Origin of the sequence: Sphingorhabdus lacus, assembly GCF_009768975.1 — a bacterium.
Classification (GTDB): domain Bacteria; phylum Pseudomonadota; class Alphaproteobacteria; order Sphingomonadales; family Sphingomonadaceae; genus Sphingorhabdus_B; species Sphingorhabdus_B lacus.
The window spans coordinates 2,911,154-2,966,850 of sequence record NZ_CP035733.1 but is presented as its reverse complement, the minus strand read 5'-3'; the positions used below and the strand labels follow the sequence as shown (position 1 = coordinate 2,966,850).

The window sequence follows — 55,697 nt, the reverse complement described above, 5'->3', positions numbered from 1 at the left end:
CCGGCCCGCAGTCCGAGTGCAGCGGCATCCGCAGTTACATTGGGACGGCTTTCATAAATGATGCCCAAGACACCGATGGGGATGCGCACGCGGCGCATGACAAGGCCATTGGGTTGGGTGCGACTGTCGATCACGTCGCCCACGGGATCATCCAGAACGGCTACTTGATCAATCGCATCGGCAACCGCAGCAAGACGACCTTCGTCCAGTTTCAGCCGGTCCAGCATCGCGGCCGAGAGGCCTGCCTTTGCCCCCGCTTCCATATCCAGCGCGTTCGCCGCAATGATGCCTTGGCTTTCCTGCCGCAGCGCCGCCGCCGCTGCCTTCAGCGCGGCAGCCTTGGCCGCGTCGGTCGCCAGCGCAAGCACCCTCGCCGCAGCGCGCGCCTTCGCCGTCATCTCGGCGATCAGCTGGTCCGGAATAGGGTGCTCGGCAGTCATGGGGAAACCCGTAGAGAATCTGCGGAAAAATAGAAAGCAGCCTTGCCAAAAACGCTTTCACCAAAAGGCCGCGAATCGGTCTGTCGATAACTATCTGATTTCGTTAACTATTCTGAATTTTTGATTTTTTACAGGCGGTTTCATCCGGTCACAATTGGTCAAATTGGTAACGATTTCCACAACTCACCGTGTGACTCGCCCGATTCGTCACGACTCGTCCCCATCCGATTCGCCCGCACCCCGCAGACCTGCTACCGGCGCTGCACAAATAAAAAAATGGGGTGGGTCGTGTCGCTACAGACCAGATTGACTGGCTGGAAAAGCCAGATCGCTGGATGGTTTATTGACCGCGAATTTTTCATGCGGGCCAATGGCCAAGTCCGGTTTTTGAAGATTTCCGCACAACTGCAACGCCGCGTTGCAGGGGTGACCGCTTTTATCGTGGGCGCGTGGCTGATCGTCACGCTGGGCATGGCCGTGAACCAGGTCAGCGTGTCCATCGAACGGATGGCGCTGAACGAAAAAGAGGCCAAGGTCGAATCCGCCGAGGAACGCGTGGCCAACTACCGTGGTTCCATCGACGAGGTGACCAAGGACCTCGAGCGTCGCCAGAAAATGCTGGAAAGCCTGAGCGACCAGTATCTCGACGAAATTCCCGCAGCAGCCGCGACCGGCACCGATGCCGCAGCACAAGACGATAAAACCGTCAAAACCATCAGCGCCCTCGTTCCCGAAGCCGCCGGCCTGGCCCGCATCGAAGCGCGGCAGATCCGCTTTGCCGAATTGATGACAAAGGTCGCACAGGCCCGCACACAAAAGGCCGAGGCCGCGATCCGCCAGTTCGGCCTAAACCCCGACTTTTTGGCGCGGCAGGCCACCAGCGCACAGGGTGGTCCGTTCGAATCCTTCTTTGGCAGCTCCAAAAAGGATGTCCGCGATCCGCGCTTCACCAAGCTTGCGATGTCGCTTGGCCGGATGGACGCCATGGAGCGTGCCTTGGCCGCTATTCCAACCTCCATGCCCGCCGCCGTCATGATGATGTCGAGCGGCTTTGGCTATCGTAGCGATCCGTTCACCGGCGCAGGCGCGATGCACAATGGTCTTGATTTCAAAGGCCCCATTGGAACACCCATCTTGGCCGCCGCCGATGGCCGCATAACGCATGCGGGATCACAAGGTGGCTATGGAAATACGATCGAAATCACGCACGCTAATGGTTTGGTAACCCGTTATGCCCACTTGTCTGGATTTAACGTCAAGCTTGGCCAGAAGGTCGCGCGTGGCGCGCAAATCGCGCGGATGGGCAGCACAGGTCGTTCGACCGGCAGCCATCTGCATTTCGAGGTCCGCCTGAACGGTCAGGCTATTAACCCACGGAAGTTTTTGGAGGCTAACCCTGATGTTCTCGAAGTCCAAAGCGTCGCCGGAATCCGTGCAGACACCAGCACAAAGGAATAATGGCAACGTGCGTAACAATTCCGGTCACACCTTTTCCATCATCGCATCCGATGTCGAAATCGTCGGCAACCTGAACGCCCGCGTCGACCTGCATATTGATGGCAAGATCCAGGGCGATGTGACCTGCGGCAATCTCGTCCAGGGCGAGGGCAGCATCATTGCAGGGAAGGTCATCGCCGAATCCGCGCGCCTGTCGGGCAGCGTGGAAGGATCGATCGAAGCCAATGATTTGGTGATTGAATCGACCGCCCGCATTACCGGCGATGTCGTCTACACCAACCTGACCATCGCACCCGGTGGCCAGATCGAAGGCAAGTTCCGGCACAAGTCCTCCGGCGGTGCACCTAGCATCAGCCGCACGACCGTCGACATCAGCAAGGTGGCCGACCCGTTGATCCTGGGCACGGAAGCCAAGGTCGCTTAAACACAGCGGCATCGCTTAAAAAGAGGCGGTCCTTTCGGCCGCCTTTTTTGTTGCCCGCCGTCCACGCCCCGCGCCTCTCACCCTCATACAAAAATGGCCCGAACCATTGGGTTCGGGCCGTAAGTTGGATGTTCGCGGGAGGAACATCTTGAGGAGGCGGGGCGTAAAAGGAGAGGAGAGAACGCCCCGCCGCCAAGCTTTGAAACTCAATAATTGTAGGCGCGTTCTCCATGGCTGGAGAGGTCGAGACCTTCGCGTTCCGCTTCTTCGGTCGGACGCAGGCCGGTGGTGAACTTCAGACCGTAGAACAGCACTGCCGAAACAACGGCGGTCCATGCCACGGTGATACCCACTGCCTTGATCTGCGTGATAACCTGTGCGGCCATGTCGTAGGTTCCGGGCACGGCCGGGAACACGGTGTAGTCGAAGAAGCCCTGACCACCCAGCGACGGGTCAGCAACGATACCGGTGCCGATAGCGCCGACGATACCGCCAATGCCGTGCACGCCGAAGACGTCGAGCGTGTCGTCATATTTCAGCTTGTTCTTCACAACCGCTACGAAGAGGTAGCAGACCGCCGATGCAACGAAGCCGAGCAGGATCGACGTCATAGGTGCTGCAAATCCGCTGGCCGGTGTAATCGCAACCAGACCTGCAACAGCACCTGTCACCGCGCCGAGAAGCGAAGGCTTGCCATGGTGCAGTTGTTCGATGATGCACCATGCAACGGCAGCGGCCGCCGTAGCAACAAAGGTGTTGATGAAGGCGAGAGCCGCAAGGCCATTGGCTTCGAGGTTCGAACCAGCGTTGAAGCCGAACCAGCCCACCCACAGAAGCGAGGCGCCGATCATGGTCATGGTCAGGCTGTGCGGAGGTGTAGCTTCCTTGCCATAGCCGACGCGCTTGCCAACGATGAGGCATCCGACGAGACCGGCGATACCGGCGTTGATGTGGACAACCGTGCCGCCTGCAAAGTCCAGAGCGCCCATGCCCCACAGCAGACCATAGTCGGTCGGTGCATCAACCAGGAAGTCCGGGCCGGCCCAATACCATACCATGTGCGCGATCGGGAAGTAAGCGAAGGTCAGCCACAGCACGGTGAAGATCATCAACGGCGTGAACTTGATACGCTCCGCAAAGGCTCCGACGATCAGCGCCGGCGTGATGCAGGCAAAGGTCATCTGGAAAATGACGAAGGCATATTCCGGAATGTAGACATTGTTGCTGAAGGTGGCCGCAAAGGTCGTTGCGTCGACACCCGCCAGAAACGCCTTGGAGAGGCCGCCGATGAACGGACCGCCGCTGGTGAAGGCAAGGCTGTAGCCGTAGCTGACCCAGACAAGCGCCGCGACCGAAACGATCATGAACACCTGCATCAGCAGGCTGAGCATATTCTTGGTGCGGACAAGGCCGCCGTAGAAGAGCGCAAGTGCAGGGATCGACATCAGCAGGACCAGCGCGGAGCTGATCAGCATCCATGTGGTGTCGCCCTTGTCGACCATCGTCGCCATCTGCTCGACTGTAGGAGCCTTGATGGGACCTTCGGCAACTGCGGCAGTCGCTGCCGCGGCACCATCGGCTACTGCTTCGGCAGCCTCCTGTGCAAAGGCGGGCAGAGCAGCGAACAATGTCGCCCCCGCCGCGCCTATGAATTTGAGTGTTTTGGACATTTTATGGTTCCCCTAGCTTGATAGTGTCGCGTCAGAGCGCGGTTTCGTTAGTGTCGCCGGTCCGGATGCGTAACGCACCGGCAAGCTCGAATTCGAAAATCTTGCCATCGCCAATTGCGCCGGTTTCGGCGGCATGCTGGATGGCTTCGATCACCGCAGGTGCCTGATCGGTTGCACAGGCAATCTCGATCTTCACCTTGGGTACCATGTTGGTTTCATATTCCGCGCCGCGGTAGATTTCGGTCTGGCCCTTTTGACGGCCAAAGCCTTTGACCTCGGTCACTGTCATGCCCGACACACCAAGCGCGGTCAGCGCTTCGCGGACCGGGTCAAGCTTGTGCGGCTTTATCACTGCTATAATATATTTCATGCACACCCCCGTTGGTTGTGCAGTGCAATATGCAAACGCCGTGCCAGAATCGCGGAGTCGCGGAATCGGTCGGTTTTGCGTCCGAACTCACTCTGAATCAAATCGGGAACATGTTAACACTTGCTTAAATATTGAGCAGCAGCATTTGACTGCCTAAATATTGAGCAGCTTTAGCCTATGTGCAGTGCCGCCCAAACGGGCAGATGGTCCGATGCCTGTTTGGAGAGCGGCGAGACATGGCAATCCGCCTCTGTCACCTGAATATCATGGCTCACCACGATCCGGTCCAGCCGCGCCACGGGGCGGGCCGTGTGGAAGCTTTTGGGGGTTTGAACCAGACGATGGTGATGAAAGGCCAGCTCGCTCAAGGCACCGCTGTCCGACCATTGGTTGAAATCGCCCATCATGACCGTGGGCATCAGCCGGGGACAGGCATCAATCGCGGCCAGCAGTGCCCGTACCTGCTTGCGCCGCCAAAGCCCCGAAAGGTCGAGATGGACGCCAATGACGCGCAAGGAATGTCCCGCAACCGACAGCTCCGCCATCACCGCTCCGCGAGGTTCGAGGGTCGGCATTTCGATGGGCTCCGCGCGCCGCACTTCGATCCCCTTGCGGACCAATATGGCGTTGCCGTGCCAGCCGATGGCAGCCGGACGAAAGTGCAGGGGCACCGGCATCCACGATGTTTCCGCCTCCAGCATGGCCAGAGGAAGCGCGCTCACCCGCGCACCGAAACGGCGGTCCACTTCCTGCAAAGTAATGATGTCCGCGTCGATCTCGTTCAGCACGCTGATGATGCGCGCCGGATTGCGGCGTTGGTCCAACCCAACCGCCTTGCGTATATTATAGGTCGCCACCTTGATCGCATGGCTCATGCGCTGTCCGCCTCGCGCAGAATCATTTCGGCCTCGTCCCGTTCATCCTCGTGCACCATCAGGCGGACCGGGATGGCGAATGCGGCGCTGTCGGCAATATTCATTCCGGCATCAAAGGTGACCGCGAGCAGCCCGTGGGATTCGAGAAGTGTGCGGGCGATTTCCGCCTCTATGCCGTTTGGATAACGGGCGAGTTCGACCAGTGACATGCCTCGGGCTAGTTTACAGGGCCGAAATAACGATCGGTCGGTCTGGTCGGCAATCCGTCAATGCTCTTTGTCCGGCCCTTGGTTTTCGTCATCCACGCGTCCGGATCGGCCTGGGCATGATATTTGGTCAGCGTATCGCGCTCACGGTCCAGCGTCATGAAGGGGACGCCCCAGCCGCAACTGCTTTGAACGCTTTCCACGTCGATCACAAAAATCTGTCGTGTGCCGGGCAGGATGGTGAAATGGGCGGCAAGTGCTTCCCATTCGTCATCCTGTGGCAAGACGGGCCGACCACGACCATAGATCCGCAATATCAATGCCGGCCGGTCAAAGTCGCAGAACATGATGGTGATGCGTCCATCCGCCGCCAGATGGGCATGCGTCTCATTCCCGGACCCGCCCAAATCGAGATAGGCAACCCGGGTCGGCGACAGCACGCGGAAGCTGTCATATCCTTTCGGCGACAGATTGATCCGGCCATCGGCGGCAGCAGTTGCTGTAAAGAATATCGGTTGCTTGCCGATCATCTCGACATGCTTGGTGGTCAGGGCATCGGTAAATTCAGACATATTGCCATTTTGACGCAATTACCGATGCAGCGCAACCTAACAGGACGAACCGGGGATCGGAATTCCCAGCGGTCCCTTGCACGCCTTGGGCTTGCGCGCGGGCTGGCCTTCCTCTCCGCCGCCAGCGCCCATGGAACCCATACCGGTCATGAAGCTGGCAAAGGCCCGGAAACGGACCTTGGCGGTCCAGTCGATATTCCACACCGCCTTGGGATCGGCCGGTTTGGGCGGGAAGGAGAAATTCTCCTCCGGACCAAAGGCATTCATACTGCCGAACATCATGCCGCCCGCCGCCGCCTTGGCTTCCGCAGGGATTGAACAGGTTGTCTGTGTCGGCGGCAGGATGTTCTTTGCGGCAATCTGCCGCTGCACTTCGGCCGGGGATAACCAGTCCATGCCGGCGCCGCCATCCTTGCTGCTGGCCGATGTCCACATGACCAGATCGCCGCCCTGCCCCGCACGTTCCATGCCGCCCATGGCCCAGGCGACATAGCCGGTTGCGGTGGGGACGCTGTTCCATTTGAGCAGGATCGCGCCCAATTGTTCCGACGGATTGACCTTCAGCGAGGCCATATAGTCGTTCATCAGCGCGAATTTGATTTCAGGCGTGTAGGCGCTCGCAACGCGATGTTCGCCGCGCAGCGAAGATCCAGACTTGGGTTGCTTGCCATTTTGCCCATTGGGCCACCAGGCGGCATTTGCATCGCGCGCTGCGGCGGCGGCCTGCATACCCCGCATCTGGGCGGGCATATTTGCGGGCATTTGCGCCGTCGGCAATTTTGCAAAATCGATGATGAAGGGCTGCCCCTTGGGCGCCTTGGTGTAGCAGCCCCAGAACATCAGCAAACGGCCCTTCGGCTTTTCCATGCCGCGCGGATCATAGTCGCGGTCAGGCTTCGACGGTTTGCCCGGCGCATCGCCGACCAGCGGCACCGACTTGCCCATCTTGGCGGCAGGCAGGAAGAAATGATCGGCCTTTTCCGGCTGCTGCGGCGACGGTGTCGCGGAAGTCAATTTCAGGTCCAGCATATAATTATCGCCGCCACCGCCCATCAGTCCGCCAAGACCGCCACCCATCATGGCGCCCATGCCCATGCCGGACATGGTCGACACATCCATGCTATATTGCGCCTTGGGACCTGTTGTTTTCTGGGCTGAGCCGGGGACCGTTGCCAGAACGGCGGCAACCGCCGCCAATGAAGCATATCGTGATATTGAACGCATGTTTCCACTCCTGGGTTTCCGGACCTGTTAGCCCGGTCAAACATGCGACCCGATTCTTGTTGCCTTCTGACTATATGCCTGTCGGAAAACGAAGCAAGCCTCTTACCCCGCAGTGCCTCCGACCGTCAGCGCGCTGACCAGCGTCGTCGGTTGCCCGACGCCCGCAGGGACGCTTTGACCCGCCTTGCCGCAAATGCCAACGCCTTCGTCCAGCGCCATATCATTGCCGATGCCGGTCACATTGTTGAGCGCGGTGAAACCATCGCCAATCAACGTTGCGCCCTTGATCGGATCGCCCAGCTTTCCATCCTTGACCAGATAAGCCTCGGTGCAGCTGAACACGAATTTGCCCGACACGATATCGACCTGCCCGCCGCCAAAGCTTTTGGCGAAGATGCCGTTTTTAACGCGGCTCAAAAGTTCGGCAGGATCATCATTTCCACCCCGCATGAAGGTATTGGTCATGCGCGGCATTGGCGCATGGGCGTAGCTTTCGCGGCGGCCATTGCCGGTCGGCTCCACACCCATCAGGCGCGCGTTCATGCGGTCCTGCATATAGGCGCGCAAAATGCCGTCTTCGATCAGGACATTTTCCTGCGTCGGCGTGCCTTCATCATCAATCGACAGCGACCCGCGCCGGTTCAGCATCGTGCCGTCGTCGACCACTGTTACGCCGGGCGCAGCGACGCGCTGGCCGATCTTGCCCGAAAAGACCGACGAGCCTTTGCGGTTGAAATCGCCTTCCAGACCATGGCCCACTGCCTCATGCAGAAGGACGCCGGGCCAGCCCGGTCCGAGCAGGACGGTCATCTCGCCCGCCGGGGCCGCAACCGACCGCAAATTGGTGAGCGCCTGTGCCAAAGCCTCGTCAATGGCATGTTCCCATTCATGGTCCTCGAACAGCTTGTCGTACAGATAGCGACCGCCAAAACCATAATTGCCGCTTTCGCGCCGATCGCCATCCTGCGCAACGATGGAGACGTTCAGCCGCACAAGCGGGCGCACATCGGTGGCGATGAAGCCATCGGCGCGCACGATCTCGACGACGGTCCAGCTGCCCGACAGGCTGACGCTGACTTGGGCGACGCGCGGATCGCGGGCGCGGGCGGCGGCATCGATTTTCTGGCAGAGCGCGACCTTTTGCGCAAAGGGCACCAGTTCCAGCGGATTGCCGTCGGTATAAAGGTGCCGGTTATTCTTGCGCGGCGGGGCGGCAGGCTGATCCTTGGCGGGGTCAAGCAGCTTCAATGTTTCGCCCGCACGCCGGATGGCGGCCTCGCTCATATCATTGGCATGGCTGAACCCCGTCATCTCGCCCGAAACACCGCGCAGGCCGAATCCCGAGCCGGTGGAATAATCCGCCATTTTCAGACGGCCATCGTCAAAACCGAAACTTTCGGTCGCGCTATATTGCAGATAGAGCTCCCCGTCATCGCAGGCCTTGAGCGCCTCGCGCGTCAAACGCTGGGCCGCATCGGGGTCAAGCAGGCCGGGTTGATACAGATAGGAACGGGGATCGGTATAAGTCATGCCCCCTATATGGAGAAGCAATGCTGGCGCGAAAAGGTCTAATATAAAACAATGCGGCGGACCGGTGGGGCCGCACGCCCTTCCCTCTGCAATCAACCCTGCTAAAGCGACGGCGATGAAAAGCCGATTCCAGTTTTCGATTTCCGCCACCAGCGGCAAGGCCCGCACCGGGACCATCCAGATGATGCGCGGCGAAATCCGCACGCCTGCCTTCATGCCGGTGGGCACCGCCGCGACCGTCAAGGCCATGCGCCCTGCCGAAGTCCGCGCGACGGGGGCGGACATCATCCTGGGCAACACCTATCATCTCATGCTGCGCCCGGGCGCCGAGCGCGTGGCGCGGCTGGGCGGGCTGCACAAATTTTCCGGCTGGGACCGGCCGATCCTGACCGACAGCGGCGGCTATCAGGTGATGAGCCTGTCGGCTTTACGCAAAATCACCGAAGAGGGCGTTTCCTTTTCCAGCCATCTGGACGGGTCGAAACATATGCTGTCGCCCGAACGGTCGATGGAAATCCAGCGCTTGCTTGGGTCGGACATCGTCATGGCCTTTGACGAATGCCCCGCTAACGGGGTCAGCCGCGACGAGGCGATCAAGTCCATGGAATTGTCGATGCGCTGGGCAAAGCGGTCGCGCGATGCCTTTGATGCGGGCGGCGCCCATGCCGAGCAGGCCGCGCTGTTCGGCATCCAGCAAGGCTCGCTCGACGAAGAATTGCGCAAGCGGTCTGCCGATGCGCTGATCGATATCGGCTTTGACGGCTATGCCGTGGGCGGCCTTGCGGTCGGTGAGGGGCAGGAGGCGATGTTTGGTTGCCTCGACTATGCCCCCGACCAATTGCCCGCCGACCGGCCACGCTATTTGATGGGGGTGGGAAAGCCTGACGATCTGGTCGGCGCGGTCGAACGCGGGATCGACATGTTCGATTGCGTCCTGCCCACCCGCAGCGGACGCAATGGTCAGGCTTTCACCCATTCCGGCCCCATCAACATCCGCAACGCCAAATTTGCAGAGGATCAGGGCCCGATTGATGACCGCTGCACCTGCCCCGTCTGCGCGACATGGACGCGGGCCTATGTGCACCATCTGATCCGGTCGGGCGAGATATTGGGCGCGATGCTGATGACGCAGCATAATCTGCATTATTACCAGATGCTGATGGCCGATATGCGCGCCGCCATTGCCGACGACCGCTTTGCCGCCTTTGCCACCGACTTCCGGCGAGATTATCTGAAGACATGAACGCCATCCGTAACGCCATCGACCGCGCCTCCGCCAACAGCCCGTTCCTCGCAGGCTTGATGGAGCGCAATCCCGATCTGATGGCATTGATCGAAGCAGGCGACCTCGACGCCGCGCTGGACAGCGCATTGGCGCGCCAGTCGGAGACGGTCGGTTCGGCCCTCCGGCGGCAGCGGCAGGGTGTGGCACTGGTGACGGCGCTTGCCGACCTTGCCGGACTATGGGACCTGACCCGCGTCACCCGCATCCTTTCCGATTTCGCCGACCATGCGCTCGACCAGGCCATCGCCGCAGCCATAGAGGAACGCGTGCCCGGCGCCCCCAATCAGGGTTTTGCCGTCATCGCGCTGGGCAAGCATGGCGGGCGGGAGCTGAACTATTCGTCCGACATCGACCCGATTTTCCTGTTCGACCCGCAGACGCTGCCCCACCGCGAACGCGATGATGTGGCCGAGGCTGCGGTCCGCTATGGGCGGCGCGTCATCGAACTGCTGTCGGCGCTGGATGCCGACGGCTATGTCTTTCGCGTCGACATGCGCCTGCGCCCCTCGCCCGAGGTCAGCCCCATCGTCCTGCCGGTCGAGGCCGCGATCAGCTATTATGAATCGAGCGCGCTGGCGTGGGAGCAGGCCGCCTTCATCCGCTCGCGCGTCTGTGCGGGGGACCGGCCGCTCGGCGATTATTTCCTCAATGCCATCCAGCCGTTCATCTGGCGCAAGTCGCTCGATTTCGGGCAGCTCAAGAACATCACCGCGATGACCGCGCAGATCCGCGACCATTATGCCAAGGGGCAGAAAATCGGTCTCGGCTATGATCTGAAGCGTGGCCATGGCGGCATCAGGGAATGCGAATTTTTCGCGCAGGCGCACCAGTTGATCCATGGCGGCCGCGACGTCGCCCTGCGCAATCCCGATACCCGCGAAGCCTTGGCCGCGCTTGCAAGTGCCGGCTGGATCAAGCCGGAGGAATCGGACACGTTAAGCGCGGCCTATGAACAGTTGCGGACCGTCGAACATCGCCTGCAAATGCACAGCGACCGGCAAACACACAGCATCCCCGACAATCGCGACACCGCCGATGCCGTCGCGCGGCTGCACGGGCTGGCCGATGCCGACGCCCTGATCGAGATCATCCGGCCCATCTCGACATCGGTGGCCGCGATCTACGACCGGATGGTGGACGCCAGCGGCAGCGAGGGGCCGCGCATGGCCGAAGACGGCCTGCCGCTGGAGGAGCAACTCGCCAATCTTGGTTATGCCGATCCGGCGGCGGTGATGCAGCGCATGACCCGCTGGCGCAGCGGTAATATCCGCGCGATCCGCAGCCCGTCGGCGCGCGACGCGTTCGAGGCTGTGCTGCCTGCCTTGCTGAAGGCAATTGCCGACGCCCCCGATTCCGACCGCGCGATTGCCCGCTTCGACAATATGATCGAGGCGATGCCGAGCGCGATCAACGTGTTCCGCCTGCTGGAGGCGCGGCCCGGACTGCTGCAACTGGTGGCCGATATCTTGAGCTACGCCCCCACGCTGGCCGACGACCTCGGACGGCAGAGCCGCTATCTCGACGCGCTGATCGACACCAGCGCCATGGATTTGCCGGGCGATGTTACCCGACTTCTCGTTGCAATGAAGCGCCGGATCGGGACCGCAGATTATCAATCCACTCTCGACATCGTCCGCGACTATGTGGGCGAGAAGCGCTTCGCTCTGGGCGTCCAGTTGATCGAAGGGCGGAACGACGCGCTCGATATCGCGCGCAGCTATGCCCATTTGGCAGAGGCGGCGTTGCAAACCCTGACCGCCGCCACCGTGGCCGAGTTTGAAAAGACCCATGGCAGGGTTCCGGACAGCGAGCTTGTCATTCTCGCGCTCGGGCGGCTTGGCGGCGAGGCGTTGACCCATGCGTCGGACCTTGATCTGATCCTACTCTTCACCGGCGACCATCTCGCCGAATCCGACGGCGCGCGGCCCTTGGGTGCCACCCAATATTATAACCGTCTGGCGCAGCGCGTCATCGCATCGCTGAGCGTGCCGACCGCATCCGGCGCGCTGTATGAAGTCGACACCCGCCTGCGGCCCTCGGGCGCCGACGGTTTGCTCTGCGCTTCGGTCAAAAGCTTCAGCCAGTATCAGCGGGAAAATGCGTGGACGTGGGAGCATATGGCGCTGACCCGTGCCCGGCTGCTCTTCGGTTCGGATGCCGCATGCGGCGAAGTACGCGGCATCATCGCCGATGTCCTGAACGCCGGGCGCGATGTCGGCAAGACCCGGACCGAAATCGCCGACATGCGCAAGGACATGGCCGCCCATAAGCCGCCCAAAGGCGAGCTGGATGTAAAGCTGCTGCCCGGCGGGCTCGTTGATATGGAGTTCATCATCCACATGCTGCAACTCACCCGGCACGAAGGTCTTGTGCCGCAACTGGGTCCCGCCATCGACATGCTGGTGCGCGCCGGACATTTGCCCGCCGATTTTGCGCAGGCCTATGCGCTTTTGGGCCGCTTGCTGGTGATGGTCCGGCTGGTGGCCCCCGACTGTGCCGCCCCGCCCGCTGCGGCACAAAGCCTGATCGCCCAGGGTCTGGGCTATGCCGACTGGAATGCCCTGACCGGCGCGATTAGGGATTATCGCGGGGTTGTCACGGTGGAATGGGAGCGCCTATTTGGCCCACGTGATTTTTAAAGGATGCCGAAAATGACCGATGTGAACGATATGCTTCCCGATGTAACGGTGCTCGACAGCGCAGGAACTGCCGTCAACCTTGCGGCGCTCAAGGGGCCTTTGGTGCTCTATTTCTATCCCAAAGCCGATACGCCGGGATGCACCAACGAGGCGAAGGACTTTACCGCGCTGGCCTCCGAATTCGCGGCTTTGGATTGCCCGGTCTATGGCATGTCGAAAGACAAGCCGGCAAAGCTCGCCAAATTCGCCGCCAAATATGACCTGAATGTCACGCTGCTGTCAGACGAAGCCAGCGACGCCACCGAACAGATGGGCGCATGGGTCGAAAAGTCGATGTACGGCAAAAGCTATATGGGCATTGACCGGTCGACCTATCTGGTCGGCAAGGACGGCAAGGTGAAGCAGGTCTGGCGCAAGGTGAAGGTGAAGGATCACGCCGCCGAAGTCCTCGCCGCAGCAAAGGCGCTTGGGTGAACGCACCGATCGCCAATCCTGTTACCCTCGGCCAAGCATGCCAATCCGTCCTCCTCACCGCTGATCCCCATGCCAAGGTCATGGCGGCGCGGGCGGCGGCGCGTCACTGGCGGTTGGGGCGATTGGCGCACCGCTTCGACGTGCCGATGCCCGATGCCCCTGCGCGTCCCGAACATCCGCAGCTTTTGGCACCCGGCCGGATGCCCAAAAGACGCAAGGGCGGGACCGAGGCCAACCGCATCGCCCTGTTGCACGCCCTGGCCCATATCGAATTTGTGGCCATTGATCTGGCCTTCGATCTGGTCGGCCGATTTGGCGACCAATTCCCCGCAGCCTTTGCCGATGACTGGATGAAGGTCGGTGCGGATGAGGCCATGCACTTTGTTTTGCTCGACCGGCGGCTGCGGCAATTGGGCAGTTTCTATGGCGCACATCCGGCGCATGATGGCCTTTGGGAATCAGCCCATGAGACACGCCATGATGCCCTTGCACGGCTTGCCGTTGTGCCGATGGTATTGGAAGCGCGCGGCCTCGATGTGACGCCTGCGACCATCGCGCGATTCGAATCGGCGGGTGATTCGGTGTCCGCAAAAATCCTGAATCGCATCTATAATGACGAGATTTCCCACGTTTTTGCGGGAACAAAATGGTTTGAGACGAGTTGTTCCGAGCGTCGAATCCTACCAAAAGATTATTGGAAACTGCTGGTAAACCGTCACTTTCGTGGGTCCGTTAAGCCCCCGTTCAACGACTCAGCGCGTTTGAGCGCCGGTTTATCCCGCGATTATTATGCATAGGTTGCATTGCCCGGAACTCTCCGTCACCAATCCTTCACATAAGGGGTGGGCAGAAAAACTGCCTTGGTGAAACTTCGGGGCTGCGCAAAAGCGCGGGTCGCAACATAAGGTACTAAAACACTATGGTACGCAGCGCTTTGGCCAATGGCCAATCACTGACCTTCAAAGTTGTTTCCGCGCTTGGCATCCTGGTCGCCGCTTCGGCAATGACCCCCGCTTACGCAAATTCAGCAGCCGCTTCCGACACCTTCCGGGTAAAGCCAGAAGATCTGAAAGCCAACCAGACTGCCCTTGGCACATCCGATCCCGAATTCCGCGCACTCAACGACAGCTGGGGCCGCATCGTTGGCGCATCGACCAAGGTCGAAGTTGCCGTACCTTCGATCAATCCGGTCGAAGCCATGAAATTCTCGAGCGGTTTCGGTTACCGGAACGCTCCGACACGCGGCGCAAGCCGTAACCACAAGGGCATTGATATTCCCGGTCCCGTGGGCACCCCCATTTACGCAACCGCCGATGGCACCATCGGTCGCGCGCAGTGGGTCAGCGGCTACGGCAAATATGTAGAAATCAACCACGGCAATGCCGTACAGACACGCTACGGCCATCTGTCGGCAATGAACGTGACGCCAGGTCAGCGCATCCGCAAGGGTGACATTCTGGGTTATATGGGCTCCACGGGTCGCTCCACCGGCAGCCATCTGCACTATGAAGTGCGTATCGCTGGCGAAGCCATCAATCCAACGGCTTTTCTGGCACCGCAAACCGCCGATCAGGCCACATCAAATATCTTGCTTGCCAGCAAAACAACTGATAGCAAAGCCATAGGCGGGCCAGCTGAAGACGAGTAAGCTTTCCGGCTAAACGCATCACCTTTGGGAGAGGGTGTAAATTTGGGGGCTGGCAAAGGAAACTCTGCCGCCCCTTTTCTTTATCTGCTGCACAGCCTACATGGGGTGTATGTCTGAAACTCCCGCCATATCCATGACCGATAACGCCGCCCGCCGGGTTGCGGAAATTGCCGTCAAGCTGGGCAAACCGCCGATCTTGCGCTTGTCTGTCGAGGGCGGCGGCTGTTCAGGCTTCCAATATCGCTTTGGCCTCGCCGAAAGCGTCGAAGCCGACGACATCCGGGCCGACGGGTCGGGCGCTTCGCTGGTGGTAGATCCCATCAGCCTCGATCTGGTGCGTGGCTCGGCAATCGACTTTGTCGAATCGCTTGGTGGCAAGTCCTTCCAGGTCACCAACCCACAGGCCCAGGCCGGGTGCGGCTGCGGCTCCAGCTTTTCGGTTTAGAAATTCCGCTGCGGTGCAGAACCGCACGCAAAATTTCAATTCACCCCAGATGTGCTCTGGCGCTTCGGACCAACTGCGCTAAAACGGGCTATGCGTATCGCGACTTATAATATCAATGGTGTCAAAGCCCGGCTGCCGCGTTTGCTGGAGTGGCTGGACGAAACCAAACCCGACATTGCCTGCCTGCAAGAGGTGAAGTCGCAAGATGACGGCTTTCCGATCGGCGAATTTGAACGCGCAGGCTATGGCGCGATCTGGCACGGGCAGAAATCCTTTAACGGCGTTGCCATTCTCGCACGCAATGCACAGCCTGTCGAGGCGCAGCGGACACTGCCCGGCGATCCCGAGGACGAGCATGCCCGCTATCTGGAGGCGGATGTCTTTGGGGTGCGCGTCGCCAGCATCTATTTGCCCAACGGCAATCCGCAGCCGGGACCGAAGTTCGACTATAAGCTGAAATGGATGCAGCGCCTGCGGGCGCGCGCAGCCGGGTTGATGGCGGCGGAGATACCGGCGGTGCTGGCGGGCGACTATAATGTCATTCCGACGCCGAAGGATATCTGGTCGTCCTCTGCGATGCTCGACGATGCCCTGCGCCAACCCGAGAGCATTGCAGCCTACCGGACCTTGCTTGCCGAAGGTTGGACCGACGCGCTGGCAACGCACTATCCGCAAGGCGGGGTGTGGACCTATTGGGATTTTCAGGCCGGCGCATGGCAGCGCGACCATGGCTTCCGCATCGACCATCTGTTGCTCAGCCCATTGCTGGCTGACCGGCTGGTTGCCTGCGGCGTCGATAAAGACCATCGTGGCCGCGAAAAGGCCAGCGACCATGCGCCAACATGGATCGAACTGGCGGCGTAAAAAATTTGTTGTAGCAGTCGCTACATTTTGTTAGACAGCATCCGACCGGCGGAAGGATGCCTCTTGTGATTCATAGCCAGCCCAATCGTATCGGATTAACGTCGCGGCAGACGCTGTTGCTGGTTTTCGCTGGCGCATCGCTGTGGTTTCTTGCCGCAGTGCTTCTGCGCATCATCGCGCCGATGGGCGCCCTTGAAGGGACAATGCGCGGCGTCAGCTATGCCTTGGTCATCCCCGGGACCTACCCCTTTGTTCTGCTCACCAAATGGCTTGTCGCGTTGCGCGATGACCAGATGGCTATAGGGATCGCCGTTGCGACGACGACCGCGCTGCTGATCGATGGCATCGTCGTCGCGTGGTTCCCTGCTGTCTATGGCGGACATCTGCCGCAGGTGACGAACTGTACCGCGATCATCTTGTGGGGCGCTGGTGTTGCGCTTCTGCTCGGTTTTTTCATTAATAAGGGAGAGTATAAATGACGCTGTTTCGCCTGTTGCTTTTGACGATCATTGCCGTTGTCGGCGTCTACACCGTCATCGTTGTGTCCAACCATGGCTTGGGCCTCTTGCCCATCTTCTTCGGCGACATCGCCAAGATGGAATGGCCCGGCCAGTTCAATATGGACTTCTTCTCCTTCCTGACCCTTGGCGCAACATGGGTCATGTGGCGGCACCATTTCTCGCTTGCCGGCATCGCACTCGGCTTCTGCGTATTTGCAGGCGGCGCGCCGTATCTGTGCACCTATCTGCTGGTGGCGAGCTTTCAGGCGAATGGCGATGCGAAGGAAATATTGCTCGGAAAGAAGCGGGCCGCAGCCTGAGTTCACACCGCCTTGGCGTTGATGTCGTCCAACCCAAGGCTTTTCAGCAAGAGCATGCCTTCAATCGTGACGAGCAGCCGCGCCGCATCGACGTCGCGCTGCTCTTCGCTTTCGGACAGAAGCTGCGCCTTGCCCCATTCGTAAAAGCCGCGGCCGATCTGTTCGCCTACGCCACGGAAATAGGCATCGCCCATCGCCGCGCGCGACGCAACCTCCAGCCAGATGCGCATATAGGGCCATAATTCGTCCACGAAGAGGATGGCGGCAAATTGCCTACGCAACACATCCACGGGCAAAAGTTCTGGCGCAACCCGATCGCCCAATTTCAGAACCAGCCGTGCGGATATTTCCTCCAGCACAGCGGTAATGATCTCCGCCTTGTCCGAAAAATAATAGAGCAGCATCCGATCGCTCGTCCCGGCGGCCTTTGCCAGCGGGCGCAAGCTTGATGCCGACAGCCCTTCGGCCAGGACATGGTCCGTAAGGCGCTGGATAATGTCCTGGCGGCGGGAGTCGGGCTTTTTCACCGTCTTAGTATAGGGCAACCGGTGCGCAGGCCGCAAAGGCAAAACCGGGAATTGACAATTATTCTAATTTCTGTAAATACAGAAATAACGAAAAGGACGAGTCGCCATGGGCGTTGAAAAATATCCGGAAGCACTTGAGTTCATCCTGCACTGGGGTGAAATGGGCACGCATTGGGGCGCCAACCGCTCCGTTGCGCAGGTGCACGCGCTGCTCTATCTCAGCGACCAGCCACTGGATGCCGAGGCGATTTGCGAGGCGCTCGATCTGGCCCGCTCCAATGTGTCGACCGCGCTCAAGGAATTGCAGGGCTATGGCATTGTCCGCCGGACCCATATTCCGGGCGATCGGCGCGACTATTTTACCGCGGAAACCGAGCTTTGGGACCTGTTCATGGCGATCACTGCCGAGCGTAAAAGGCGCGAGATCGATCCGACGATCACCAAGCTTGCGGAACTGAAGGACCGCATGGCGGCGAACAAGGATCTCCCCGCCCATGTGCGTGAGCGGATCGGACGGATGCACGAATTTATCGCGACCCTGACCGGATGGTATGAACAGGTGCGCGGCCTCAAGAAATCCACGTTGATTTCGCTCATGAAGCTGGGTGCAAAGGTCGCCCGCTTCGTCCCCGGATCAAAGGACTAACCCCAGCTGGAGAAGACCCATGCCACCTGAACATTCGCATATCTAATCATTTCGATTTTTACAGAAATTAAAGAAAGTTATTTTCTAACGTGAAAGGACAAAGTCATGACCTTATTAGCTTATGGCCTCTATCTCATCCTCGCGATCGGCATGACGATCTGGGTCGCATGGACGCTTAGCACCAACGGGAAAATCTATCTGATCCGATGCTTCGGGCATGATGCGGAACTGGCGACCTCTGTGAACCATCTGCTGGTGGTCGGCTTCTACCTCGTCAATCTGGGCTTTATCGCTCTCGCCCTGAGCGGCGCGGGGACGGTCAAAGATGCGCCCGAACTGATGCGCTTTCTGGGCTGGTATGTCGGATTGGCGGTGCTCGTTCTCGGCGGCATGCACTTCTTCAACATGGGCGCGGTCACGCGGCATGGGAAGAAAGTCGCCGATTGGGTGCATCAGCAAGCCCCTGCCCCCACGCCCGATCCAACCCCCGAGCGCATTGTCGCAAGAACGCGGAGCGATAGCTTGCTCGACTAGAGCCAAAACGCACAAATAGTTGCCGTCGCCGCTGCGCCGATATGGACAGCGGCGGCGGTTATGCCTATCGGCTGGTCATGTCGATTCAGCCATCAGATTCCATCCTCATCATCGATTTCGGGTCGCAAGTGACCCAGCTCATAGCCCGCCGCGTGCGCGAGGCCGGGGTCTATAGCGAAATCGCCCCCTTCAACGCGGCGCAGGCGGCTTTTGAACGCATGCAGCCCAAGGGCATCATCCTGTCGGGCGGCCCTGCCTCCACCACCGAGGCCGGCTCCCCCCGCGCACCGCAATGCGTCTTTGACAGCGGCCTTCCCATCTTGGGCATCTGCTACGGTCAGCAGACCATGATGATGCAGCTCGGCGGCCATGTGACGGGCGGCGAAGGCGGCGAATTTGGCCGCGCCTTTATCGAGGTTGAAAAGCCCTGCACCCTGTTCGACGGCGTCTGGGGCGAGGGCGAAAAGCATCAGGTGTGGATGAGCCATGGCGACAAGGTCACAAGCCTTGCCCCCGGCTTCGAAGTCGTCGCCACCAGCGATGGCGCACCCTATGCTTTCATCGCCGACGAGGCACGGCGCTATTACGGCATCCAGTTCCACCCCGAGGTGGTGCACACCCCCGATGGCGCAAAGCTGATTTCCAACTTCGTGCATAAGGTCTGCGGGCTTGCCGGCGACTGGACCATGGCCGAATTCCGCGCCACCAAAATTGCCGAAATCCGCGCGCAGGTCGGCTCCGGCCGTGTCATCTGCGGCCTGTCGGGCGGCGTTGATTCCTCCGTCGCCGCGATCCTGATTCACGAAGCGATCGGCGCCCAGCTGACCTGCGTGTTCGTCGATCACGGCCTGCTGCGGATGAACGAGCGCGAGCAGGTCGAAACGCTGTTCCGCGACCATTATAATATCCCGCTGGTGGTGGTCGATGCCGAGACGCGCTTCATGGCGGGCCTTGCCGGTGTCACCGACCCTGAAAAGAAACGCAAGTTCATCGGCGCGGAATTCATCAACGTGTTTGAAGAAGAAGCGAAGAAAATTGGCGGCGCAGACTTCCTTGCCCAGGGCACGCTCTACCCTGATGTGATCGAGAGCGTCAGCTTCACCGGCGGACCGTCAGTGACGATCAAGAGCCACCACAATGTCGGCGGCCTGCCCGCGCGCATGAACATGCAACTGGTCGAACCGTTGCGCGAGCTGTTCAAGGATGAAGTCCGCGCATTGGGCCGCGAACTCGGCCTCAACGACCAATTTGTCGGCCGCCATCCCTTCCCCGGCCCCGGCCTTGCGATCCGCATTCCGGGCGAAGTCACCAAGGAACGCTGCGACATCCTGCGCAAGGCCGACGCCGTCTATCTCGAAGAAATCCGCAACGCCGGTCTCTACGACGCGATCTGGCAGGCCTTCGCCGTATTGCTGCCCGTCCGCACGGTCGGCGTGATGGGCGACGGGCGGACCTATGACAATGTCTGCGCCTTGCGCGCCGTCACGAGCACCGACGGCATGACCGCCGACATCTATCCGTTCGACAGCGCGTTCTTAAGCCGCGTGTCCACGCGCATCATCAACGAGGTCAAGGGCATCAACCGCGTCGTCTATGACTATACATCAAAGCCCCCGGGCACGATCGAATGGGAATGATGGCCGAATATGTCGGCGAAATCCGCGCCAGCAACCACCAGCATCCCGACCATGACACCGACCATTGGCCAAGCTGATGCCGCGCACGCCCGACCTGTCCGCCAGCCAGTTGAGCGAAGTCATCGAGATGGCGCTGTCCGACCATGTCGGCTTTTCGCTGATCGAACAGCAGCATGGCGTCTCGCCCGATCAGGTCAAAGCCATCATGCGGTCACATCTGAAACCGGGAAGTTACAAAAGCTGGCGCAAGCGTGTGCGCGAATTTGGCGACCGGAGGGAGCATTATAAATGACACCAACTGCAAAAATCCTGCTGCTCGGGTCGGGTGAACTCGGCCGCGAATTTGTCATCGCCGCCAAACGGCTCGGCTGCCATGTCATCGCCTGCGACAGCTATGCTGCGGCCCCTGCGATGCAGGTCGCGGACCAATGCGAAATATTCTCCATGCTCGACGCCGCCGCGCTTGGCGCCGCGATTGAAAAGCACCAGCCCGATTTCATCGTTCCCGAAATCGAGGCGATCCGGACGGAAATACTGGCCGATTATGAAGGCAAGGGCTTCACCGTCGTGCCCTCGGCCCGCGCCGCGCAATTGACGATGAACCGCGACGCCATCCGCGATCTGGCCGCATCGGAACTGGGCCTCAACACATCGCGCTATCTCTATGCCGAAAGTCGGGAGGAACTGCACGCCGCCGTTGCCGAGCTTGGCCTTCCGCTTGTCGTCAAGCCCGTCATGTCTTCATCGGGCAAGGGCCAGAGCACGATGCGCAGCGAGGCCGACATCGATACCTCCTGGGACTATGCCGCCGCCGGCATGCGCGGCGACCGGCTGCGCGTGATTGCCGAACAATTTATCGATTTCGATTATGAAATCACCCTGCTGACGATCCGCGCGCGTGACGGCGTCCATTTCTGCCCGCCCATCGGCCACCGGCAGGAACGCGGAGACTATCGCGAAAGCTGGCAACCAACCGCCATGTCGGCGGCGGCGTTGCAGGCGGCACAGGACATGGCCGCCAAGGTCGTCGATGCCCTGGGCGGCTATGGCCTGTTCGGCGTCGAATTTTTCGTCAAGGGCGATAGCGTCATCTTCTCCGAACTGAGCCCGCGGCCCCACGACACCGGCATGGTGACGCTGGTGTCGCAGACATTGAACGAATTCGATCTGCACATCCGCGCCATATTGGGCCTGCCCATTCCGGAGATCACCCTGCTCGGCGCGTCGGCCAGCGCCGTCGTCCTCGCCGACCGCGACTGCAGCGATTTCAGCATCACCGGATTGGCCGACGCACTGGCGCTGGCCACCCCCGACACCCATGTCGACGCCCGCATCTTCAGCAAACCCGTAACCCGCCCCTACCGCCGCATGGGCGTAACACTTGCACGGGTGACCGACGGCGATACCGACAAAGCCCGCGCCGTGGCGGTCGCTGCGGCGGGCAAGATTGTGATCAACTATGGGGCGTCGGAGTAAGGGTGGCCATTTCCGGCATGCGGAATGACTGGGATAGTGACCGACCCTAACCCGTTCGGCAAAAAATTGGCGCGGCGCTTTAGGATGGGTCGTGCCGATTTTTTCGTCAGAAGAAAAAAGGAGAAAAAGGAAAAAAGAAATCCACCCGACACACCACCCGTATCCGGCCCTTCTTTCTTTTTTCCCCTCTTTCTTCCACCCAATTCCCTTGGCACTAACGTGCTTTTACAGCTCCGCTGCGGCAGCCAAGGAGCCAGTTGTGAGCTAGTGCCTTAACGAATGGCAGGTTTCAGCATGCCCAGAAACTATCGGGGATGACCGGAATGTTGTGGGGAGCTGACGGACCGCTGCCTCAGAAGGCGTTACAATTTTCGCTTTGGGCGTATGATTCTGCCGCCGGTTCAATCAACTCGGCAATGTTTGGCACATAGCCAGAGAGGTCTCGGGCGAGTGCATTCGTTATTACGGCATAATGACATGGCGAATTACCCATCCCAGAAACAATACGACCGCCTCGTTTCCTTTCGAAAGCGAGAGCTGTTCCGTCAGTCCACCCGCGCGCCTCTCCCCAATAGCCATCAACCTGATTGTCAAAAGCACCAGTCATCCGCAAATAGGCAGGTAAAGGAATGGAAAATTGCGAGGTCGATTTAGTTTTGGTCTCTTGATCCCAAATAATTGCTGAGCCTTCGACCTTCTTGCCATTATTCGACAACGCCACAGCGAACCACCTTTTGCCAAACGAAGGCATTGCAGCGAAACGGAGGGAGTCATTAGACAAATCGCGAATTTCGGGAACACCTGCCAGCAGTTTGTGTGCCTCAGATAAAACGGCGCTTTCGTTGCCCTTCGGCAGCGGACCATTTCGCGTGCTATGCGCCTGCATAGTGGCAAAAAGATAAACGATGTAAATGATAGCAACTAAAGCGACGAGGACGCCGAAGGACTTGAGCGAGGTAATCGCAACCTTGCGAAGGCGTAATGACAGCATGCTCACATTGATAATGTGACAGTTGTTTCCAATGTCCGCAATGTTGTCGTGTCCGGAAAGTCTGCTTTCGATCTGGATATCCCATTAGCAGACATATTCGCCTCTCTCTTTTAGACGGAGTGGAGAGGGGGAGGTCGCGCATTGCCTTCACCGTTGGAGCCCCTCTCCAACTGCGCCTAGGCCTTTCGGCCAAGGCTTCGTATCCTCTCCCCTAAAGGGGAGAGGGGAAATCTCACACAAAGGCGCGAAGAAGGATTACCCATTTCCCCAGCCGTCACCCTGAACTTGTTTCACCTTCGTGTCTTCGCGTCTTCGTGCGAACCCAATAATCCCGGCCATGCAATAAATGCTGTCATCTGGTCTCTCTACGGAATATGCAGGAACAGCATGGCACGCCCCCTGTAAATATACCGAGGAATCAATGGCTAAAGTCACCCTATATGGCATCCCCAATTGCGATACGGTCAAAAAGGCCCGCACCTATCTCGACGGGCGGGGTGTGGGTTATCATTTCCATGATTATAAAAAGGCAGGCGTCGAGGCCGCCGATCTGGAACGTTGGATTGCGCAGGTCGGCTGGGAGAAATTGCTGAACAAGGCGGGCACGACATTCAAGAAGCTGCCCGATGCGGACAAGGCGGACATTGACGAAAAGAAAGCCATCGCGCTGATGCTGGCCAATCCTTCGATGATCAAACGCCCGGTGGTCGAGGGCGGAGCGTCGTTGCTGGTCGGGTTCAAACCGGACATCTATGATGCGGAGAAATTCTGAACCGGTGGACAGCGGCTGTCATCGCACTGACACAGCAGCGCGCAATAGACGGCGCATGCGCTATCTTGTCCCGATGCTTTCCGCCGCCCTATTGTCCGCCTGTTCGATTACGGAGAGCAAAGCCATGGAAAAACCCCTCGACGGTCCGGTGCTGGTAATCGCCCATCGCGGTGCGAGCGGGGAGCGGCCGGAGCATACGCTGGGCAGCTACACGCTCGCCATCGAACAGGGCGCGGACTTTATCGAGCCGGACCTCGTCCTGACCAAGGACGGGATATTGGTCGCGCGGCACGAAAACGAGATTTCGGAGACGACCGATGTCGCGGCACGTCCCGAATTTGCCGGTCGCAAGACGAGCAAGACCATTGACGGCCAGACAATGACGGGCTGGTTCACCGAAGATTTCACGCTCGCCGAGCTGAAGACTTTGCGCGCCAAGGAAAGGCTGCCGCAACTGCGTAAGGCCAATATGGCCTTTGACGGACAGTTTGAAATTCCGACCTTTGAAGAGATATTGGACCTTGCCAAGGCGCAGAGTGCGAAGACCGGGCGGACCATCGGCATCTATCCCGAAACTAAGCATCCCAGTTATTTTGCCTCCATCGGCCTGCCGCATGAGGCACCGTTGCTTGCCCTGCTGGAACGCTATGGCCATGTCGACAAGGCCGCGCCGGTGTTCATCCAGTCGTTCGAGGTCGAAAATCTGAAGGCATTGCGCGCAAAGACGAAGGTGCGGTTGATCCAGTTGATGGATGAAAAGGGCAGCCCGCCCGACCGGCCCGACCTCAATTATCCCGCGATGGCTACCGCCGATGGTCTGAAGGCAGTGGCGGCCTATGCCGATGGCGTCGGGCCGAACAAGGCGCTGGTCATCCCGCGCACCTTGCTCGGCAATCTGGGCGAGCCGACCACACTGGTCCGCGACGCGCACAAGGCCGGTCTTGCCGTCCACCCATGGACCTTTCGCCGCGAAAACTACTTCCTGCCGTTAAGCGCGAAATCAGGCGTCGATCCCCGCGCGGTCGGCGATGTGGTGAGCGAAATCCGCGCCTATCTGGCGACCGGCATCGACGGTTTTTTCAGCGACAATGTCGCCGAGGCTGTGGCCGCCGCCAAGGACTAGCGCACAGCATAAAGCCGCATCGTGCGCCACAAGATCGTCACGGCAACCGCCATCAACGCAGCCGCCAACATATAGGGCGCGCCCGGAAAATAGAGGCCGGTTGAATCGGCATAGGCCCCGAACACGCCGGTCATGGCTGGCGGGCCGATGATGGAGGTCAGGCTGACCACGCTGCCGATGGCGCCTTGCAATTCACCCTGAGCATCTTCGGCGACTTTTTCGGTCATCAGGCTTTGCATTGCCGGGAATGTCAGCCCGCTGATCGAGCCTATGATCAGGCCCACTATGGCAATCGCGGTGGAGCCTGCAAAACCGATGACCAGATAGCTCGGAATCGCGAACATCAGGCTCCATCCAGCGGTCTTGACGGCACCGAAGCGGGCGATGACTTTTCCGACCAGCAGCCCTTGGATAATCGCGAGCAATATTCCGAATAGGGCGACGGTGGCCCCGATGGTCAACGGACCCCAATCAAATTTCAGGGTTCCATAATAGCTCCAGACCGCGAAATTGGACTGGGCGGCAAATTGCATGAAGAAAATGGTGATGAGGCAGCCGAAGACGAGCGGTGCCTTCATCATCTGCTGCATCGTGCCGAAGGGATTGGCCCGCTTCAAGCTGAAGCGGCGGCGCTTTTCGGGCGGTAATGTCTCGCGAAACGCATAGGCTCCATAGGCGGCCCCGATCAGGCACAGCACGCTGGCAACCCAAAATGGCACCCTGTCGCCCCAAAGGCCGAACACACCGCCGAGCGCGGGGCCCAGGACAAATCCAGCGGCACCTGCGCCGCCCATCAACCCATAGACCGCGCCGCGCTTTTCCGGTTCGATCACATCGGCGACGCAGCTGTTGGCGGCGGCCCATGTGGCGCCCATGACGCCCGAAATCACCCGTCCGACAAACAGCCACGCCAGTGTGGGCGCCATGGCCATCAGCGCATAGTCGAGCCCGAGGGCTGCCAATGTCGATATGAGCACGGGTTTGCGTCCGAATCGATCGGAAAGTCCGCCGATGATGGGGGAAAAGACAAATTGCATGATAGCATAGGCAAAGAGCAGCCAGCCGCCGATTTCGGCCGCCCGGTCAACCTGGGCACCGCTCAGTTGCATCACCAGCTTTGGCATGACCGGTATGATCAGGCCAATGCCCGCCATGTCGATAAAGACGATGAAAGCGATCAGCCCGAGACCGGGGCGTTGTGCTGCTTTGTCCACGCTCCCTCCCTTGAGGCCTACGCGTAACTCCGGATTTACGAGGCGTCAAATTGAAGGCCTGAACAGGATAGCCGGGGAGCGCTGTTCAGGCCTTCGGTGCTGCGCGGCACAAAGCGGTGGGAGGGGCTAGGGGGTCAGTCTATGTCTTTCTGCCAGCGGAAGACCTCTTCCAGCGGCTTGTTGAAGACATGGGCAATGCGGAAGGCGACCTCCAGCGAAGGGGAGTATTTGCCCTGCTCGATGGCGGCGATGGTTTGCCTTGTGACGCCGACCCGGTCGCCGAGTTCGCCTTGCGTCATTTCGAACATCACAAAGCGGAGCATGCGGATGTCGTTGGTGAAGGGAAGTTCGGCCATGGCTCAATATCCACGGCGGTAATAATAGAGTTGCGAGCCTACGCGGACGAGTTCGGCGATGACGACGGTGGCCATCAGCAGGTTGAGATAGACGCCCGGGCTGAACCGGTAGAATATGGCGATCATGTTGAACCATGCGCCGAGGACCAGCGGGTAATAGGCCAGATGGGTGCCGCGGATGTGTATGCTCCGCTCGCGCTCGTCTTCCTTGAGATTCGCTTCTTTGGGGGCGCGTATGGCGAAGAAGGTTGCCGTCGCGACCATGACGACGACGATGATGATGGTCACCGGCACAAGCATCCCTGCAACCGCCGCGACTCCGGCGTCGGTGGAGACCATCGCCCAGGGATAAGCCAGAAAATACCAGCCAAAGGCAAATGCGAGGGCAAGGAAGGCGGCCCAATGGGTTTTTTCGCGGAATGACATAGCGTGAACTCCAATGTTAACTGATTCGGACTTAATGTTAGCTATTATTAACACGGAGTCAAACATTAATAACACAACTCCGGTTCAAGCTTTTGTCCAGTTAATTTACCCGCTAAGCCCCCGCCCCATGTCCACTCGCCCCCAAACGCTCACTTTCGACACGTCAACCAGCCGTGCGAACCCCACCCCCCAACCGATGAAACGGCTTACCGTGCCGCGCATCCGGCAACGAAAGGGCGGTGAGCCGCTGGTCATGCTGACGGCTTACACTGTCCGGATGGCACAGCTGTTGGACCCGCATTGCGATATGCTGCTGGTTGGTGATTCGCTGGGACAGGTGATCTACGGATTGCCGCACACCGTCGCCGTGACGATGGAAATGATGGCGGCCCATGGCGCTGCAGTAGTTCGCGGTAGCTACCACGCTGCCGTTATCGTCGACATGCCCTTTGGATCTTACGAGGCATCGCCCGAACTGGCCTTCGCCAACGCAGCGCATTTGCTGAAGGAAACCGGCGCCGCTGCAGTAAAGATCGAAGGCGGGCGAGTGCTTGCCCCGACCGTAGAGTTTCTGACCTCCCGCGGCATTCCGGTTATGGCGCATGTCGGATTGACCCCACAAGCCGTGAACATCCTCGGCGGCTATGGCGTCCGGGGCAAAAGCCCGGAAGAAGCTAAATCCATCGTCGAAGACGCTGTTGCTATGTCCGAGGCAGGTGCCTTTTCCATGGTGATCGAAGGCGTTCTGGAACCCATAGCCATCGAGATAACAAACAAGATCGCCTGTCCGACCATCGGCATCGGCGCATCGGCCCAATGCGACGGGCAGGTTCTAGTGACGGAAGATATGCTCGGCCTGTTCGACCGCGTCCCCAAATTTGTGAAGAAGTTCGGCAATATGGGGGCATCGGTCGAAGATGCCGTTCGCGAATATGCGAGTGGCGTGCGGGACCGCAGTTTCCCGGGTCCGGATCAACTCTATCAACCTGCTTGAAGCAGGGCTGGCCTATCGGCACAACTCCCGCTAAGGACGACGCTAGCGGGTGCAAGCCCTTATATAGTTAATACCCAATTTCGGAGGCCCTTTTGGCTTTGACACCGACTGATAAGCGCGCCGGAAGCGATGAAGCTTTCCTGCGCGAAGTGGACGATGCAGTCCGCGCGAGCGATCTGACAAGCTTCTGGACACGCTACGGCCGCTGGCTGCTTGTGGCCTTGGTTGCCGGTTTGCTGGCGTTTGGCGGCTACATCATTTACAAGAACCAGCTACAAGCGGCGGCCGATAAGCAGAGCGAAGAGTTTGTAGATGCCATGGACAAGCTGCGCGCCGGTCAGCAAAAAGAGGCACGCGCCAAGCTCGCCACACTCGCAAAGGCGGATCAGCCGGGCTACCGCGCCATGGCGCAATTGGTGGAAGCAAATTTGCTCGGCGAAGATGGTAAGACCAAAGAAGCCGTTGCTCTTTATGCTAAGGTAGCAGGCGATAGCAGCCTGCCCCAAACCTTTCGCGATCTTGCGCTTATCCGGCAAACAAGTGCCGAATTTGACACGCTTGCACCCCAAGCTGTCGTTGATCGGCTAAAGCCCCTTTCAACGCCAGGCCATGCCTGGTTCGGAAGCGCGGGCGAGTTGACGGCTTTGGCCTATATCAAAATGGGCAAGGACAATCTCGCCGGACCGATTTTCGCGCAAATTGCCAAGCAGGAAGGCCTGCCACCAAGCTTACGCAGCCGTGCCCAACAAATGGCTGGCGCGATGGGTATCGATACCGTTCAGGTTGATGAAAAGAAAAATACGGCAACTGCATCAGCCGACAACGCGACCAAGGGAGAGTGATTAAGTGAAGATCAGCGCAAAATTGCTACTGGCTCTTGCCGCATCTGCATCGCTTGGCGGCTGCGCCGTTTTGGATGGCGTACGTGGCGATGCGGGTAAGAAAAACAATACCCCGACCGTCGGCAATCGCGTCGACATTCTGGGAACCGAGCGCGACATGGAAGTCGATCCCGCGCTTGCCAATGTGGCGGTTATTCTGCCTCCGGCGGTAGTAAACGAAGCATGGGCCCAGCCGGGCGGAAATGCCTCAAAATCCCCGGGACATGTCGAGCTGGGACAAGGCCTGTCCCGCATCTGGAGCGCCAATGTCACTGGCGCAAACCCGCGGGCACGCCTCGCCGCAAGCCCGGTTGTTAGCGATTCGCGCGTCTATGTCGTCGACACAACCGCGCGCGTCACCGCCCTCGACGCGAACAGCGGCGCCCAGATCTGGTCCAATGCTCTCGAGATTGATGACGACGGAAAACCCTCACGCTTCGGCGGAGGAGTCAGCGCGACCAGCACTATGGTTTTTGCCACCAACGGCGTTGGTGATGTTGCTGCGCTTGCCGCCGACACAGGCGCACTGAGTTGGAAAAAGCGCCCGGCAGGACCGCTGCGGGGGGCCCCGACGCTTTCGAATGGCAATGTCTATGTAATGACACAGGACAACCAGATTTACGCCCTTCGCCAGACCGATGGCGAGGCCCAGTGGAATGAAGCAGGCCCTGTTTCCGCGTCCGGCATTTTCGGAGTCGGCGCACCTGCGGCGGCCCAAGGTACCATTATCGCCGGTTATTCCAGCGGCGAACTGGCGGCATACCGCTACGAAAACGGGCGCAGCCTTTGGACCGATACGCTGTCACGCACGGCCATGTCGACTTCGGTTTCGACTCTTACCGATATTGACGCCGATCCGGTGATTGACCGTGGCCGAGTATTTGCCTTGGGTAAGGGCGGCCGTATGGCATCGTACGAACTGGTGACGGGTCAGCGAATCTGGGAAATCAATATCGCCGGCATTTCTACGCCGGTTACCGCGGGCGAGTGGGTCTTTGTCATGACCGACGAAGCACGTCTTCTATGCGTGGCACGCTCCAGCGGAAAGATACGCTGGATTTCCAAGTTGCAGCGGTACGATAATGAAGAAAAGAAAAAGGGCCCCATCAGTTGGTATGGTCCTGTACTCGCGGGAGGCCGCTTGATTGTGGCCAGCTCGCGCGGCAACATCTGGTCGATTTCTCCTGCCGAAGGTACGGCGAGTGAAGTTTTCGACCTCAAATCGCCCGTGTCGCTCGCGCCAATTGTCGCGAACAACACGCTTTACATTCTCGACGATTCGGGCCGCATTTCGGCCTTTCGCGGGTAACTTTAAGGAGTAGTGCCGGCATGTTGCCGACGGTAGCCATTATCGGTCGGCCTAATGTCGGCAAGTCGACATTATTCAACCGATTGGTCGGCAAAAAGCTTGCGCTTGTCGATGACACACCCGGTGTCACGCGCGACCGGCGGGAAGGTCAGGGCCGACTTTTCGACCTTGAATTCACCATTGTCGACACGGCTGGTTATGAGGATGAAGATCCTGATACGCTGCCGGGTCGCATGAGAATGCAAACCGAAGCTGCAATAGCTGGCGCCCAAGTTGCGCTTTTTCTGATCGACGGAAGAGTAGGTGTCACACCGCTCGATGAAGAAATTGCTCGCTGGCTGCGTGGTAGCGCGACCCCGGTCGTTCTTGCCGTGAATAAGGCCGAGGGTAAGCAGGGCGATAATGGTATCCTCGAAAGCTATGCGCTCGGCTTTGGCGACCCCATTGCGATCAGCGGTGAGCATGGTGAAGGCATGGCCGACCTGTTTCAGGCACTATTGCCGCATATTGATGGTGGCGCGTTCGAGGTTCAGGACCCGGAGGCACCAGACGCCATATTGAAATTGGCTATCGTGGGACGTCCTAATGCAGGCAAGTCGACCCTGATTAATAAACTGCTGGGCGAAAACCGCCTGATTACCGGTCCAGAAGCAGGAATTACACGCGATAGCATTTCTATCGATTGGATCTGGACCGATCCCGATCCCAAACAGGGCGAGCCCGATGAGGAAGGTAATATTCCGCCCCTTCTGACCGAACGCCGCGTGCGTCTGATCGATACCGCCGGAATGCGCAAACGCGCCAAAGTTCAAGACAAGCTTGAAAAACTTTCTGTAGCCGATGCACGCCATGCGATAGACTTCGCCGAGGTTGTCGTTCTTTTGCTCGATGCAACCAAGGGTCTGGAAGTGCAGGACCTGAAAATTGCCGATCATGTTATTCAGGAAGGGCGCGCGCTCATCATCGCCATTAATAAATGGGACGTTGCCGAAAACGCGAGCAGCCTGTTCAACGGTATTCGTGGCGCACTCGAAGAGGGGCTTTCACAGCTAAAGGGTGTCCCGTTGATTGCGGTTTCGGCTATGACTGGCAAAGGCCTCGATCCATTGCTTTCGGCCGCATTCGACGCACGTGAGGCATGGAATAAGCGCGTTCCAACCGGCATTCTAAACCGCTGGTTCGAAGCCGCCGTCGCAGCAAACCCGCCACCTGCCCCTGGCGGCAAACGGATCAAATTGCGTTACATGACACAGGCACGTAACCGTCCGCCGACATTTGTCATTTTCGGTAACCGTACCGACGAATTGCCGGCAAGCTACGCGCGTTATCTGCTCAACGGTATCCGCCGAGATCTGGATTTTGGCGCGGTCCCGGTTCGAATCAACTTCAGATCGTCCAAGAATCCTTTCGCGGACAATAACTGACCGGAATTTTGCCAAACAGATTTCGTCAACGCTCTGTTTACTTCTGCCAGTGTAAAGGAAACCGACAGGACCATTTTCGTTGTCCATGGAGCAGCGCGTTGACCGATAAGCCAGATGATCTGATCGACTGGAAGACCTTTACCGAGACCCGCAATCTGCTGGGTGCCGGATTTGTACGTATTCTGGGCTATTTTCGCGAGGACGGCACCAAGTCGGTGGCGGCTATCGAAGAAGCAATGCGGCTCAAAGATTCGGCCAAATTGGTTATACCTGCGCACACACTGAAGGGCGAATCCTGGCAGTTTGGCGCTGATCAATTGGCATTGCTGGCCGAAGAGATCGAGATTGCCGCGCGCCATTATGTCGAAATCCAGATTGATCCATCTGAACTGGTTGAAAAGGTTGTCCGGCTTCGCCCCGTGTTCGAAGCGACACTCGCCGCATTAGAATCAGAGGCGAGCCCGCTCGTCGAACGCCGCCCGGTTAGCTTCGGCCAACGCAACGCACTTGGCGGGATGAGCTACGGCTAAACGGCAACGATTGCGAGATCCTGCTTAAGGTCAATCTTCCGCGGGTTTAGACTGCAACTGCACGTAATTTTCAATGCCCATGCGGGCAATCATGTCGAACTGCTTTTCGAGCATATCAACATGCTCCTCTTCGCTCTCCAGAATGTCGGCGAACAGGTCGCGGCTAACATAGTCGCGTACGCTTTCAGAATAAGCGATCGCATCCTTCAGCAAGGGTAGCGCCTCATACTCCAGTTCCAGATCGGCCTTCAAAATTTCTTCCACCGTCTCACCGATACGCAAGCGACCGAGAAGCTGGAAATTTGGCAAGCCATCCAAAAAGAGAATGCGTTCCGAAAGGCGGTCCGCGTGCTTCATTTCATCAATCGATTCATGCCGTTCAAAATGGGCAAGCTTCGCAACACCCCAATTATCAAGCATCCGGTAATGTAGCCAATATTGGTTGACTGCGGTCAGTTCGTTTTTGAGCGCCTCGTTCAAAAACTCGATAACTTTTGCGTCACCCTTCATGGATAGTCTCCTGTGCGATGGAGGAGCCAGGATAACGATGAAACTCTGTCAAGTGAAGGTAAAAATCCGCAGAATAACCGGAGATTCATAGGCTGCTATTGCTACGCGGTCGCAGATCCTGCGCTAATGATATTACGTGCAAACGACAGGCACTGGCCGCATTTCGGTTTGCGGCCGAGGCGCGCGTAAACATCATTGGGGCGGTCCGACCCCGAGCGTACCGCCGCACGCAAGTCTTTTTCCCGGATAGCATTACACACGCAAACGACCATAGATTCGCTCCTATCGAAACGTGCTTACCGTTAATGCGAATTGATTGCAATAACTTTAGCGGGTCATGGCCTGCACTTGCCCGCGTGCCAGACTGCGCCATAGCCACTCAAGCGGGCCATACCGATATTGGGCAAGCCAAGGTTGGGACCAAAGCAGCATTAATACCCACACGGCAAAGACAATCGGCCATAATCCGACCCGGCTTACAGAGCCGAAAAGGCCAAAGCCATATCCATAAAATAGCGTGGTCATCAGGATGGAGGTTCCGAGATAATTGGTAAATGCCGCCTGCCCCGTGGCGGCGACGCGAGCAATGAACTTTCTATGCGCGGTCCGTGTGATGAACAGGATCAGCAATGCTGCATATCCCACGGTGAGCATCAAGCGGGGAATCGCGCTCCACGCGAGGAATACGGCAAGCGAGCTTATCAGATCATAGTCGACAAACACCAGATATGCAGCCAGCGCAGCACTCGCCGTCAGGCCAGCGGGAACCAGCCGCTTTGCCCATTGCGTATAAGCCGCAGCATCCCACTCCCCGGTAATAAAGCCGTTCTTCTTCATAGCCATGCCGATCATCATCAAGGGCAGGGTCTCGGCAATGGACTGTAATACAGCGGCGAGGGGCGTATACCATTCGGACAGCTTCTCGGTCACAATTGGCCAATATGCTCCCCTGTGAAGGGCGATCTCATCCTCGACATTTAAATCGAAATCATTGCTCCGCAATATTTCATTATATTGCTTCAACATATCGGGATCGGCATCGGGCTGGGTTGCAAAATATTGAAGCACCTGCAGTCCACCCAATTGAAGCCCCCAAAACAGAATGCCCAGACCGAAAAGAATCAACGCCCATTTAATCAATCGGGGAGGCTCCCAATTCCGGAACAGAAAGGCGATGCATCCCACACTTGCGTACAGAAATAATATGTCGCCGAACCAAAGGAAAAAATAATGCGCCAGCCCGAACAAGGCCAGCCAGAACATGCGGGCATAATGCACTTTGGCGGCGCTCTCGCCTTTGGCTTGGGCGCGTTCGATGATCAGCATCATACTCGCGCCGAACATGAGCGAGAAAAGGCCTCGCATCTTCCCATCGATGAAAATGAAAGAGAAAATCCAGGACGCTTGGTTGTCGGCGGACAATCCACCATAGGCCCTTGGAGTCACATAGGCCCATTCCGGCATAGAAAAGGCTACGATATTCATCGCCAATATTCCCATCACCGCAAAACCCCGCATGGCGTCGAGTGTTAGGTAACGGTCAGTCTCTGGCTGCATAACTTCCCCCTGTATTGTCCGATTAATACAGTTGCCCAGGCATCTCGTCCAGCACTTTAAGTTTTTGTTATTGACATTGATGTAGGTAGAAAATATCTAGTCTCTGGAAAATTCATGGAGTCCCCCCGATGACCGCTCTGCCATTTCATCATCCTGACCGCCCCGCAGGTGAATTCCGCCCGCTGAAGGCGCTGCATCACTTCCGCAAGCTGATCGCGGATAAGGAAGACACGGAACAGGTATTCCACATCATCGCCGCGTTGCGTGGCCGCAAGTTCCGCAAAATTGCCAGCTCCTTCTGGCATAGCGAAAAGGGCCAGCGGATTCTCGCAAGCAAACAGCGCCTCATTGATGTGCTGGATGATCATGACAGCATCAAGAAGCTGCCAGCTGGAACGGTAGGCCGCGCCTATGTCGATTTCATGGAACGCGAGGGCCTGAGCGCCGCCGGTCTCGAAGCTGAATATGCCAAATTTACCGACGCCGGTGTGCGCTATGAAGACGGCATTGACCGTTATGGCGACCGGCTTCGGGACACGCACGACATGCTTCACGTGTTAACAGGCTACGGCCGCGATGCGTTAGGGGAGCAGTGCGTTCTAGCATTTACCTATGCGCAGAACCGCAACCTTGGCGTAGGCTTTATTGCTTATGCGGGCGGTTTTGAATTGAAACGACGTGTGGCACGCTCGGCTCCGATCATGAAAGCGGTGCACGAAGGCTATCATATCGGAAATGCTGCGAAGAATATTGTGCATGAAGATATTGTCGAGCTTCTGAAGGAACCTCTCGCTGATGCGCGCAAGCGCTTGGGCATATCCGAACCTGTTGCCTATCGTGCCGCGCACGAGGCTATGCTTTCGGGCGGAGTTGACCCATATAATCTGTTAGCCGCGCCTGCTTAAACAGGCGCAATCCCCAAAATTCCGTTCCTTATCGACGGGTTAACCTCTTTTTCGATTGCGTCGGGCGACTAAGCCTGAAACAATCCCCTTGGTCGTACCGGCAATTTTCGGCTTGAGTCCAAAGGACCATGTCGCCTTTTGGAGGAAAGGGGAGGGGTACCCATGCCCGACACATTCATCGACAGCCGCAATGCGGCAAATTGGGTCAATCATCACGAAAATGTCAGCGTGCCCGTCGCAAAAATACTGACGGTACGAAATGAAACCCCGAAGTCGCCATCCTTTGCCGGAATGAAAGCAACGGCGGGTCGGTTACAGCAGGTCATCCGGGATGCAGTAGCCGCCGGGAAACGCATCAGAGCTGTCGGCGCGCACTGGTCTTTTTCTGACATTCCGGCCGTAGCCAATGGCTGGATAGTCGAGACCAATAAACTCGACTGGCGTTTTGCCTTTACCGCCAGCGACATCCATCCAGAATCCCGCGTGACGCAGGACGAACTTCTACTCTGCCAATGCGGCACGCTTATCGCGCGGATCAACGAAACGCTGGAATCGCCCAACAATGTTCTGCCCAACAGCCAGCGGCGTAAGGCTTTGCGCACGTCCGGCGCGAGCAACGGCCAGACTATTGCTGGTGCTTTAGGCACTGGAGTGCATGGCTCGGCATTGGATGTCGGGGGCATGGAAAGCCAGGTTGCCGGTATCCAACTGTTGACTGCGAACCGCAATATGTGGATCGAGCGCGCGAGCGCACCTGTCATGAACGACGGCTTTGCCGCCCGGCTTGGCGCAGAGCTTGTGCGCGATGATACACTTTTTGAAGCCGCATTGGTCAGCCTCGGTTCGCTCGGCATCGTCCATTCGGTGCTTATCTGCGCAACAGGACGGTATCTGTTAAATACGTCGCTACGGCGTATCCGCTATGGGCAAGTCAAGGCAGCTTTGAATTCGCTCGACTTCCGGGGATCTGGCATTCCCGACGAAAGCCGCCGCCCCTATTTTTTCCAAGCCATCATGGACCCCGATGATCTTTGGGAAGAAGGCGATCGGGCCAAGGTGTTTTGCACGGTCCGATACAAGGAAGTATGCGAGCCCAACCGGCAGGTGGCCTATAATCTGAAAAAGGAAAACACCGACGGCACTGACCTGCCCAAATTGATTGGCGACATCATCAAATTGGATCCAGCGTTCCGCGACTTGGCCACTTGGTTGCTGATGGAGATAATGCTCAAAGAGCAAAGCGAAATAGGCAAGCCGGAAAAATGGAAAACGCCCGGCCAAGCATACACGTTCACCGACGCGCGTCGCGGTGTGGCAAGTAGCGGATTCGGCGTACCCCTAGCGCAGGTTAGCAATGCGTTGGCGATTATGGCCGAAGCCTTCCGCTCCCACAAAAAGGCAGGGGTCGTGCTTACCTGCCGCTATGTACAAAAATCTCCCGGGATATTATCCTTTACCCGTTATGATCCGACCTGTGTAATCGACATTGATGGTATTGATTCGACGGCGACACAAAAGTTGATCAAACTGGTCGCCCAACGCTTTGAGGCGGCTGGAATGCCATTCACAATGCATTGGGGCAAAACGAACCATTTGACTAAGGCCCGCGTGCGCGCCGCCTATGGAGGAAATGTCGACCGATGGAATGCCGCACGGCGAATTATATTGCCCGATCAAGCGGAACGTGACGCCTTTTCCAACGATTTCATCGATGCCGTGGGGCTGAACGCCTAACGCCGGTCCTTACGGATCATCAGCTTCAGTCCGGACCATACGGCATCGACCGCGCAGACCTTTACGTCCACAAGGTCACTGTTGGGTAAAATGATCGCGCGGATCGTATCTTCGGTAATGTCTGTGGTAACCTTGGCAGCTTTCTTTGGCCAACTGACCCAGATAAAACCGGCCGGGTCCAGCACCTTGCGTAGCGCCTCCAGCTTTTCGCCCAAGGCGATTTTGTCGGTTACAAACAAATGTGCCGCGTGAACACCGGAGGTCGGCACAAGCTCTTCGGATAGGGCCAGCCCCGCCTCTCCGATTTCGGCTCGGACGCTATCAGGCATGGAATCAAACCACACACGCATCCCGTCTTTGTAGCCTAGTTTTTGAACAAGTGGCTTACCGGAATATCCTGTGGTCATGGCAAGGATAAGCCGGTGGGAGTGTTCATTGTTCCATCCACTCTTTGAAGAAGCTGTCATGCGCTGCATGCAGGTCAGCCAATTCAACGTCGGCAACCTTGGTTCCACCCACCGTGCCGATTGCCACTGCATTTGGCACAGTTACGCCTGGCGGCGTTGTTAAAACATAACGACCCTGATCTTCACCAAAGGCCTGAACTGTGTCTAACGCCGCCGAAAGTGTGCAGCCTTTTTTCCCCGCCAGCGCCATCTCCGTCAGCGCGACCAGAAGGCCGCCATCGCTGACATCATGGACAGCGCTAACTGTACCTCTCGCAATAAGCTGCCGCACCTGCTCGCCTTGTTGCCGCTCTAAGTCCAGATCGACCACAGGGGCATCGCCATCTTCACGGCCAGCAATTTCACGCAGCCATAGCGACTGCCCGAGATGCGTACCTACTTGGCCCAAAAGCCAGATGACATCGCCTACCGTCTTGAACCCGATTGTCGTCATCGTGCTCACATCTTCGAGCACCCCCACGCCACCGATAGCAGGCGTCGGCAGGATCGCGCTTCCGCCACCCGTCGCCTTACTTTCATTGTAAAGCGAGACATTGCCGGACACGATTGGGTAGTCGAGCGCACGGCACGCGTCCGCCATGCCTTCCAGACAACCCACAATTTGCGCCATGATTTCGGGGCGCTGCGGATTGGCAAAGTTGAGGCAATTGGTGATGGCCAGGGGCGTTGCGCCAACTGCACTAATATTGCGATACGTCTCCGCCACCGCTTGCTTGCCACCTTCATAGGGATTGGCATAGCAATATCGTGGCGTGCAGTCCGTACTCATAGCCAGCGCGCGATGAGTTCCATGTATGCGGACCACGGCCGCGTCACCGCCTGAAAGTTGCGCGGTATCTCCGCCAACCTGACTATCATATTGCTGCCATATCCAGGCGCGTGAAGCCAGGTCCGGGCAGGCCATCAGCTTGAGCAGGTCTGCGCCGATGTCGGTGCTGTCGGGAATATCGCCCAACGGCTTGACCTTGGCCCAAGTTTTATACTCATCTTTCGAGGCGGAAGGCCGATCATATAGCGGAGCATCTTCAGCAAGCGGACCAAGCGGAATATCGCATACCACTTCGCCTTGCCACATCAGCACCATATGGCCGGTATCGGTCACTTCACCGATGACGGCAAAGTCGAGTTCCCATTTGTCGAATATTGCCTTCGCAAACTCCTCGCGGCCCGGTTTCAGGACCATCAACATGCGCTCCTGACTTTCGGACAGCATCATTTCATATGGGGTCATCCCCTCTTCACGGCATGGCACTTTATCCATGTCGAGAATGATGCCGGCTTTGCCATTAGTAGCCATTTCCACACTGGAACTGGTTAGCCCTGCGGCACCCATATCCTGAATGGCAACAATGGCGTCCGACGCCATCAGCTCAAGGCACGCCTCAATCAGGAGCTTTTCCGTGAAGGGATCGCCGACCTGAACTGTAGGCCGTTTTTCTTCAGTATCTTCGCCAAAGTCCGCTGACGCCATGGTCGCACCGTGGATGCCATCGCGGCCGGTCTTGGAGCCCACATAAACGATGGGGTTGCCCACGCCCGTTGCGGCCGAATAGAAAATCTTGTCTTGGTCAGCGATGCCCACGGTCATCGCATTGACCAGGATATTACCATCATAGGCCGGATGGAAATTGGTTTCACCGCCTACGGTCGGCACGCCAACACAATTGCCATAGCCTCCGATGCCGGCAACGACGCCCTGTACCAGATGCTTCATTTTGGGGTGGTCAGGCCGTCCAAAACGCAAGGCATTCAGGTTTGCAACGGGACGCGCGCCCATCGTGAATACATCGCGCAAAATTCCGCCAACGCCCGTCGCTGCGCCCTGATAGGGCTCAATATAACTGGGATGATTATGCGATTCCATTTTGAAGATCGCTGCAAGCTTGGTGCCGTTCGGCCCATCGCCAATGTCGATAACGCCGGCATTTTCGCCAGGGCCGCAAATTACCCACGGGGCACTGGTCGGCAGTTTCTTCAAATGAATACGCGAGGATTTGTAAGAGCAGTGCTCCGACCACATCACCGAGAATATTCCTAATTCCACCAAATTAGGCTCGCGCCCCATCGCATGCAGGATGCGCGCATATTCTTCTTCATTCAGACCATGGTCGGCGACGATTTGGGGTGTGATCTCGGACATGGATGCGCCTTAGCGAGGGAGCAGGATTTTGGCCAGTGGCTTTGGTTCGTTTCAGTCAGAAGCACTGCGGGCCGTCCACCAAGACGCCAAGGTGACAAGACCGAACGCGACAAAGGCCAGCAGGCTGGTTCCCAATGTTACCTCCGGTTCGACCGGCCCGAACCAGTTCACCGCTTGGAAGGCAATCAGCAATCCCGCCAAAAGCAACAGCGGCAACCTCTTGGGTTTCGCTTTAATGGCAAAGAACCACAAGGCCCCGAACGTGAGGATGAGTTCCAGTGGCATTTCGATACCCGGATGGTTCCACAACCCCAATCCCAGCTTCGGCGCGCTACCCGCCAAGGTCAAATCAGGGACATGGACCAGCAGATCCAGAAACCAGTGCGACAGCACCATCAAAGCAGAAATGATGGCAGCTGTTCGGTTACGGCTTAGGATGAAAACAAGAGCGGCGAAGCCCGCCGCCCACAAAGCCGACCCGAGAAGGCTGTGCGTATAGGGCATATGGTAAAGGTCCATGGGATTCATCACAGAAATCCCAGGCGTGACCCGCATGGCTTCGATCCCGAATATCAGAAGAAGGAAAAAGGCCCAGTCCACCAATTGCGCGGCAATGAAGAGAACTGGCAGACTTGGCGCCTCCTTGTGCGTTGCTGCCACCATCGCCGGCGCCCAATGTCCTATGAACATATGCTTTTCTCCCCCAACCGGCCCATTATGCACTGCAAAAACAGGATTGCCTATCCGTTGAGTCGGCTTTGGATGTTTCCAGCCTTTCAAGGATTTTGACGGGAGCAAAATAAATGGGCGCTGGTATTGCTACCAGCGCCCACTGCGTCTGAGGTTGGAAGTCCTTGGCCCAAGGGCCATTCTTTCCGCTGTCTGACGTCCGGTTCCCCAACTTGGCCCGAAGGCCTTGTTGGTTCGCCTTGGCACTTTGGGTATCCCACCCGGCGTTGCGTCATTTGCATGATGCCGCACTTGATGTTCGTTTTCTTTGTGCCCACCGCCTCTGCTACATTTCCTGAGTCTTGCGACCAGACTGCCTGCTGATTTGGTGATCCTGCATTTCCTCTGTTCCGCTCCACTTTCCCGTTTCCGGTCCGGTTTTGCATCGTAGCGGTCCTGCCTGATGACTTAAAACTGTCATGACTTTCCGAGTCGCGCAAAGGGGAAAAAGACGACTTATCCACAGGCGAGCGGATTTGCGGTGGACAAAATGGAGAATAAGATTTTGCCGATGACCGGCCCAAACGAATACGGCCCTCACGCCGTGCATGAGGGCCGTTCGATTCAACCGGGGGCGAGGGAGAGAGGAGGAGAGAGCCCGCCGGTTAAAGTGCGTTTCGGCAATCTCTTGCCGTTGAGTTCCAAATAATCAGGCGTTGCTTTTGCTGCAATTGCGAAAAGAATTGGGCGAGTTGCATGTTTTGCAACTCGCCCAATTTCCGTAACGTCACGTTGCGATCAGGGTGCGATGCCGTTCCCTGGCAAACTGGAATAAGCAATGCCGCCATCGCATGCGAGGGTGTCGCCGACGATATAATCGCCGGAACGGGCGGCTAAAAAGATCGCAAGCCCGGCCATATCTTCGGGCGTTCCGATTCGCGGAAACGGAATATTCTTGGCAACCGCATCGGCGTGATCGCGCGCGGCCTTGTTCATTTCGGACTGGAAAGCACCCGGTGCTATGCCGCTTACCAGAATGTTATCCTTGACCAACTCTGCGGCCAAACGACGGGTCAGGTGGATAACTGCAGCTTTTGACGCTTGGTAGGCGTAGGTCTGCCACGGGTTGATTTTGATCCCGTCGATCGACGCAATGTTGATCACCTTGCCTGGCCGTTCAAATGTTGCCGCCTTCTTCATCAGCGGATGCAGCGCCTGTGTGAGGAAAAACAATCCTTTCACATTCAGGTCCATGACCCGGTCCCACTGCGCGTCAGTGACAGTACCAAAATCTGCGCCCCAAGCTGCACCCGCGTTGTTGACGAGAATGTCGACCTTTTCTTCTCGCTCGGCGATCTGGGCGGCAAGGGACTGACAACCTTCGACGGTCGACAGATCACAGGGCAGTCCGATGACTTTGTCTCCATATTCTGCGACTGTGGCTTCAATCTGGTCCACCTTACGCGCGCTAATGTAGACACGGGCACAGCCTGCATTCAAATAGCCTTCAACTATCATCTTGCCGATTCCGCGCGAACCACCAGTAACAACCGCGACACGATCATTGAGATTGAAAAGAGTCTGTAAATCCATGTGTATTCATCCTTTTAAAGCCCCACAAAAGAAGGGCATGTGACTCAATAGCCGTTCATCGTCGCCACGCGGTCGGCATGATAATAGGCGTCGCCAAAAAACTCGTTGAGGCTGCGGTCCCGCTTCATATAAAGGCCGATATCATATTCATCGGTCATGCCGATGCCACCATGCATCTGTACGCCTTCCCGCACGGCAAGATTGCAGGCAAGGCCCGCCTTTGCCTTTGCGGCAGCTACATAAAGCTCGGCCTTGGCGTGACCTTCGTCCATCAACGACTGGGCCTTCAGCACGATGGAACGCGCGCCTTCCATCTCGCCGTAGAGATGCGCGGCGCGGTGTTGCAGGGCCTGAAACTCGCCGATCACGCGATCAAATTGCTTGCGGGTTTTCAGATACTCAAAGGTCATATCCATCGCACCGGAACCGACGCCTACCATTTCGGCGGCTGCGCCTACACGGCCCGCATCAAGCACCTTGCGCAAGACTGACCAGCCGCCGTCGACTTCCCCGATAACGGCATCGGCATCTACCTGTACACCCTCCAGTGTCACATGCGCGGCCATGGCCGAGTCGACCAGCCGTGCGGCCTCCATCGACAATCCGGCCGCGTCCTTTTCGACCGCGAATAGGGTCAGCCCGTCGGTCTCTCCAGCCGAACCCGCTGTGCGAGCCGCAACGATCAACATGTCAGACGACGTGCCTTGCACGACGAATTGCTTATGGCCCGACAGTTTGAAGCCATTGCCGCTGCGCTCCGCTTTGCAGGCTGTTTTTTCAGGCCGGTGTTTGACCCCTTCATCGATGGCGAGGCCAATCACGGTCTCCCCAGCCAAGATGCCCGGAAACCAGCGGTCGCGCATGCCCTTGTCTGCCAGCTTCAATGCCTCGACTGCCGCGACAGAGGTAGAAAGAAATGGCGAGGGCGACAGATTGCGTCCGATTTCTTCCAGCACGATACCCGCTTCAATATGGCCCATACCCATGCCGCCATCGGCTTCGGGAATTAGGATTCCGGTGAAGCCCATTTCAGCAAATTCCTTCCACAAATCATGGCTGAAGCCATCTTTGCATCCCATATCGCGGAACTTGCGAAAATGGGTAACCGGCGCTTCACTCGCCATGAAGTCACGCGCGCTATCGCGCAGCATGGTCTGATCGTCGTTTAGTGTCATCGCCATGATTACGCTCCCGGCATTTCAAGAATACGTTTGGACACAACGTTCAACATAACCTCGCTGGTGCCGCCTTCGATCGAGTTCGCCTTGGTCCGCAACCAGTTACGCGCTTTGGATCCGCCATTGGAGCGTTCACTTTCCCATTCCAGAGCCTGCGAACCGCCGATCGACATGACCAACTCGTTCCGTTTCTTGTTCAGTTCGGTGCCAACATATTTCATCAAATTCGAATAGGCAGGATGGGCCTTGCCGGTTTTCCATTCGTCCATGAAACGTTCGCCATGGGCACGGAAGGTCAGATTGTCGACATCGAACAACGCCATTTGCGCGCGCAAAACAGGCTCTTCGGCCAGTACAGCCTTCATCGCAGCGCCGATTGATGTTACGCCGCCATCGCCGCCCATGCCGGAAATCATCTCACGCTCATGCCCGAGCAGATATTTCGCAACGTCCCAGCCGCGGTTCAATTCGCCAACAATCTGATGTTTGGGCACGACCACATTGTCGAAAAAGGTCTCGCAAAAGGGCGAGTTGCCGGAAATCAACTTAATTGGCTTTGTTGAAACGCCCGGGGTTTCCATATCAAACAGCAGGAAACTGATGCCCTGATATTTGTTCGTCTTGTCGGTACGGACAAGACAGAAAATCCAGTCCGCCTTGTCGGCGTAAGACGTCCAGATTTTCTGGCCGTTTACTACCCAATGGTCGCCCTTATCCTCGCCATAGGTTTGCATCGATACAAGGTCGCTGCCTGATCCGGGCTCTGAATAACCTTGGCACCAGCGGATTTCACCGCGCGCGATTTGGTTCAGGTAATGCACTTTCTGCTCTTCGGTGCCAAATTTCAGCAGCGCGGGTCCAAGCATCCAGATGCCAAAACTGTTTAGAGGGCTCCGACAGCCCAGTTTCGCCATTTCCTGACGCAGAACCTTCGTTTCCTGAGGACTAAGACCTGCGCCTCCATAGGCCTTGGGCCAATCGGGGACAGTGTAGCCCTTGGCCGCGCAACGCTCCATCCAGAGTTTTTGGGCTTCGCTTTGGAACTTGAAATTGCGGCCACCCCAGCAGATGTCTTCGTCCCCTTTTACCGGGGTTCGCATTTCGGGTGGGCAGTTTTCTTCGAGCCATGCGCGCGCTTCGGCGCGGAATGATTCAAGGTCGGACATGACGCTCTCCTATTAATTGCTTGGCTAAATTTTGGGCTGTGGCGCGCGGAAAGGCAAGCGCTTATCGGCGAGCGAAGCATGCCGTAACGTCATTTCCGCACCGATTGACAGGCAAGGCCGCGGCCCTAGCATAGGTGCAGGAATGAGGAGCCCCCACCGCATGCGATTCGCCGCATTTTCGAAGATTCTGTTCGTCGCATGACCGCTACTGCTCGGCTTCCACGATCGTTAAAAGTGATTCACGGCCTCGGCTCGGTCGCTTATGGGATTAAAGACAACGGTTTTTCTGTCTTCTTGCTGATATTCTATAATCAGGTGCTCGGTATCGATGCAGGCATCGTAGGTACGGTCATCATGGCGGCATTGATTTTCGATGCCTTTGCCGATCCGATAATCGGAGAACTCAGCGACAGGACGCAAAGCAAATGGGGTCGCAGGTTACCGTGGCTGTATGCGTCCGCTATCCCCCTCGGAGTCATTTGGATGCTCCTATGGCATCCGCCTGAAATGGATCAGACGGGCACAATCATCTGGCTTTTCTGCACAGCCGTTCTGGCACGCACACTTGTGTCGATGTGCGAGGTTCCGTCCATTGCGCTCGTCCCGGAAATCACCGCCGACTATGACGAGCGAACCCGTTTGATGCGGTATCGCTTCCTTTTCGGCTGGGCTGGCGGATTACTTATTCTCATCTTTGCCTATGGCATTTTCTTCACCGGACCCAAGGGTGTCAGCGATCCTGTCGGTTATGACGCCTATTCGCTGTGCGGTGCGTTGATGATGACGGGCGCAGTGCTGATTTCGGCGCTGGGACAGCATAAATGGGTGGCAACGCAATCACCCCCGGCGCCGCGCGGTGCCGGGCTGCGACACGCGCTGACCGAAGTAAAAGCGACGTTGTCCAATCGCGCATTTCTCTGGCTTACGTCAGCTGCGTTATTTGGCCTGATTAATCAGGGCATCACCTTTGCTTTGTCCAATTACCAACTCGCCTTTCTTTGGCAGCTCGAACAAATGCAGATGCTCTACTATGCATTAATGCTTTTCGGGACAGTCATCGTCGCCTTCGTCGTCGTACCGCCTTTGTCGGGCCGTTTGGGCAAAAAAAACGCTGCGATCCTGCTTGCGATCATTTCCCTTACCTTCAATTCGGCTATGTACTTAGGTTGGTTGCTCGATCTGGTCCCAGGCGCGCCGGACAACCCTTCGATTCTGTATATGTTCTCCTTCCTCATCGTGTCGAATGGCGCAGCCGTTGGAATGATGATGCTGACATCGTCGATGATGGCCGATGTGGTCGAAGCCTCGCAGCAGGAGACCGGCCGTCGTTCCGAGGGCCTGTTTTTCGCTGGCTATTTCTTCATGCAAAAATGCGCCGTAGGCATCGGGACATTCTTTGCAGGTATGATTCTGACTTTCGCTAATTTCCCGCAAGAAGCAGTACCCGGCAAAGTCAATGCCGCCGTCCTCGACGGGCTTGCGCTTTACTATATGGTCGCGCTGGCGACGCTCGGGATTATCGGCATATCCATCTTGCGGCACTTCCCAATTTCGCGCGAAAGTCACAATGAACGCTTGCGTGTCTTGAACAGTAAGGCAGAGTCTGCCAGTTAACCGTCCAATTAAATTTTAGAAGAGGATGTTGAGTCATGGATTTCGATCTCACCGAAAAGCAAACCTACTGGCGGGATCGCATTCGCGATCATAACGAGCGCTTCATCCGCCCACGCGTCGCCGATTATTATGCCGAACAAGCAACCGGTAGCCGCTGGAAAGTCCTGCAGGTTGTTGAAGAGGAAAAGGCTCGCGCAAAGGCTGCAGGCCTTTGGAACCTTTTCATGCCGCCAACGTCGGGCCGTGTGCACGTAGACGACAGCGTGGCATTCGAAGGCCCCGGTCTGACAAATATGGAATATGCCTTGTGCGCCGAAGAAATGGGCCGAATTGGCATGGCGTCAGAAGTTTACAACTGCTCCGCACCTGACACAGGCAATATGGAAGTATTCCTGCGCTACGGCACTGCCGAGCAAAAGCAGAAATGGATGATCCCGTTGATGAACGGCGAAATCCGCTCGGCCTTTTTGATGACCGAGCCGGCCGTTGCTTCGTCGGATGCCACCAATATCGAAACTTCGATCCGCCGCGAAGGTGACGAATATGTATTGAACGGCGTGAAATGGTGGTCCTCGGGCGCTGGCGATCCGCGCTGCAAAATTGCTATTGTGATGGGCAAGACCGATTTCGAGGCCAAACGGCACGCACAACAGTCGATGGTATTGATGGAACTGGATGCCCCGGGCGTGAAGATCCTCCGACATCTGCCAGTTTTCGGATATGACGACGCACCGCATGGGCATATGGAAATCGAACTTAAGGATGTCCGTATTCCTGCTTCCAATATGCTGCTTGGCGAAGGCCGTGGTTTCGAGATCGCGCAGGGTCGCCTCGGACCTGGCCGTATCCACCATTGCATGCGCACTATCGGAACCGCTGAAGAAGCGCTCGAAAAAATGTGCAAGCGCCTGCAAAGCCGCGTCGCATTCGGCAAGACCATTGCCGAGCATAGTCTCTGGGAAGAACGCATCGCCCGTGCCCGTATCGACATTGAAATGACTCGTCTGCTCTGCCTGAAGGCGGCAGACATGATGGACAAGGTCGGCAACAAGGCAGCGGCTGCCGAGATCGCTATGATCAAGGTGCAGGCACCCACCATGGCGCTGAAGATCATAGACGATGCCATTCAGGCGCATGGCGGCGGCGGCGTATCCAACGACTACGGCCTTGCTTATGCCTACGCTGGACAGCGTACCTTGCGTCTTGCCGATGGTCCGGACGAAGTCCATGCGCGCGCAATTGCCAGGATGGAACTGGGCAAGCATGGCGGGCATGGCAAAGACGGCATGTCGAGCGGTGACATCGGGGTAGCCCGGTGAAAGCAGCCGTCCTGATCGAAGCGGGCAAACCGCTTCAAATCGAGCAAGTGAACATTGCCAACCCCGGGCCGCATGAGGTGCTTATCCGCACCGCGGCCTGTGGGCTGTGCCACAGCGACCTGCACTTTATCGAAGGCACCTACCCGCATCCCCTGCCGGCCATTCCCGGGCATGAGGCGGCAGGTATTGTCGAGGCGGTCGGTAGCGAAGTGCGGACCGTAAAAGTCGGCGATGCTGTCGTCACCTGCCTCTCTGCCTTTTGTGGCCATTGCGAATATTGCGTCACCGGACGGATGTCTCTGTGCCTTGGCGGCGAAACTCGTCGCAAGCCCGGCGAAGCGCCAAGGCTGACACGACCCGATGGCAGCACTGTGAACCAGATGCTCAACCTGTCGGCCTATGCCGAGATGATGTTGGTTCATGAACATGCCTGCGTTGCCATTAATCCCGAAATGCCGCTGGATCGTGCTTCGGTCATCGGCTGCGCCGTGACCACGGGCGCCGGAACAATTTTCAACGCCTGCAAGGTGACGCCCGGTGAAACCGTCGCTGTCATCGGCTGCGGCGGAGTTGGTCTTGCGACCATCAATGCCGCCAAGATTGCCGGTGCGGGACGGATCATTGCCGCCGACCCCATTCCGGAAAAGCGGGCGCTGGCTATGAAGCTGGGTGCGACGGACACCATTGATGCAATGGCGGATGATGCAGCTGCGCAAATTCAGGAATTGAGCAAGGGAGGCGTTGACCATGCGATTGAAGCCGTCGGCCGTCCTGCATCGGGCGAACTGGCCGTCAAATCACTGAAACGCGGAGGTACTGCGACCATTTTGGGTATGATGCCGCTGTCGCATCAGGTTGGCCTTTCGGCCATGGACCTGTTGTCGGGTAAGAAATTGCAAGGGGCGATCATGGGTGGCAACCGCTTCCCGGTCGATATTCCGCGCCTCGTTGATTTCTATATGCGCGGATTGCTGGATCTCGACAGCATCATTTCCGAAACCATTCCGCTGGAACGTATAAATGAGGGATTTGACCAAATGAAACGTGGAGACGCGGCGCGTTCGGTCATCATATTCGACCAATGACGACACAAACACCTATTGATGCCCAAAAGGCTTTTAGCGGCACGGTTGCACCGACAGGCGCTGACATATTGGACGCAAGCAAACTCGCCGATTGGATGAGCGCCCATGTCGAAGGATTTGAAGGACCGGTCGAGGTCCTCAAATTTGCAGGTGGCCAATCCAACCCGACCTATCGCTTGAATGCAAAAAGCGGGTCCTATGTGTTGCGTCGCAAACCCTATGGCCCGTTGCTCCCCAGTGCCCATGCGGTGGATCGTGAGTATAAGGTTATCGCTGGGCTTTATCCGACGGGATTTCCTGTCGCGAAACCCTACGGCCTGTGCACTGACGATGCCGTTCTTGGTAGCTGGTTCTACGTCATGGGCATGGTTGAAGGTCGCACGATCTGGGATGGCGCCATGCCCGGTTCGAACGCCACCGAGCGCACGGCAACTTACGAGGCCATGATCGATACCTTGGCAGCGTTACATAATGTAGACGTTGAGGCCGCGGGCTTGTCCGATTTCGGCAAGCCCGGCAATTATTTTGGGCGGCAGGTCGAACGCTGGACCAAACAATATCGCCTCGCCGAAACCGAAGTGATGCCGGAAATGGAGCGACTGATCGAATGGCTGCCCAAAACCCTGCCTGAACAGACGCGAACCAGCGTCGTCCATGGTGACTATCGTATCGACAATATGATTTTCGATGCAAAGAAACCTGTCGTCCGGGCTGTGCTGGATTGGGAACTGTCGACTTTGGGTGACCCCCTTGCCGACTTCACCTATGTCGCCATGGCATGGGTAACGCAAAATGAAGGCCGCTCGGGAGTTATGGATCTGGATCGAGCCTCGCTCGGCATTCCGGAACTTGACGCTATGGTCGAACGCTATTGTGCCGCCACCGGCCGCGACGGCGTGCCCGATATGAACTGGTATTTCGCCTATAATTTCTTCCGTCTTGCCGGAATTATTCAGGGTATCAAGAAACGGGTGATAGACGGCACCGCCAGTTCAGCGCATGCACAGGCGATGGCCGAACGGGTTTTCCCGTTGGCCGAGTCCGCTTGGAAATTTGCGGAAAAAGCAGGGGCCTAAGCCCTTCGTTAAAAAGGGAGAGACAAATGTCGCTATTCGACATGACCGGCCAAGTGGCCGTAATCACCGGTTCATCGCGAGGTATCGGGAAAGCGATTGCGTGGGAAATGGCCGAACAAGGTGCCAAGGTCGTTATTTCCAGCCGTAAGCTCGATGTCTGTCAGGAAGTTGCAGCCGACATCAACGGCAAATATGGTGAAGGTACCGCAATTGCTATCGCCGCCAATATTTCGTCGAAGGAAAGCCTCCAAAATCTGGTCGATGAAACGCGCAAGTCCTTTGGCAGAATCACAGCGCTTGTCTGCAATGCGGCATCCAATCCTTACTATGGACCGATGGCCGACATTTCGGATGACGCATTTCATAAGATTCTGACCAACAATATCGTCGCCAACAACTGGCTGATTTCGATGGTCGCTCCGGAAATGGTGGAGCGCGGCGAAGGTTCGATAACCATCATTTCGTCCATCGGCGGCCTGAAAGGTTCCTCTGTGATCGGCGCCTATTGCATTTCCAAGGCGGCCGATATGCAGCTCGCCCGTAATCTGGCAGACGAATATGGCCCCAAGGGCGTTCGCGTGAACTGCATTGCTCCGGGATTGATAAAAACCGATTTTGCGAAGGCGTTGTGGGATGATCCGGCAACGCTGAAACGGTCCACGGCAACCGCATCGCTCAAGCGAATTGGCGAGCCCCACGAGATCGCAGGCGCTGCAGTTTTTCTGGCATCGCCAGCAGGGGCCTTTATGACGGGTCAGACAATGGTGATCGACGGTGGCGTCACCAGCAGTGGTGGAGGAGTAGGTTGATGGGTGCTTTGGACGGCAAGGTTGCCATAATAACTGGCGCAGGATCAGGTATTGGCCGCGCATCGGCGCTACGCTTCGCAGCCGAAGGCGCCAAAGTCGTTTTGGGCGATATGGCTGCATCGGTGCATGAGACTGCTGAAATGATCGGCGCTGCAGCGACCGCTGTGCAAATGGACGCAGGCGATGAAGCCGATGTATCCGCCCTTGTCGCCAAAGCAATCGAACTGCACGGACATCTCGATATCGCCTTTGCCAATGCCGGAATCTCCGGCGGTATGGAGGGTATCTTCGATAACACGGTCGAGAATTTCACCAGCGTTTTGCGGGTGAACCTCATTGGTCCGTGGCTGATGGTAAAGCATGCGGGCAAGGCAATGGTTGATGCAGGACATGGCGGGTCCATCATCTTGACTGCCAGCGTTGCCGGTATCCGTTCCGGCGCAGGTGGACCACCCTATTCGGCATCCAAGGCTGGCGTCATCAATTTGGCCATGGTGTCGGCTCAGCAATTGTCGGGCACCAATGTTCGTTGCAACGCAATCTGCCCTGGCCTGACCGAAACCGGTATGACCAAGCCAACATTTGATTATGCCAAAGAAAAAGGCGTCACCGACAAAATCGGCCGGCTGAACCCGCTACGCCGCGGTGCGCAGCCGGAAGAGCTAGCCAATGTGGCGCTGTTCCTTGCCAGCGATCAGGCCAGCTATGTCAATGGGCAAGCTATTGCGGTTGACGGCGGCCTTTCCAGCTCCCATCCGGTAACCCGGCAATTGACAGGACAAACAGCAGTATGAGCGCGGATGAACTAGGATTCCTACCGGACCGGTTGGCCCGGATACCGGAATTTGTGCAAGCAAATTATCTCGACAACGGGAAGCTTCCTTTTGCGTCGTTACTGATTGGTCGCGGCGATGATATTGCGCTCAGTTGGAATTCAGGCGTCGGGGAAGACGCCATCTTCCGCATTGCCTCGATGACCAAGCCCATAACGTCGGTCGCGTTCATGCAACTGGTCGAGCAGGGCAAGGTCGCACTGACGGATCCGGTGGCCAAATATATACCGGAATTTGCCAAGCTCGGCGTCTTTGTAGCCGGCGGTGGCAATGTACCGTTCGTGTCGCGCCCGCCTGCATCGCCCATGCGCATCGTTGACCTCCTGCGTCACACGGCCGGGTTCACCTATAGCTTTCAGGAACGCAGCAATATCGACGCAGCGCATCGCAAGACGGATGTCGAAAGCTGGAACCGTAACACGTCGCAGAGCTTTATCGACATATTGGCGGACATACCGTTGGAATTCGACCCGGGAACCGAGTGGAACTATTCGGTTGCGACCGACATTGTCGGAGTGCTGATCGAACGAATTAGCGGCCTGAGCCTTCCTGACTATTTCCGGCAACATATCTTTGCGCCACTCGGAATGGACGACACTGCCTTCATGGTACCCGCTGATAAGGCCGGGCGCCTCCCAGAGGCCTATGTTTTCGATGCAGAAGCGAAATTGAAGCTGTCGGACAAGGCAGGCCCCGAAAGCCTATGGGCCAAAGGCTGGTCATTTAACTCCGGCGGCGGTGGCCTGGCTTCGACGGTCGCGGATTACCATCGCTTTTGCCGCATGCTCCTGAATGGCGGCGCATTGGATGGCGTTCAGATTATCAGCCCCAAAACGTTGGAATTGATGACAGCGAACCATCTTCCCGGCGGTAGGGATTTGACACAAATGTCAAAATCGCTTTTCAGCGAAGCGGATATGGCGGGCATTGGTTTCGGTCTTGGTTTTGCCACAACGATCGATAGCGCTGCTACGCTCGTCCCTTGCTCCAACGGTGATTTTTATTGGGGCGGAATGTATTCGACCGCTTTCTTCGTGGACCCGGTTGAGGATATCATCATGATCTTCATGACGCAGTTGATGCCCTCCACTACGTATCCGGTACGGCGCGAAATCAAGACGATGATCTATTCGGCTCTTGCCGCCTGAAGTTGTGCAATAGCGCGGCGGGTCGAGGCGACGTAGCTTCCGCCGTCATAGCGATAGGTGCCGATATAATGGATGAAAGCCGGGTGCGGCGGTAGGTCCTCTTCCCAATGGTTGGTATAGCGGTCGTACGGCAGCTGGATCGGATCGGGATCATTGGCGATCACAAAGTTGGACGCGGCTTGTTCGCTGCCCCATTCGCTGAAGCGGGGACCCACAGCCCGGCCGGCGTCCTGCGCAAAGCGCTCGGCCATGGCGCGACCGCTGGTCGATCGCGCAAAACCGGCAAAGCCTGCGCACCCGCGAATATATTTAAGCCCGGCGGCACCCGGCACATCACGCAAGGATGCTTCGATAACAGATTGGATATGTGGATAGATGGGGCCATCAGGATAGATGGTGTCGATCATCTGCGGGATGGTCATGAACCCATGCTGCGCATCCTCGACTCCGCCTCCTAAAGTGAAACTGCGGTTCGCATCAATGGCCGCAGCAATTTCAGGAACAGGGCCAAGCGTAACGGTATCGGAGTCCAGCTGGATCACATAGTGGTCAAGCCGCAAATCCAATATGGCAAGCAGCCGTTCCCAGCAATTGCCTTTGGGGCAAGGGGCAGTGGCGATATCGGCAAAGGTCAATATTTGTGGGTTGCCGCAATGGTGCGCCAGATGCGCCTTATCCACCGCAGTCAATGTACCGTCATCCAGCAGCATGATCTTTCCCCGCTGCAGATGGGCATTGAGTGATTTGGCTGCGACCAGATAGGGCAACATAACCGCCGTTCCGATCATCGAAAACAGGATGACACCATCATCGCGGGGCTGGATCGGCGGCGTGTCCAATATCGACCGCACCGCGCGGCCATGCTGCCACGCGCCGAATCTGCGGCCCAATGCCGACCAATATTCTGCGACGGTCATCCCGCTTCCCTTAAACCGTAGCGATTTCGACTTGATTAACAGGGGTCGGTTTTGCCCGTGCGGCGATTAAGCTGCCACATATAATGCACAGCGTACCGAAGAGCACGGGCCAAGTGAGTTTTTCCGCGAAGAACAACCAGCCAAAAAGCGCGGCCCAAACAAAGCCGGTATATTCGACCGGGATCAATATCTGCGCCTCCGCCCGCGCATAGGCCCAGCTAAGAAGCAGCAGCGATATCGTTGCGAGAACTGCTGCACCCGCCAACATCGGTGCTTTATCAATCGGCATAGGCATCAGGAACCAAGGCGCCGCAAGGCTGAGCGTCGCGGCCACAAACAGGTTCTGGAAAAAGGCGATTTCGATAGGTCCAGCGACTTGCGCCTGTTGACGCGCCAGGATCAGATTATAGGCAAAGACCACCGCAGAGAAGAGCACCGCTGCGACGCCCCACATTTGGCCTAGCGTATAATGACCGCTGAACCTCCCGGCCAATATAACGGCGACCCCTGCAATGCCCGCAACCGATGCCCAGATCGCTTCGCGGCCGACTTTCTCACCCAATAACACCGCCGCCAAATAGAGCGCAATTACCGGCGCGATAAAGCTGAGTCCGATGGCTTCGGCCAAAGGCAATTGGGTGATCGACCAGAAGAAGCTGACCGCCATGACCGATACGATAACACTACGCCAAAGATGGAGCTTAAGCACGGCAGCCTCCGGCCAGCGTTGTCGCGTACCGACAAACAGCACCCCCATGAACAGCGCGCCCAGACAGTTGCGCCACATCACCGCGTTGAACGCGCCCAGCGCAAGCGCGAGGTCTTTCATCGCCGCATCCATCAGCGAAAAGGTCGCAATGCCTGCGCAGGCAACCGTAAATGGTATCGCCGGACGGGGATGCAGCCCGGCCATCAGGTTTCAGGTTCGAACGTCGCGAAATAGCGGTAGATTTCGTCCTCGCTCCGGCTTGCCGCATTGCGCCAGCCGATAGCATCCTTTTTGCTGTTCATGCGCTCGCCATCTGCGGAAACGATCAGGAGGAGTGGCGTATTTTTGACTTTGCGGATGCCAAAACGCTTCGCAATGTCCAGATTACGACCCTTGCCGATTTGCGGCGTTCCTACATCGACATAGACGATGGTATAGCGGTCGCGCATCATGTCCTTGAAGCGGGGCGTGTCTAACCATCCGGCCAGACCAACGCTGTCGTGGCACCAGTTTGCACCCAAGATAACCAGCACCGTCTTGCCATCCTTCTTCGCATCGGCCAGCGCGCGGTCGACATCGGCTTGCGCGTTGCTCTCGGCGATAAAGGCTAAGGCTTCTGGATTTGATTGGCGTTCAGCCGCAGCGGCGGGTTGTTGGGGCAGCGATGCTTCCGGCTCAGGGGCTGCAATCAGCAGCAGGCTGAGCAAGAGAACGCCGGTCATACTTCACCCGCCAATGCGGCCAGCGCATCGCCATCGACGCGGAACGTCGTCCATTCATCCATGGGCTTGGCCCCCAATGCTTTGTAAAAGCGGATGGCGGGTTCGTTCCAGTCAAGCACCCACCATTCCAGCCGCGCGCAGTCACGTTCGACCGCCAATTGCGCCAATCGTTGAAGGAATGCCTTGCCAAGCCCTGCACCCCGGGCCTCGGGCCGCACGAACAGGTCTTCCAGATAGATTCCAGGCTTTCCTTCGAAGGTCGAGAAATTGTGGAAGAACAATGCGAAGCCCTGCGCCGCGCCGTCCACTTCGCCTATCAGAACTTCGGCATAGGGACGCCCCCCTGCACTCTGGCCAAACAGCCGTTCGCCAAGAGCAGCCTCGTCAAAGCGAACTTCATGCGCCAGCCGCTCATATTCTGCCAGATCGCGAATAAATTGGGCGATCAGGGGAAGGTCGGCGGGCGTCGCCATCCGGATTGCATGGTTCATCTGATTTACTTCACATCGATTGATGCTTGGCAATTGTTGCCGCATCCAGCCTTAGAAAACGCGCTGCATTATTATACAAAATGTTCCGCTTTTGCGCCTCATTTAGAAAGGGCGCGTCCTTGATAACCTGAATGCTGCGCTCAATAGTTTCAGGCCAAACCATCTGGTCCGATCCGAACATGATCCGTTCGCCGAAGCCAGCATCGACCAGCGACTGTAGATAGCGGTAAAAGGTTGGCCGTGGCTGGGTATAAACAATTACACCGGTATCCAGATAAACCTGCGGATGCGCGTAGAGAAGCGCCATCGTATCATCGAGATAAGGGAAGCCGGCGTGCATGACGTTCACGCGCAACTTGGGATGTTTCACGAGCACGTCCTCAAGCAATGTCGGGTTTGAAAGCTTGGCCCGATAGCCACTTCCCGGGAAATACGCGATGCCCGGCGCACCGGGACCCATGTGGATTGCAACGGGCACATCATTCGCTTCGGCTGCTGCCCACAAGTCCTTGAGCCGCGCGTCGTCCGGAGCGATGCCTTCATATTGGAAACCCAGTTCGCCCAACACTGTAATGCCGCCACTTTTCTTGATTTCGGCCAATTCCTTGCCGAATTCTGCCGGAATGGGCAGGTCGGGCATTAGGCTGGGCATGACGCGATCCGGCGAAGCCGCCTTCCACGCCTGCAGCAATTTCATTCGGCCGCTGACCACGCCGAAGACATTATGTTTTTCCATTATGGCAAGAGACCGGCGCATGACCTCTTCCGTCGTTTCAGGCGACCAGATGGGATCGGTGCAGTTCGGCTTTTTGAACGTCCCTACAAACATGTCGAGGATCGTCTTGCTATTGTCCCATGTCGGCATCGGATTGAGCGGAGTGCACATCGCCAGTGGAGGCGGCCCCTGATCATCGGCCGTCAGCGCATGGACATGCATGTCAATGATCGGCTCGCGCGCCGCAACATTCCCTGCATAGCCAAGCAGTCCGGCAGCCACCACGGCCGATAACATTTTCTTCATACACGCAAACTCCCCTGATTTGAATTTCAGGGGATTGCACCTCGTCACTTATGCGTCAAGCGGCCTTACCGTGCAGCGTATCCATGCTGACGCTTGCCCCTGCGTCAATCTCCGCCGCCTTTGCTTCGACCAGCTTGACGATATGGCTGATCATGTCCGCATCCTCGACATGGTGGTCGGTCACGCCCGACAGATAGACCATATGTTTGCCGTTGCCGCCGCCTGTGATGCCGATGTCGGTTTCGCGCGC

At 57.6% G+C, this 55,697-nt stretch carries 60 protein-coding genes (2 of these 60 running past the window's edge); 32 read left to right on the top strand and 28 right to left on the bottom strand.

What is annotated here, in order from left to right:
- Positions 1–440, bottom strand: partial view of a glutamate-5-semialdehyde dehydrogenase gene (locus EUU25_RS13995; RefSeq protein WP_158901970.1) — the 5' end (the start) only. 826 nt of this gene lie to the left of the window's left edge; 440 of the gene's 1,266 nt are visible here — the first part of the coding sequence; its start codon is at positions 438–440; its stop codon lies off the left edge, out of view.
- A gap of 288 nt (positions 441–728) precedes the next feature.
- Between EUU25_RS13995 and EUU25_RS13990 the strand changes: the two genes are divergently transcribed.
- Both EUU25_RS13990 and EUU25_RS13985 read left to right on the top strand, forming a co-directional pair.
- Positions 729–1,898 carry a M23 family metallopeptidase gene (locus tag EUU25_RS13990; protein WP_246162750.1) on the top strand — a complete coding sequence of 390 codons (1,170 nt, stop codon included), beginning with the start codon at positions 729–731 and terminating at the stop codon, positions 1,896–1,898.
- Between the two features lie 7 nt (positions 1,899–1,905).
- The gene (locus tag EUU25_RS13985) at positions 1,906–2,322 is read left to right on the top strand and encodes a bactofilin family protein (RefSeq protein ID WP_246162748.1); all 417 of its coding nucleotides are present in this window, start codon (positions 1,906–1,908) and stop codon (positions 2,320–2,322) included.
- Positions 2,323–2,528: 206 nt separating this feature from the next.
- Here EUU25_RS13985 and EUU25_RS13980 read toward each other — a convergent pair whose 3' ends face one another.
- The 7 genes from EUU25_RS13980 to tldD form a co-directional block, all read right to left on the bottom strand.
- Positions 2,529–3,992 carry an ammonium transporter gene (locus EUU25_RS13980; RefSeq protein ID WP_158901966.1) on the bottom strand — a complete coding sequence of 488 codons (1,464 nt, stop codon included), beginning with the start codon at positions 3,990–3,992 and terminating at the stop codon, positions 2,529–2,531.
- Positions 3,993–4,023: 31 nt separating this feature from the next.
- Positions 4,024–4,362 carry a P-II family nitrogen regulator gene (locus EUU25_RS13975; protein WP_143776951.1) on the bottom strand — a complete coding sequence of 113 codons (339 nt, stop codon included), beginning with the start codon at positions 4,360–4,362 and terminating at the stop codon, positions 4,024–4,026.
- A gap of 170 nt (positions 4,363–4,532) precedes the next feature.
- Entirely contained in the window at positions 4,533–5,237 is a 705-nt protein-coding gene (locus tag EUU25_RS13970) for an endonuclease/exonuclease/phosphatase family protein (protein WP_158901964.1), read from the bottom strand.
- Positions 5,234–5,446 (bottom strand): putative signal transducing protein, encoded by a 213-nt coding sequence (locus tag EUU25_RS13965; RefSeq protein ID WP_158901962.1) that lies wholly within the window; start codon positions 5,444–5,446, stop codon positions 5,234–5,236. Before EUU25_RS13965 ends, EUU25_RS13970 begins: the two co-directional genes overlap by 4 nt.
- 8 nt (positions 5,447–5,454) lie before the next feature.
- On the bottom strand, positions 5,455–6,015 hold the full coding sequence (locus EUU25_RS13960; RefSeq protein ID WP_158901960.1) for a pyridoxamine 5'-phosphate oxidase family protein: 561 nt from the start codon (positions 6,013–6,015) through the stop codon (positions 5,455–5,457).
- Positions 6,016–6,051: 36 nt separating this feature from the next.
- Entirely contained in the window at positions 6,052–7,239 is a 1,188-nt protein-coding gene (locus tag EUU25_RS13955) for a hypothetical protein (protein ID WP_158901959.1), read from the bottom strand.
- Between the two features lie 102 nt (positions 7,240–7,341).
- Complete coding sequence (tldD, locus tag EUU25_RS13950; protein WP_158901957.1) at positions 7,342–8,769, bottom strand: metalloprotease TldD; 1,428 nt, start codon at positions 8,767–8,769, stop codon at positions 7,342–7,344.
- A gap of 115 nt (positions 8,770–8,884) precedes the next feature.
- On the opposite strand from tldD, the gene tgt reads away from it, so the two are divergent.
- From tgt to EUU25_RS13905, 9 genes are all read left to right on the top strand, one after another.
- On the top strand, positions 8,885–10,012 hold the full coding sequence (gene tgt / locus EUU25_RS13945) for a tRNA guanosine(34) transglycosylase Tgt (RefSeq protein ID WP_158901955.1): 1,128 nt from the start codon (positions 8,885–8,887) through the stop codon (positions 10,010–10,012).
- Entirely contained in the window at positions 10,009–12,693 is a 2,685-nt protein-coding gene (locus tag EUU25_RS13940; RefSeq protein ID WP_158901953.1) for a bifunctional [glutamine synthetase] adenylyltransferase/[glutamine synthetase]-adenylyl-L-tyrosine phosphorylase, read from the top strand. Before tgt ends, EUU25_RS13940 begins: the two co-directional genes overlap by 4 nt.
- Before the next feature lie 12 nt (positions 12,694–12,705).
- A complete protein-coding gene (locus EUU25_RS13935; RefSeq protein ID WP_158901951.1) occupies positions 12,706–13,167 on the top strand; it encodes a peroxiredoxin in 462 nt (153 codons plus the stop codon).
- Positions 13,164–13,964: a ferritin-like domain-containing protein gene (locus tag EUU25_RS13930; protein ID WP_425505187.1), complete on the top strand. Its 801-nt coding sequence runs from the start codon at positions 13,164–13,166 to the stop codon at positions 13,962–13,964. The genes EUU25_RS13935 and EUU25_RS13930 overlap by 4 nt, the downstream gene beginning before the upstream one ends.
- Before the next feature lie 122 nt (positions 13,965–14,086).
- Complete coding sequence (locus EUU25_RS13925; RefSeq protein WP_158901949.1) at positions 14,087–14,815, top strand: M23 family metallopeptidase; 729 nt, start codon at positions 14,087–14,089, stop codon at positions 14,813–14,815.
- Positions 14,816–14,915: 100 nt separating this feature from the next.
- On the top strand, positions 14,916–15,260 hold the full coding sequence (locus tag EUU25_RS13920; RefSeq protein WP_158901947.1) for a HesB/IscA family protein: 345 nt from the start codon (positions 14,916–14,918) through the stop codon (positions 15,258–15,260).
- 90 nt (positions 15,261–15,350) lie between these two features.
- Positions 15,351–16,124: an exodeoxyribonuclease III gene (gene xth, locus EUU25_RS13915; protein ID WP_158901945.1), complete on the top strand. Its 774-nt coding sequence runs from the start codon at positions 15,351–15,353 to the stop codon at positions 16,122–16,124.
- A 65-nt stretch (positions 16,125–16,189) separates the two neighbouring features.
- On the top strand, positions 16,190–16,603 hold the full coding sequence (locus tag EUU25_RS13910) for a hypothetical protein (protein WP_158901943.1): 414 nt from the start codon (positions 16,190–16,192) through the stop codon (positions 16,601–16,603).
- On the top strand, positions 16,600–16,944 hold the full coding sequence (locus EUU25_RS13905) for a hypothetical protein (RefSeq protein WP_158901941.1): 345 nt from the start codon (positions 16,600–16,602) through the stop codon (positions 16,942–16,944). Before EUU25_RS13910 ends, EUU25_RS13905 begins: the two co-directional genes overlap by 4 nt.
- A gap of 2 nt (positions 16,945–16,946) precedes the next feature.
- Here the strand turns inward: EUU25_RS13905 and EUU25_RS13900 are convergent, their stop codons facing one another.
- On the bottom strand, positions 16,947–17,471 hold the full coding sequence (locus tag EUU25_RS13900) for a TetR/AcrR family transcriptional regulator (protein WP_158901939.1): 525 nt from the start codon (positions 17,469–17,471) through the stop codon (positions 16,947–16,949).
- Between the two features lie 106 nt (positions 17,472–17,577).
- On the opposite strand from EUU25_RS13900, the gene EUU25_RS13895 reads away from it, so the two are divergent.
- From EUU25_RS13895 to purT, 5 genes are all read left to right on the top strand, one after another.
- Positions 17,578–18,117, top strand: a complete 540-nt coding sequence (locus EUU25_RS13895) for a GbsR/MarR family transcriptional regulator (RefSeq protein ID WP_158901937.1) — start codon at positions 17,578–17,580, stop codon at positions 18,115–18,117.
- 105 nt (positions 18,118–18,222) lie between these two features.
- On the top strand, positions 18,223–18,651 hold the full coding sequence (locus tag EUU25_RS13890; RefSeq protein WP_246162746.1) for a hypothetical protein: 429 nt from the start codon (positions 18,223–18,225) through the stop codon (positions 18,649–18,651).
- A gap of 77 nt (positions 18,652–18,728) precedes the next feature.
- Complete coding sequence (gene guaA / locus EUU25_RS13885; protein WP_158903435.1) at positions 18,729–20,288, top strand: glutamine-hydrolyzing GMP synthase; 1,560 nt, start codon at positions 18,729–18,731, stop codon at positions 20,286–20,288.
- Between the two features lie 76 nt (positions 20,289–20,364).
- Positions 20,365–20,580: a DUF2805 domain-containing protein gene (locus EUU25_RS13880; RefSeq protein WP_158901935.1), complete on the top strand. Its 216-nt coding sequence runs from the start codon at positions 20,365–20,367 to the stop codon at positions 20,578–20,580.
- A complete protein-coding gene (purT, locus tag EUU25_RS13875; RefSeq protein ID WP_158901933.1) occupies positions 20,577–21,764 on the top strand; it encodes a formate-dependent phosphoribosylglycinamide formyltransferase in 1,188 nt (395 codons plus the stop codon). Before EUU25_RS13880 ends, purT begins: the two co-directional genes overlap by 4 nt.
- 352 nt (positions 21,765–22,116) lie before the next feature.
- On the opposite strand, the gene EUU25_RS13870 is transcribed toward purT, so the two are convergent.
- A complete protein-coding gene (locus EUU25_RS13870; protein ID WP_158901931.1) occupies positions 22,117–22,755 on the bottom strand; it encodes a hypothetical protein in 639 nt (212 codons plus the stop codon).
- Positions 22,756–23,176: 421 nt separating this feature from the next.
- Here EUU25_RS13870 and EUU25_RS13865 point away from each other — a divergent pair, with 421 nt between their 5' ends.
- Positions 23,177–23,527 carry an ArsC family reductase gene (locus EUU25_RS13865; protein ID WP_158901929.1) on the top strand — a complete coding sequence of 117 codons (351 nt, stop codon included), beginning with the start codon at positions 23,177–23,179 and terminating at the stop codon, positions 23,525–23,527.
- 55 nt (positions 23,528–23,582) lie between these two features.
- On the top strand, positions 23,583–24,650 hold the full coding sequence (locus EUU25_RS13860; protein WP_158901927.1) for a glycerophosphodiester phosphodiesterase: 1,068 nt from the start codon (positions 23,583–23,585) through the stop codon (positions 24,648–24,650).
- Here EUU25_RS13860 and EUU25_RS13855 read toward each other — a convergent pair.
- The 3 genes from EUU25_RS13855 to EUU25_RS13845 all read right to left on the bottom strand — a co-directional run bounded on the left by EUU25_RS13855 (position 24,647) and on the right by EUU25_RS13845 (position 26,646).
- Complete coding sequence (locus EUU25_RS13855; protein WP_158901925.1) at positions 24,647–25,864, bottom strand: TCR/Tet family MFS transporter; 1,218 nt, start codon at positions 25,862–25,864, stop codon at positions 24,647–24,649. The genes EUU25_RS13860 and EUU25_RS13855 overlap by 4 nt on opposite strands.
- Before the next feature lie 134 nt (positions 25,865–25,998).
- A complete protein-coding gene (locus tag EUU25_RS13850; RefSeq protein ID WP_158901923.1) occupies positions 25,999–26,220 on the bottom strand; it encodes a helix-turn-helix transcriptional regulator in 222 nt (73 codons plus the stop codon).
- 3 nt (positions 26,221–26,223) lie between these two features.
- A complete protein-coding gene (locus EUU25_RS13845; RefSeq protein WP_158901921.1) occupies positions 26,224–26,646 on the bottom strand; it encodes a hypothetical protein in 423 nt (140 codons plus the stop codon).
- Positions 26,647–26,773: 127 nt separating this feature from the next.
- Here EUU25_RS13845 and panB point away from each other — a divergent pair, with 127 nt between their 5' ends.
- The 5 genes from panB to EUU25_RS13820 all read left to right on the top strand — a co-directional run bounded on the left by panB (position 26,774) and on the right by EUU25_RS13820 (position 31,784).
- A complete protein-coding gene (gene panB, locus EUU25_RS13840; RefSeq protein WP_158901919.1) occupies positions 26,774–27,640 on the top strand; it encodes a 3-methyl-2-oxobutanoate hydroxymethyltransferase in 867 nt (288 codons plus the stop codon).
- 92 nt (positions 27,641–27,732) lie between these two features.
- Positions 27,733–28,482, top strand: a complete 750-nt coding sequence (locus tag EUU25_RS13835) for a tetratricopeptide repeat protein (protein ID WP_246162744.1) — start codon at positions 27,733–27,735, stop codon at positions 28,480–28,482.
- Between the two features lie 4 nt (positions 28,483–28,486).
- A complete protein-coding gene (locus EUU25_RS13830) occupies positions 28,487–29,830 on the top strand; it encodes an outer membrane protein assembly factor BamB family protein (protein WP_158901917.1) in 1,344 nt (447 codons plus the stop codon).
- 20 nt (positions 29,831–29,850) lie between these two features.
- The gene (der, locus tag EUU25_RS13825) at positions 29,851–31,254 is read left to right on the top strand and encodes a ribosome biogenesis GTPase Der (RefSeq protein ID WP_158901915.1); all 1,404 of its coding nucleotides are present in this window, start codon (positions 29,851–29,853) and stop codon (positions 31,252–31,254) included.
- 98 nt (positions 31,255–31,352) lie between these two features.
- A complete protein-coding gene (locus EUU25_RS13820) occupies positions 31,353–31,784 on the top strand; it encodes an Hpt domain-containing protein (RefSeq protein WP_158901913.1) in 432 nt (143 codons plus the stop codon).
- 30 nt (positions 31,785–31,814) lie between these two features.
- Here the strand turns inward: EUU25_RS13820 and bfr are convergent, their stop codons facing one another.
- The 3 genes from bfr to EUU25_RS13805 all read right to left on the bottom strand — a co-directional run bounded on the left by bfr (position 31,815) and on the right by EUU25_RS13805 (position 33,851).
- Entirely contained in the window at positions 31,815–32,294 is a 480-nt protein-coding gene (gene bfr / locus EUU25_RS13815) for a bacterioferritin (RefSeq protein ID WP_143776981.1), read from the bottom strand.
- A gap of 101 nt (positions 32,295–32,395) precedes the next feature.
- Positions 32,396–32,566: a (2Fe-2S)-binding protein gene (locus EUU25_RS13810; protein ID WP_158901911.1), complete on the bottom strand. Its 171-nt coding sequence runs from the start codon at positions 32,564–32,566 to the stop codon at positions 32,396–32,398.
- A gap of 55 nt (positions 32,567–32,621) precedes the next feature.
- Positions 32,622–33,851, bottom strand: coding sequence for a DUF418 domain-containing protein (locus EUU25_RS13805; protein WP_158901909.1), 1,230 nt, complete (start codon positions 33,849–33,851; stop codon positions 32,622–32,624).
- Positions 33,852–33,979: 128 nt separating this feature from the next.
- Here EUU25_RS13805 and EUU25_RS13800 point away from each other — a divergent pair, with 128 nt between their 5' ends.
- Together EUU25_RS13800 and EUU25_RS13795 are read left to right on the top strand one after the other, a co-directional pair.
- On the top strand, positions 33,980–34,756 hold the full coding sequence (locus EUU25_RS13800; protein WP_158901907.1) for a Coq4 family protein: 777 nt from the start codon (positions 33,980–33,982) through the stop codon (positions 34,754–34,756).
- Between the two features lie 162 nt (positions 34,757–34,918).
- Positions 34,919–36,490, top strand: a complete 1,572-nt coding sequence (locus EUU25_RS13795; protein ID WP_158901905.1) for an FAD-binding oxidoreductase — start codon at positions 34,919–34,921, stop codon at positions 36,488–36,490.
- Here the strand turns inward: EUU25_RS13795 and EUU25_RS13790 are convergent.
- The 6 genes from EUU25_RS13790 to EUU25_RS13765 all read right to left on the bottom strand — a co-directional run bounded on the left by EUU25_RS13790 (position 36,487) and on the right by EUU25_RS13765 (position 43,703).
- A complete protein-coding gene (locus tag EUU25_RS13790) occupies positions 36,487–36,897 on the bottom strand; it encodes a hypothetical protein (protein WP_158901903.1) in 411 nt (136 codons plus the stop codon). The two genes, EUU25_RS13795 and EUU25_RS13790, sit on opposite strands and share 4 nt — an antisense overlap.
- A 25-nt stretch (positions 36,898–36,922) precedes the next feature.
- Complete coding sequence (gene purL / locus EUU25_RS13785) at positions 36,923–39,097, bottom strand: phosphoribosylformylglycinamidine synthase subunit PurL (RefSeq protein ID WP_158901901.1); 2,175 nt, start codon at positions 39,095–39,097, stop codon at positions 36,923–36,925.
- A 51-nt stretch (positions 39,098–39,148) separates the two neighbouring features.
- Entirely contained in the window at positions 39,149–39,787 is a 639-nt protein-coding gene (locus tag EUU25_RS13780) for a hypothetical protein (protein WP_158901899.1), read from the bottom strand.
- A gap of 777 nt (positions 39,788–40,564) precedes the next feature.
- Positions 40,565–41,359 carry an SDR family NAD(P)-dependent oxidoreductase gene (locus tag EUU25_RS13775; protein WP_158901897.1) on the bottom strand — a complete coding sequence of 265 codons (795 nt, stop codon included), beginning with the start codon at positions 41,357–41,359 and terminating at the stop codon, positions 40,565–40,567.
- Positions 41,360–41,403: 44 nt separating this feature from the next.
- A complete protein-coding gene (locus tag EUU25_RS13770) occupies positions 41,404–42,540 on the bottom strand; it encodes an acyl-CoA dehydrogenase family protein (RefSeq protein WP_158901895.1) in 1,137 nt (378 codons plus the stop codon).
- A 2-nt stretch (positions 42,541–42,542) separates the two neighbouring features.
- Positions 42,543–43,703 (bottom strand): acyl-CoA dehydrogenase family protein, encoded by a 1,161-nt coding sequence (locus EUU25_RS13765; RefSeq protein ID WP_158901893.1) that lies wholly within the window; start codon positions 43,701–43,703, stop codon positions 42,543–42,545.
- 198 nt (positions 43,704–43,901) lie between these two features.
- On the opposite strand from EUU25_RS13765, the gene EUU25_RS13760 reads away from it, so the two are divergent.
- Genes EUU25_RS13760 through EUU25_RS13730 form a run of 7 tightly spaced genes read left to right on the top strand, consistent with a single transcriptional unit; the run spans position 43,902 to position 51,587 of the window.
- The gene (locus EUU25_RS13760) at positions 43,902–45,317 is read left to right on the top strand and encodes an MFS transporter (RefSeq protein ID WP_158901891.1); all 1,416 of its coding nucleotides are present in this window, start codon (positions 43,902–43,904) and stop codon (positions 45,315–45,317) included.
- A gap of 35 nt (positions 45,318–45,352) precedes the next feature.
- Positions 45,353–46,636 (top strand): acyl-CoA dehydrogenase family protein, encoded by a 1,284-nt coding sequence (locus tag EUU25_RS13755; RefSeq protein ID WP_158901889.1) that lies wholly within the window; start codon positions 45,353–45,355, stop codon positions 46,634–46,636.
- The gene (locus EUU25_RS13750; RefSeq protein WP_158901887.1) at positions 46,633–47,721 is read left to right on the top strand and encodes a Zn-dependent alcohol dehydrogenase; all 1,089 of its coding nucleotides are present in this window, start codon (positions 46,633–46,635) and stop codon (positions 47,719–47,721) included. Before EUU25_RS13755 ends, EUU25_RS13750 begins: the two co-directional genes overlap by 4 nt.
- A complete protein-coding gene (locus EUU25_RS13745) occupies positions 47,718–48,797 on the top strand; it encodes a phosphotransferase family protein (protein ID WP_158901885.1) in 1,080 nt (359 codons plus the stop codon). The genes EUU25_RS13750 and EUU25_RS13745 overlap by 4 nt, the downstream gene beginning before the upstream one ends.
- Positions 48,798–48,823: 26 nt before the next feature.
- Positions 48,824–49,606, top strand: a complete 783-nt coding sequence (locus EUU25_RS13740; RefSeq protein ID WP_158901883.1) for an SDR family NAD(P)-dependent oxidoreductase — start codon at positions 48,824–48,826, stop codon at positions 49,604–49,606.
- Entirely contained in the window at positions 49,606–50,400 is a 795-nt protein-coding gene (locus EUU25_RS13735) for an SDR family NAD(P)-dependent oxidoreductase (protein ID WP_158901881.1), read from the top strand. The genes EUU25_RS13740 and EUU25_RS13735 overlap by 1 nt, the downstream gene beginning before the upstream one ends.
- Positions 50,397–51,587 (top strand): serine hydrolase domain-containing protein, encoded by a 1,191-nt coding sequence (locus tag EUU25_RS13730; protein WP_158901879.1) that lies wholly within the window; start codon positions 50,397–50,399, stop codon positions 51,585–51,587. Before EUU25_RS13735 ends, EUU25_RS13730 begins: the two co-directional genes overlap by 4 nt.
- Here the strand turns inward: EUU25_RS13730 and EUU25_RS13725 are convergent.
- The 6 genes in view from EUU25_RS13725 to ispG are tightly spaced (at most 55 nt apart) and all read right to left on the bottom strand, a layout consistent with a single transcriptional unit that may run on beyond the window.
- Positions 51,566–52,504, bottom strand: coding sequence for a hypothetical protein (locus EUU25_RS13725; RefSeq protein WP_158901877.1), 939 nt, complete (start codon positions 52,502–52,504; stop codon positions 51,566–51,568). The two genes, EUU25_RS13730 and EUU25_RS13725, sit on opposite strands and share 22 nt — an antisense overlap.
- A gap of 10 nt (positions 52,505–52,514) precedes the next feature.
- Positions 52,515–53,417 (bottom strand): DMT family transporter, encoded by a 903-nt coding sequence (locus EUU25_RS13720; RefSeq protein ID WP_158901875.1) that lies wholly within the window; start codon positions 53,415–53,417, stop codon positions 52,515–52,517.
- Positions 53,417–53,935, bottom strand: coding sequence for a thioredoxin family protein (locus tag EUU25_RS13715; RefSeq protein ID WP_158901873.1), 519 nt, complete (start codon positions 53,933–53,935; stop codon positions 53,417–53,419). Before EUU25_RS13715 ends, EUU25_RS13720 begins: the two co-directional genes overlap by 1 nt.
- Complete coding sequence (locus EUU25_RS13710; protein ID WP_158901871.1) at positions 53,932–54,426, bottom strand: GNAT family N-acetyltransferase; 495 nt, start codon at positions 54,424–54,426, stop codon at positions 53,932–53,934. The genes EUU25_RS13715 and EUU25_RS13710 overlap by 4 nt, the downstream gene beginning before the upstream one ends.
- A 10-nt stretch (positions 54,427–54,436) precedes the next feature.
- A complete protein-coding gene (locus tag EUU25_RS13705) occupies positions 54,437–55,447 on the bottom strand; it encodes an amidohydrolase family protein (protein WP_158901869.1) in 1,011 nt (336 codons plus the stop codon).
- A 55-nt stretch (positions 55,448–55,502) separates the two neighbouring features.
- Positions 55,503–55,697: the 3' portion of a flavodoxin-dependent (E)-4-hydroxy-3-methylbut-2-enyl-diphosphate synthase gene (gene ispG, locus EUU25_RS13700; RefSeq protein WP_158901867.1), read on the bottom strand. It continues 945 nt past the right edge of the window; the window shows 195 of its 1,140 coding nt (coding positions 946–1,140); its start codon lies beyond the right edge, outside the window; the stop codon is at positions 55,503–55,505.

What these genes read in the sequence shown, in the direction of transcription:
- EUU25_RS13865 (WP_158901929.1), top strand. Translation starts at nt 23,177, where the DNA reads ATGGCTAAAGTCACCCTATATGGCATCCCCAATTGCGATACGGTCAAA.
- EUU25_RS13895 (WP_158901937.1), top strand. Translation starts at nt 17,578, where the DNA reads ATGGGCGTTGAAAAATATCCGGAAGCACTTGAGTTCATCCTGCACTGG.
- EUU25_RS13770 (WP_158901895.1), bottom strand. Translation starts at nt 42,540, where the DNA reads ATGGCGATGACACTAAACGACGATCAGACCATGCTGCGCGATAGCGCG.
- bfr (WP_143776981.1), bottom strand. Translation starts at nt 32,294, where the DNA reads ATGAAGGGTGACGCAAAAGTTATCGAGTTTTTGAACGAGGCGCTCAAA.
- EUU25_RS13960 (WP_158901960.1), bottom strand. Translation starts at nt 6,015, where the DNA reads ATGTCTGAATTTACCGATGCCCTGACCACCAAGCATGTCGAGATGATC.
- EUU25_RS13845 (WP_158901921.1), bottom strand. Translation starts at nt 26,646, where the DNA reads ATGTCATTCCGCGAAAAAACCCATTGGGCCGCCTTCCTTGCCCTCGCA.
- EUU25_RS13795 (WP_158901905.1), top strand. Translation starts at nt 34,919, where the DNA reads ATGCCCGACACATTCATCGACAGCCGCAATGCGGCAAATTGGGTCAAT.
- EUU25_RS13765 (WP_158901893.1), bottom strand. Translation starts at nt 43,703, where the DNA reads ATGTCCGACCTTGAATCATTCCGCGCCGAAGCGCGCGCATGGCTCGAA.
- EUU25_RS13810 (WP_158901911.1), bottom strand. Translation starts at nt 32,566, where the DNA reads ATGGTCGTTTGCGTGTGTAATGCTATCCGGGAAAAAGACTTGCGTGCG.
- EUU25_RS13975 (WP_143776951.1), bottom strand. Translation starts at nt 4,362, where the DNA reads ATGAAATATATTATAGCAGTGATAAAGCCGCACAAGCTTGACCCGGTC.
- EUU25_RS13725 (WP_158901877.1), bottom strand. Translation starts at nt 52,504, where the DNA reads ATGACCGTCGCAGAATATTGGTCGGCATTGGGCCGCAGATTCGGCGCG.
- EUU25_RS13905 (WP_158901941.1), top strand. Translation starts at nt 16,600, where the DNA reads ATGACGCTGTTTCGCCTGTTGCTTTTGACGATCATTGCCGTTGTCGGC.
- guaA (WP_158903435.1), top strand. Translation starts at nt 18,729, where the DNA reads ATGTCGATTCAGCCATCAGATTCCATCCTCATCATCGATTTCGGGTCG.
- EUU25_RS13870 (WP_158901931.1), bottom strand. Translation starts at nt 22,755, where the DNA reads ATGCTGTCATTACGCCTTCGCAAGGTTGCGATTACCTCGCTCAAGTCC.
- EUU25_RS13955 (WP_158901959.1), bottom strand. Translation starts at nt 7,239, where the DNA reads ATGCGTTCAATATCACGATATGCTTCATTGGCGGCGGTTGCCGCCGTT.
- xth (WP_158901945.1), top strand. Translation starts at nt 15,351, where the DNA reads ATGCGTATCGCGACTTATAATATCAATGGTGTCAAAGCCCGGCTGCCG.
- purL (WP_158901901.1), bottom strand. Translation starts at nt 39,097, where the DNA reads ATGTCCGAGATCACACCCCAAATCGTCGCCGACCATGGTCTGAATGAA.
- EUU25_RS13965 (WP_158901962.1), bottom strand. Translation starts at nt 5,446, where the DNA reads ATGTCACTGGTCGAACTCGCCCGTTATCCAAACGGCATAGAGGCGGAA.
- tgt (WP_158901955.1), top strand. Translation starts at nt 8,885, where the DNA reads ATGAAAAGCCGATTCCAGTTTTCGATTTCCGCCACCAGCGGCAAGGCC.
- EUU25_RS13735 (WP_158901881.1), top strand. Translation starts at nt 49,606, where the DNA reads ATGGGTGCTTTGGACGGCAAGGTTGCCATAATAACTGGCGCAGGATCA.
- EUU25_RS13730 (WP_158901879.1), top strand. Translation starts at nt 50,397, where the DNA reads ATGAGCGCGGATGAACTAGGATTCCTACCGGACCGGTTGGCCCGGATA.
- EUU25_RS13980 (WP_158901966.1), bottom strand. Translation starts at nt 3,992, where the DNA reads ATGTCCAAAACACTCAAATTCATAGGCGCGGCGGGGGCGACATTGTTC.
- EUU25_RS13925 (WP_158901949.1), top strand. Translation starts at nt 14,087, where the DNA reads ATGGTACGCAGCGCTTTGGCCAATGGCCAATCACTGACCTTCAAAGTT.
- EUU25_RS13860 (WP_158901927.1), top strand. Translation starts at nt 23,583, where the DNA reads ATGCGCTATCTTGTCCCGATGCTTTCCGCCGCCCTATTGTCCGCCTGT.
- EUU25_RS13940 (WP_158901953.1), top strand. Translation starts at nt 10,009, where the DNA reads ATGAACGCCATCCGTAACGCCATCGACCGCGCCTCCGCCAACAGCCCG.
- EUU25_RS13715 (WP_158901873.1), bottom strand. Translation starts at nt 53,935, where the DNA reads ATGACCGGCGTTCTCTTGCTCAGCCTGCTGCTGATTGCAGCCCCTGAG.
- tldD (WP_158901957.1), bottom strand. Translation starts at nt 8,769, where the DNA reads ATGACTTATACCGATCCCCGTTCCTATCTGTATCAACCCGGCCTGCTT.
- EUU25_RS13800 (WP_158901907.1), top strand. Translation starts at nt 33,980, where the DNA reads ATGACCGCTCTGCCATTTCATCATCCTGACCGCCCCGCAGGTGAATTC.
- purT (WP_158901933.1), top strand. Translation starts at nt 20,577, where the DNA reads ATGACACCAACTGCAAAAATCCTGCTGCTCGGGTCGGGTGAACTCGGC.
- EUU25_RS13890 (WP_246162746.1), top strand. Translation starts at nt 18,223, where the DNA reads ATGACCTTATTAGCTTATGGCCTCTATCTCATCCTCGCGATCGGCATG.
- EUU25_RS13705 (WP_158901869.1), bottom strand. Translation starts at nt 55,447, where the DNA reads ATGAAGAAAATGTTATCGGCCGTGGTGGCTGCCGGACTGCTTGGCTAT.
- der (WP_158901915.1), top strand. Translation starts at nt 29,851, where the DNA reads ATGTTGCCGACGGTAGCCATTATCGGTCGGCCTAATGTCGGCAAGTCG.
- EUU25_RS13850 (WP_158901923.1), bottom strand. Translation starts at nt 26,220, where the DNA reads ATGGCCGAACTTCCCTTCACCAACGACATCCGCATGCTCCGCTTTGTG.
- EUU25_RS13880 (WP_158901935.1), top strand. Translation starts at nt 20,365, where the DNA reads ATGCCGCGCACGCCCGACCTGTCCGCCAGCCAGTTGAGCGAAGTCATC.
- EUU25_RS13935 (WP_158901951.1), top strand. Translation starts at nt 12,706, where the DNA reads ATGACCGATGTGAACGATATGCTTCCCGATGTAACGGTGCTCGACAGC.
- EUU25_RS13710 (WP_158901871.1), bottom strand. Translation starts at nt 54,426, where the DNA reads ATGAACCATGCAATCCGGATGGCGACGCCCGCCGACCTTCCCCTGATC.
- EUU25_RS13755 (WP_158901889.1), top strand. Translation starts at nt 45,353, where the DNA reads ATGGATTTCGATCTCACCGAAAAGCAAACCTACTGGCGGGATCGCATT.
- EUU25_RS13780 (WP_158901899.1), bottom strand. Translation starts at nt 39,787, where the DNA reads ATGTTCATAGGACATTGGGCGCCGGCGATGGTGGCAGCAACGCACAAG.
- EUU25_RS13970 (WP_158901964.1), bottom strand. Translation starts at nt 5,237, where the DNA reads ATGAGCCATGCGATCAAGGTGGCGACCTATAATATACGCAAGGCGGTT.
- EUU25_RS13760 (WP_158901891.1), top strand. Translation starts at nt 43,902, where the DNA reads ATGACCGCTACTGCTCGGCTTCCACGATCGTTAAAAGTGATTCACGGC.
- EUU25_RS13920 (WP_158901947.1), top strand. Translation starts at nt 14,916, where the DNA reads ATGGGGTGTATGTCTGAAACTCCCGCCATATCCATGACCGATAACGCC.
- EUU25_RS13775 (WP_158901897.1), bottom strand. Translation starts at nt 41,359, where the DNA reads ATGGATTTACAGACTCTTTTCAATCTCAATGATCGTGTCGCGGTTGTT.
- EUU25_RS13740 (WP_158901883.1), top strand. Translation starts at nt 48,824, where the DNA reads ATGTCGCTATTCGACATGACCGGCCAAGTGGCCGTAATCACCGGTTCA.
- EUU25_RS13790 (WP_158901903.1), bottom strand. Translation starts at nt 36,897, where the DNA reads ATGACCACAGGATATTCCGGTAAGCCACTTGTTCAAAAACTAGGCTAC.
- EUU25_RS13720 (WP_158901875.1), bottom strand. Translation starts at nt 53,417, where the DNA reads ATGGCCGGGCTGCATCCCCGTCCGGCGATACCATTTACGGTTGCCTGC.
- EUU25_RS13745 (WP_158901885.1), top strand. Translation starts at nt 47,718, where the DNA reads ATGACGACACAAACACCTATTGATGCCCAAAAGGCTTTTAGCGGCACG.
- panB (WP_158901919.1), top strand. Translation starts at nt 26,774, where the DNA reads ATGTCCACTCGCCCCCAAACGCTCACTTTCGACACGTCAACCAGCCGT.
- EUU25_RS13805 (WP_158901909.1), bottom strand. Translation starts at nt 33,851, where the DNA reads ATGCAGCCAGAGACTGACCGTTACCTAACACTCGACGCCATGCGGGGT.